Source organism: Pseudomonas sp. DWP3-1-2 (assembly GCF_049896285.1).
GTDB lineage: Bacteria > Pseudomonadota > Gammaproteobacteria > Pseudomonadales > Pseudomonadaceae > Aquipseudomonas.
On sequence record NZ_JAFCTZ010000017.1, the window covers coordinates 1 to 40,753 of the forward strand.

A 40,753-nucleotide genomic window follows, 5' to 3' on the forward strand; every position below is an offset into this window, starting at 1 on the left:
CCACCTGATCCCATCCCGAACTCAGCAGTGAAACGATGCATCGCCGATGGTAGTGTGGGGTTTCCCCATGTGAGAGTAGGTCATCGTCAAGATTCAATTCCAGAACCCCTGATCGCTTATGCGTTCAGGGGTTTTGTTTGTCCGCTCGAAAATTTACTCATGCTCTGCACAACTCAACACTCCCTGCATTCAAAATAAAAAAAGGCCGCACTCTCATGCGGCCTTTTACTTACAGCGGTGACTCAGTTATTGAACCGCGTGCTCGACGACTGCCTCATTGGCGATCGCCTTTACGTCATCACGACGACGAATGTACTTCCAGTCGGCCTCGTCGATATAGATGCCGTTTGGACCGCTGCCGCCTTCAAGGTCAATGGCAACATGGGCGGACACTTGAGGTTTTACGCTGGCCAGGATCGGGACAAAGCCGAGCTGCAGGCTTGTTTCGAGCAATGCTGCCTGGTTCTTCTCGTCAATGTCGGCAGCCTCATCCAGGTAATAAGGCAAGCGAATACGCCCGGCCTGATCACGGTCCATCAGGTGCAGCAACAAGTACATGTTGGTGAGCGCCTTGATGGTCATCGTGGTGCCATTGGAGGCTGCACCATCGATATCGGTGTGAATGACGGGTTGGCCATTGACCTTGGTGATCTCAAACGCGAGTTCAAACAGATCTTTCAGACCTAGCTGGTTGTGATTCGCTGCCACCAGCCGCGCAAGGTATTCCTTGGCTTCTTCGTTCTTGTTGTCCTGCTCGGCGCTTTGGCTCAAGTCGAAAACCGACAGCGTTTCGCCTTCTTCATACTGGCCGGCACTATGGATGATCTGATCGATATGCTTGAGCGCTTCTTTGTTCGGCGCGAGCACGATACGGAAGCTCTCAAGGTTGGAGACCTGGCGTTTGTTGATTTCCCGGTTGAATAGCGCCAGTTGATGTTCGAGGCTGTCGTAGTCGCTGCGGATGTTGCGCAGGGTTCGCGCAATATCTGTTACCGCCGCACGGCGAGCCTTGCCCAGGGTGAGTGCTTCGTCAGTGCGGTGTGCGTAGGCATTGATCAGCAACTGCAAGCGACGTTCTACATTATCCTCGCTGTCGAACTTGGCAACGCCTTTGAGACGAACTTGCGCATACAGGGCTTCGATCTGGCCATCGCTGCGCAGCAGGCCTTGCCAACTGTCCTGATAGTCGTTCAGCAGAGGCAGCAGGTTTTCCAGCGAATCGTCCACAGGCTCCATGAACGGTGTGCCGAAAGGCAAATCGGCTGGCAACAGCTGGCGACGACGTAATGCATCATCCAGCGTGCGTTGTTTGGATTCCAGATCACCAATCTGCCGTGCCACCAACTGCAACTTGGCCGACAATTGCTGGACGCGCTCGGTGAACGCATCGCTGGAGCGCTTCAATTCGTCCTGAGCGGCTTCCATCTGGGCCAGCTGTTCCAGTTTGTCGGACTCTTCAGCAGACAGGGTCTGGCAGCGACGGTAATCTTCCAGCGCTTTCTGTGCATCCAGCACTTGCTGATACAGCGCTTCGGTCTGGGTCTTGCTCGCTGAACGGTCAGCGGCTACAGCCTGCTGGGTCTTGAGTTGCTTGAGTTCTTTTTCCAGACGCTCTTTCTGATCGCGAAGTGCAGCCCGGTCAGCCAAAGCCTGAAGTGCGGGCGGTTCGATATTCGACAGATTGATTGACAGGCCAGGCACTTGGAATTGGTCGCCTTTGAAGCCGTCCAGGATCAACTCCAGAGACTTGACCCAGGCATCGCCATCATCCAGCGCAATGCCTTGCTCGCCCAGTGGCAGGCTGAACAGGGCGCTGTTGAACAAGCGCATCAGGCGTTCTACGTCGGGCTGGGAAAACTCCTCACGCAAACGGGCATAGCTGTTGTTGTCGGCATGATCGAGTTGTTGTTTCACGGACTTCAGGCGTTTTTCCAGATCCCGCAAACGCTCGTCGAGGTCTTCCGCGCTGAATTGTCTGGACTGCGCGAGCGCCCCCGCCAGTTCATCGTGGGCATCCTTGGCCGCCAGCAATTGTTGCTCGAGGACCTTGGCGCTATCGACCAGCGCAAAGCGATTCTTGAGGACGGCAAGCTCGCCGACCCAACGCTGAATACTGCTGATTTCCCGTTCCAGGCGCATCAACTCTTGAGTGCTGCCACGCTGATCGTTCTGCAATACATCCTGCTGGCTTCGATAGTGCTCGGCCTGAATGACCAGCTCTTCCTTGCGGGCACTGGAATAGTCCAGCCAGGTGCCCAGCAACGAGTCCAGCAGAGGGGACAAACGATGCAGCTTGCCGCGCAATACATCGCGTTGTTGCACGCCAGCAGCAAGGGCTTCCACCAGCGGCCCGGCAAGGACCAGAGCGTTGTAGTCCTGCTCCATGCGGCGTACATCGCGGAAGGCTTCTTCGCACGCGGCGATGTAATCGACACTGCCGGAGCGCAGGCTGTGCTCGAAGGCATCCAGAAACAATTGCTTGAGTTTGGCGGCCGTGATTTCGCGCATGTGCAACAGGTTGATGAACAGTGCCCGGAAGGTTTTCAGGCTCTGTTCGCTGGTGGAGCGCAGCGGAATCAATGTCAGATCCAGCGGAATCGACGTGTGTCCGCCCACCAATAAACGTCGCAGTTCATCGGGCTTGAGTTCGTAAGCCTTCAGACCCTGGCTTTCCAGATTGCTGAACAGCTCTTTCTGACGCAGGCAGGTATCGTTCTTTTGGTAGTGACCCAGATCCAGTTCGCCCGCGTAAGCGAAGAACTGGTGGCCAAAGCCGCCACCTGGGCCGCGACCGACGACGCCGATGACGTGAGGACCGTGAGGCAGTGACACTTCGACCAGAATGTAGCTGGTGTCCGAGGCAAAGTAGAAACGACGGGATTGCTCCAGCGTGTATTTGCCGAAACTCATGTCGGACATGCGCGCCAGAATCGGGAATTGCAGGGCGTTGATCGAGGCGCTCTTACCCAGGTTGTTCGCGCCATAGACCGACAGCGGGTGTTCCAGTGGAAACAACCCCAGGCTGTAACCGGCGGTGTTCAGCAGGGCAAAGCGGCGAATGCCGTAGCGTTCCTGGCTCATGCGTCAATCTCCCGTTGCTCTTCAGCGATGGCCCGTGCCATGGCTTCTTCTTCGGATTCGTCGAATGCGGCCAGGTCCAGAGGATCGTCGGTCTCCAGCAGTTTCTCGTCACTGTCGTCATCAACGAGCACGGGCGTTGGCAAAGGCAACACGCTGTGGAGGCTGGCTGCCAGATCGCGATCCTGCTGCACTGACAGACAGACATCCAGAAAACGATGCATGGGCGGCAGGAAGCGGTAGATGCCGTTTTCCTCGCTGGCGAAACCCAGCTGCGTCATGCGGCGCATGATTTTCTCTTCCAGTTCATCCTGGGTCTGGACTTCGGCCTGGATAAACAGATCCCGGTATTTTTCCAGCAGGGAAGGCAGTTCATCACGGCCCAGACTGCCACCATCCAGCACGGCGACCGGGTCGCGGCCCTGATCGGCCAGATGCTCGACGAGGATGAACGTGAACAGCGCCAGGCGTTGGGCAGTCTTGTTGACTTGCGCAGCGGCCAGGTCGGGAACGAAGTAGTAAAAGCCCCGGGTGTCGCACACCAGTTCGAAGCCCAAAGCCTTGAACAGGCTCCGGTACTGATCCTGGGCGTTGGACAGTTGCGCGTACAGCTCCGGGTCGCGGCGGCTGATGTGATAACCCTTGAACAGCTCGCGAAAGATCGGAGCCAACTGGGACATTTCGGAGAGATCAAGATGCATTGACTGGATTCCCTGGCTGCTCATCACGGCTGGAGAGCAGGGCAAAAGAGCTCAGGCTGACCTGATGCTCCTGAGTGAAATAGTCGCGTCGTTCGAGGCGTGCCCGAGCGAAGCGTTTGTCCCGCGACAGGCGCGAAAACCAATACAGCAATTCATCGGTTGCGCCGTCCGGTTCCTGCTCCAGCAGCCAGACCATCAGGTCCGGCAGCGGCAGGGCTTCTTCGCAACGCTCCAGCATTTCCTTGACCGTGCGCGGCGCCTGCGGCGGTTCGCCCTTGCGCTTGGCGTTGGCCTTGGGGAATCGGGCGGGCTTGGGTTCGAAGCGCGCCAAGGCGTAGACGTAGGCTTCGACCTGGCTTGCACTGCCCAGGAAGGTGCTTTGCGGGCGAGTGAACATGGGCATCGCCGCTTGCGGCACGGCATCCAGGCCCTTGCGGCGAATGGCTGACAGCGCCAGCGCCGCGCCGCGGGTGACGGCGTTATGCCTCCGAGCCTCTTCGCGCAACGGCAGCAGCAGCTCCCTTGCGTGACGCAACGTCAGTTGGGCGCTGGTCTGCATTTCGAGGATGCGTGCGTGGGTGCGCAATAACATGTCGTCGTCTACCAGATGACCGAGCCGTTGTTGCTCGGTCAGCAGGCGCAGCAAGACATTCTCGACCTTGCGCACGCCTTGCTCGAAGGCGCCGTCGGCATTTACCAACTGGATCATCGGTTCGATGTACTCGTCCCAGGTCGCCAGTACTTCCGCATAACGCTGACGCAACGGAATCTGTCGGTCACTGGTCTTGGCTCGATCGGCGACGGCAACCAGCGCCTGTTCATCATTGGCGAGTTTTTTCAGGACGTCCCGCACGCGCATGTCCAGCAGGCGCAGTTGGCGGGCCAGGTCATCGGCGTCGCGGATATCAAACGCGTCCTGGATATAGCCCGCCAAGCGTTCAAGGTGACGCAGATAGGCTTCGATTTCCAGGCACAGACCCAGTCGGTGCTCGCGGCGCAGGTAGGACAGAAAGTCGTGAATCTGCGCGTTGAGTTCGAAACGGTTCGGGCTTTTGGCCACGGGGACCAGGATATCCAGACGTATCCACACATCCAGCAGGTGGGTGATGTCCTGCGGTGTGCTGTCCAGTTGCCGTGCGGCCAGCTGCAGGCGCAATTCGCTCAGGCTCAGGGTGCCTTGGTCGAAGTGCTCGCACAGTGGCTCAAGAAGCGCCCAGTGTTCGGCAAGGGCGCGCAAGACGCGCTTAGGTTCGATCATTGGATGGCCGGTGGTTGGCAAATAAAAGCAGCGATTGTACTGCATCGGCTGCTCAACATTTCACCTCTAGACGATCAACTGCGGCGGGAATGGGCGAAGGGCGGTAGAATCGCCCACTCAACTTATCCACAGGTGGCTGACCTTTGCTGAACGAGTCCCGCCGCCGCGCTTATATGACCGCCATGCAGGTGGTCAATTGGCTGCCGCGCACCGAATTGCCTTTTGCTGCACCGTCGCGTCCCGAGCTGCTTGAGCCGCTGTTGCCGGTCGAAGACGCCGCGAGCCTTGCTGCTGCGCAGACAGCCGAACCCGCTGCGGTGGCTGAGCCGTCCGCAGCGCCGGTGCGTCCTGCCGAGCGCCCGAAAATCGAAGTGCCGCGTCCTTCGCTGGCCAGCACTCGCGCGCCCGCTGCGGTAGTCGAAGCCGCGCCTGCCCCGGTCAAGGCTGCGGTCGTGCCGCCACCGCGCTTCGCGTTGCAACTGTTGCGGGCCGGGCGTTGCCTGCTGCTCGTGGAGTTACCCACAGGGCAGGCGTTTCAAAGCCGTGACCCGTCTTATTTGTTGCTGAAAGACATGCTGCGTGCCGCAGGCTTGCCCGACAGTCCACAAATCATTGGCGAGCCGGTGCGCTGGCCGCTGTTGGTCAGGGGCAATCTGGATCAGGGGCCGGAAGCGGCCCGTGATTTTGTACAGGGGTTTGTGTCCGCCCGTCTTGAGGATGAACCCTGCGCCTGCCTCTGGCTGATCGGACTGCCTTCGGTGCGTTTTGCCGGGGAATCCGATGCGCAATCCTTTAACACTGAGCTTCAGGTCGATGGCCTGGGTTCTGCCTGGGCGTTGCCGGGTCTGGAATTATTGATGGACGAGCCTCAACGCAAGGCTGACGTCTGGCAAGCCATGCGTCGGCTGATGGCGCGTTGGAAAACATTAGATGAGTGATGCAGTCACCTTCCGCCCGATGACCGAGGCGGATATCGATGCCTTATTGAAGATTGAATACGCCGCCTTCAGCCACCCCTGGACCCGGGGTATTTTCCTTGATGGCCTCAAGTCTTACGAAATCTGGTTGATGTTCGAAGGTGCCCAGCAGGTGGGACATGGCGTGGTGCAGGTAATCATCGACGAGGCGCATCTGCTCAATATCACCGTCAAGCCTGAAAACCAGGGGCGGGGATTAGGGCTGCGTTTGCTTGAGCATCTGATGTCCCGAGCCTATGCGCTTAACGGTCGTGAGTGCTTTCTGGAACTGCGTGACAGCAATCGCGCCGCCTATCGTCTGTATGAGCGCTTTGGCTTCAACGAAATCGGGCGGCGCAGGGATTACTACCCGGCGGTTGGCGGGCGTGAAGATGCCGTGGTGATGGCCTGTACGTTGTTTGAGTAAGGCTCACGATGCAGGAGCCAACGTGTTGGGGCCCTTAGCGTGTGAACGGGCGTCTCGCATACACGTTCGCTCCTGCAGTTTTCAGTTTTCCGGCTTGCCATCCAGCGGATCAATACGGCCCAACTCGGCTTCATCCAGCCCGTCGCCGCCGCCGATATCGTCTTCGTCGACCACGCTCAGTTCGAAGTCGGCCGGGTTGTCTTCGCCCGCTTCTCTGGCCGATCGGGCGCCGTCTTCGCGAATCAGCATTTCCGGATCGAGGTCGTCGTCAGTGGAGTGGTGATCCGGGGTCGAGGCACCTGTCAAACCGGCTTCGCGAACCCGGCTATCCGGTAGCTCGTGCGCCAACTCGTCCTCAGGCATCAGGTCGCCGATACGCGCGCTCGGCTCTTGCTCATCAAAGTCCAGTTCTTCCATCGAGCCCATGCGGTCTTCGTTGTCATCGATAGGCTCGGGCTGAGTGGCGTCGAACGGACGGCGTGAATCATTCATGGCGAATCCTCTTTGTTTAGTGCCTAAATAGGTGGACCGGCCACAACTCTGAAGATTCCTTTTTGTTACCCGGCGCGAGTAGTGGCAAAAAGGCGTGACCCGGGGCGTTAAACCCTAGTCATACGCAGGCACATCTTCGAGGCGTCAACGCATGAACGAGCTAAAAGATCTGATCGACAACAACGAACGTTGGGCTGATGCGATCATCAAGGAAGATCCCGAGTTTTTCGCCAAGCTGGCACGGCAACAAACCCCGGAATACCTTTGGATCGGTTGCTCGGATGCGCGCGTCCCGGCCAACGAGATCGTAGGCATGTTGCCAGGCGATTTGTTTGTTCACCGCAACGTGGCCAACGTCGTGCTGCATACCGATCTCAACTGCCTCTCAGTGATCCAGTACGCGGTGGACGTGCTTAAGGTCAAATACATCCTGGTCACTGGCCACTACGGTTGTGGCGGTGTGCGTGCATCGATGCAGGATCGTCAACTGGGCCTGATCGACGGATGGCTGCGGTCTATTCGTGACCTCTACTACGAGAATCGCGAAGCACTGGCGCAACTGCCGACGGAGGAGGAGCGCGTCGACCGTCTGTGCGAGCTCAACGTCATTCAGCAAGTGGCAAACGTAGGTCATACCAGCATTGTGCAGAATGCCTGGCATCGCGGGCAGAGCCTTTCGATCCACGGCTGCATTTACGGCATCAAGGATGGGCGTTTCAAGAGCCTGAACGCGACCATCAGCGGCTTTGATCAACTGCCGCCGCAGTACCGCCTGCGCCCGCAAGGGATTTAAGGGACGGCTGTTCGGCCTGGATGATCGCTTGTGGGAGCCCCGTGCTCCCACAAGCTGGCCGGTCTTTACAGGAAGGGATGAATGGCCGGAGCGGTCAGCGGTTTCTGCAATTGCTGCAATGAGCGCGTGACGTCGCCGGTGCTGCACTTGGCGGCCGCTTGTTCTGCCGTCAGATCGCGTTCAGCGGTGTAGAACAGTTCGCACGTCTTGACCTTGTCGGTCACCTGCCATTTTTGCATGCAGGCACTCAGCGTCGCGGCCGGATCAGCGGTCGGTGTCTGGCCCATGGTTGCCTGCCAGCAGGCCGCGCTCAAATCCTGGCCCATCACCGCAAGGCCCGCCGCGTCTGCCTTGGCCTGGTCGCCGCCATAGTTCGACTTGTCATCCGCATACCAGATATAGCTCGGGTGGTTGGAACCCAGCACCGCGACTTTCTGCCCGGGGCTCGGGCTGATGCTCGCCAGGCCCAGTACGGACACGTTGACGCCATATTGCTGGTTGATCCATTTCCTCACGGGCGCACCAAACGCCACCATGGGCAAGGCGTTGCCGGCTGCGTTCTGACTCAGCTCCTTGACCATCGTCGTCTGGTAATCCTGGAAATAGCCGTAGACCGCTTCCAGCGAACTGCCGGCGTTGGCGGGGGCGGCAATCGGAGCGATATCAATGATTGTCTGATAACCCGGCGTCTGCCCGGCAGGAATGCCATTGAGGGTCAGCAGCGTGGCCCAGCGATCAGTGGTGGCCGAGACCAGATAGTCCTGGGCCAGCGTCAGGGAGGTGTCCGGCGGGAAGTGCAGCAGTTCGACGCTCTTGCGGTTTTCCAGGGCCATCCCCAACGGCAGGAACAGGTACCAGTTGTATTGCCACTTCTTGTCCGCGTTGAGTTTCATGGCTCCGCTGTGGGCCAGTTCGCCCGCATTGAGCAGGTCCGTTAACGGTTTGCCGTAATTGTCAGGTACGCCGCTGATGTTCGCGTACAGCACGTCGTTGTCGCTTTTCACACTGACGACGCCGGTGTACCCGTCACGCTGGACGCTTTGCGTCAGGTAATGCTCCGCGGTCTGTTCCAGCGTCCAGTCACGGAAGCAGATCACGCTGCAATTGTTGGGGTAAGCGAAGAGTTGTGAAACCCGTTCTCGCGTGCCCAGCTTGATGTGTACATCGGCTTGAGCGACGTTGCTCAACGTGAGGGTGGCGAGCGTTGCAGTCCATACAGCGGCTTTAAACATGAGCACATCCTTGGTAGCAATTAGCCCTGGGTATCAGGGCCGCCTCAATACTGAAGCACATTGCCATTATCAAGGAACGGGTGGCGGCGAAAATAAATGTAACCGTGCTCGGTGTTGTGAGTGCTGGCTTACTCAGAGAACGAAGCGTTGAACCATCGACTTGAGGTCTGTTGCCAGCATCGACAACGCATTGCTGGCCATCGTGGTCTGCTGGGCACCGGATGCCGACTGGCTCGACAAGTCGCGAATGCTGCTCAGGTTGCGATCCACTTCGCCAGCAACCTGCGCCTGTTGCTCGGCGGCGCTGGCAATCAACAGGTTTCGGTCGTTGATGGTGGAGGTCGAGCTGATGATGACCGTCAAGGCCTCGTTCGTCGCCGCCGCCTGCTCAAGCGTCAGACTGGCCTGATTGGCGGTCAGGCGCAGTGCGTTGGCGGTTTCCTGAGTACTCTGCTGGACACCGCTGATCAGCCCTTCGATTTCCGTGGTTGACGCGCTGGTGCGCTGCGCCAGTGAACGCACTTCATCGGCAACCACGGCAAATCCGCGTCCGGCTTCACCGGCTCGCGCCGCCTCAATCGCCGCGTTGAGCGCCAGCAGGTTGGTCTGGTTGGCGATGGCGCGAATCACGTCGAGAATCTTGCTGATGCTCAACGTGCGTTCGGCCAGGCCTTCGGCCTGATTGGACGTTTCAAGCACATTGCCCGTCAGTTGCTTGATCGAAACGATCGTGTCAGACAGGCGCAACTGGCCTTTGGCGGCAGCATCACTTGAGGCGCGGGATTCGGTGGCGGTATCGCTGGCATTGTCCGCCACCTCGACCGCTGCCTGGCTCATCTGGTTAACGGCAACGGCAGCCTGTTCGATTTCCGAATTCTGCAGCCGCAGATTTTCCGCGCTGGCTTCGGAGATGGTGCTCATCTCTTGCACGGACTGGGTAAGCTGCGTCGCCGCTGCGTAGATCTGATCAATCGTACCGTGCAGGTTGCTACGCATGCGGCCGAGCATGGTCAGCAGTTGGGCGGTTTCATCCTTGCCTTCGGGAATGGTTTGCGGGCTCAGATCGCCGCTGGCGATGGTGCTGGCAATGTGCAGCGCCTGGCGCACCGGACGAATGATGCTGACGCTCAATCGCCAGGCCAGCAGCAGGGTTAGCGCCAGCACGATACCGATGGCGCTCAGGGCGATGATTCGGGTCTGGGCAAAACTGTCGCTGGATTTTTCCACCGCAGCGGCAGCGCTTTGCTTGTTGAGTTCACGCAGTAATTGCACTTGCATGTCCATCAGGTCGCCCTGCAAGGACAGCATCGTGTTGGACAGCATGCGAGCGTCATCGAGCTTGTGCTGTTCGATCAAAGCAATTTCATCGTAAAGCCCGGGGATAAAGGCTTTATAGGCGTCCTGCAGGGCAATCAACGAGTCGCGCTCGGCGCCGTCATGGATGCGGGCCAGGTATTCGGAAAAATCTTTTTCGACTTCGTTCTTGAGTTGTTCGACGTTGATTTTACTGGTCACCACCGCGCCCGGATCGTCGGCGTTGACAATCAGTTTCGACGCTTCACCCCGCATCTTGACCAGGTTGATGGCAATGGCGTCGGCCATGGCGATGCTGGGCAGCGAACCGCTTTCCACGGCTTCGCCCAAACTGCGGATCGTCTGCATTTGCAGCAAGCAAAATGCCCCCAGCGCCACCATCAGCAACGCGGTAACGCTGAAGCACAACACCAGGCGCTGAGTGATTTTGAAACGGCGCAACATAGACGTCGAAGACTTCTGACGCAAATTACGAGGCAATAACTTTTTCACGGAGGACCAAGCCCAATTCAACGGAAATACCGGAGAGTCGTTTATAGGTCAGATGTGTGATGTCTTTGTGACATCGCTAAAATTGGCGTCAAAATTCGGTGTGGACTCACTGCGGCAGTGGCGCACCCGCTTCCTGCATCATTTCATTGAGAAATCTGCGCATTCGTTCATGACGAACGTTTGCCATGCGCGCACCCGCTTCGGTCTGGAAGCCGTCAGCCAGATGAAAAAGCTTGGTATTGAAGTGATCCACGGCGAAGCGTTTGTCATCATAAGGCCGTTGGGTCGCGTGAGGATCTGCCGGGTCATACAAACCACCTCCCATGCGCCCAGCGACATAGAACATTCTGGCGACACCCATCATGCCCAGTGCGTCGAGCCGATCGGCGTCCTGCAGGATTTTCGCTTCGAGAGTCGTGGGCGTAATCGCCGCCGAAAAACTGTGAGCTTCGACCGCATGGGCCACCGCCTCGATTCGCTCCTGGGGCCAGGCCATTTCGGCTAACAGTTGCGTGGCCTTCGCTGCCGACAGACGCGATGCGCTGGAACGCAACGGCGAATCCTTTTCCACTGCCACGCAGTCGTGCAAGAGCGTCGCCGCCAACATGATCTCCTGATCCCCGCCTTCTTCGTCGCGAATCAGGCGAACGGTGTTCCAGACCCGTTGCAGGTGGGACACGTCATGGGAGCCATCAGGTTTCTCGGCCACTGTGTGGGGTAACAGCACAGAGGCCAAGTCTTGAAAGGGGGCAAACGCTGCGCTCATTTAGGTATTCGGCCTCTGTCGTTGAGTTGAAGCAAGCCGTGCAGAGGATAGCGCAGTGGCATCTTCGTCACCGCGTTGACTCAGGTAATGCCCCGTGGACGGCAATCAAAACGCCAGTTTGTAGCCGATCAACGCCAGCATCACCGCCAGGCAAGGGCGCAGGATTTCTTCTGATACCCTGCCGGACAAATGGCTGCCGGCGTAAATCCCCGGCAGCGATCCCAACAGCAGGTAGCCAAGGACGCCCCAGTCCATGTTGCCCATGCTGGCGTGGCCGAGGCCAGCGACCAGCGTCAGCGGTACGGCGTGAGCGATCTCGGTGCCGACCAGACGCCGGGTGGGCAGGAAAGGGTAGAGGATGAACAGCGCAACAGTTCCCAGTGCTCCCGCGCCGATGGACGTCAACGCAACCATGGTGCCAAGGATCAAGCCCGTCACCACGGTGAGAGCATTAAGACTCGGGCCGGTCGGATTGTAGTGGCCGCCTGCGCGATGGTGAGCAAACGCCAGCAGTCGTTTCTTGAAAAACACGGCCAGTGCGGTCAGCAGCAGGACGACGCCCAAGGCTTGCTTGATGACCGCATTCATGGCATCCGGAGACGTGTGCAGCGTGCTCAGAAACCACAACGTCAGCAGCACCGCCGGAACGCTGCCCAGCGTCAGCCAACCGGTGATGGACCAGTCAATGTTCTGGTTTTTGCGGTGAACCCACACGCCGCCGGACTTGGTGATCGCTGCGTAAAGCAGGTCGGTGCCCACCGCGGTCGCGGGGTTGATGCCGAACCACAGCAGGATCGGCGTCATCAGCGAACCGCCGCCCACGCCGGTCATGCCAACGATGAACCCCACCACCAGACCTGCAACCATTAACCCCAGACCGCCGAAATCCATACTGCTTCCCACAAATAAAAAGAGGCGACTACTCAAAAAAACTGGCGGCAGCATAGCGATCTTTCATATAACTGCTTATATCGATGCGATCTATCTTTATGCTTTTTGGAGTGTCTCATGGAACTCAATGCTATCCCGTTCGGAACCACCGATTGGTCAGTGATCGACGCTGTCGCGCATCCGGGAGAGCAAGGTACCGCCTACTGGCGCAGCTGTCAGTTTGGTTCGGTTCGCGTGCGTATGGTCGAGTACACGGCAGGCTATCTGGCAGATCATTGGTGTTCAAAGGGGCACATCCTGCTGTGCCTTGAGGGTGAGCTGCTCACAGAGTTGGAGGATGGTCGAACGTTCGTTCTCAAGCCCGGCATGAGCTACCAGGTGGCGGACAACGCAGAAGCCCATCGCTCGTCTACGGTCATCGGGGCGAAGCTGTTCATTGTGGACTGACTGCCGCAGGTGACCGGGGGGATTTACAGCCCGTCGGTCCTGACCGCGGGGCAGTGAATCCGGACCAAGCCAGCTAGCCGTCGCTTGTATGCCGACGAAGCCACTCATCCGCTACCGCGCCCATGGTTTTCGGCCGACCGTCGTTTATCCAGGCCATGAAGGGCCGATCAAATTTGAAGCTGGCGCCACAGTGTTCCGACAGGAAACGGCGAACGTTCTGCGTGTTTTTGTAGTGCTTGTCGACGGGGGTGTCGCGTGTGACGGGGTCGCTGTGCCAGTTGAAGTTCATCCGGTTGCCTCTGCTTCAGGGTCATCTAACGGCGGTCGAACCCAACACCTTGCGACTGTCCAGCACCGCCTCGCGAAGCACATTGGACATCGCCTGGATGGAGTACGGCTTGGGCAGCAGTCTGAAATTCTCCACGCCTTCCTGTACGAATACTTCGCTGTATCCGGTGGTCAGGACCACAGGCAGCGTTGGGTAAAGTAGCTCCACTTTGCGGGCCAGTTCAAGGCCTGTGATGCCGGGCATCATCACGTCTGAAAAAATCACGTCGTAGCTCGCGGCATTTCGGGTCAGCTCGGTGAGTGCTTCCTGGCTGTTGGTGGCGCGGTAGGCGCTGAAGCCCAGTTCGATCAGCGTCTGGGTGGCAAAGTCGCCGACGTCATCGTTGTCTTCAACCACCAGGACGCTCAGGTTGGTGATGTCATCAAGGGATGCGCTCAAGGCTTGCAGCTCACTGGCGCCGGGCTGGGTGGTGCAGCGCGGCAGAAACAGCGAGAACCGTGTGCCACTGCCGACCTGGCTTTGAACCAGGATGTCCCCCTCCGATTGCTTGGCAAAGCCGAATACCTGAGACAGCCCCAGCCCCGTTCCGTGGCCGACGCCCTTGGTCGTGAAAAACGGTTCGAAGATGTGCGCGATGTCTTCAGGACTGATGCCTTTGCCGGTGTCTGTCAGGTCAATCCGGATGAAGTCCTCTTCGCGCCTCGGGTGTGAGCGGGCCGCAGGCAACTCAGTGACTGAACTGACCTGGATCGTCAAGGTGCCTTCACCTTGCATGGCATCCCGGGCGTTGACCGCGATGTTGACCAGCGCGTTGTCGAACTGGCTGGGGTCAGCCTTGATGTAGCACGGGTAATCAGGCACCTCGATGACGACCTTGACCCGTGTGCCGGTGAACGAGTCCAGCATGTCGCCGATGGAGTGGATGTTTTGGCAGACATCGAAGACTTCCGGTTTCAGCGCCTGTCGTCGGGCAAAGGCAAGCAGTTGGCCCGTGAGTTTGGCCGCCCGGTCCACGGTCGACGAGATCGCTTCAACGTAGCGGATACGGCGTTCCTCCACGACATTGGGGCGCTTGAGCAGGTCGGTGGACGACTTGATGACGGTCAGCAGATTATTGAAGTCATGGGCGACGCCGCCGGTGAGCAGACCCACGGCCTCCAGTTTTTGCGACTGGCGCAAGGCTTCTTCGGACAGTCTCAATGCTTCGGTGGCCTCGCGCTCGGCCTGAATGTCCCGGCCGACGGCGTGGATACAGGATTGATCCGGAACAGCGGTCCAGGACAGCCATCGATACGAGCCGTCCTTGTGCTGATAACGATTGACGAAGTTGGGGATGCTGATGCCGTCTGACAGGTCAGCCACCGCCGCTTGCGTGTCGGGCACGTCCTGAGGGTGCACCAGTTCCATGAACTCACGACCCAGCAATTGCTCTTCGGTCCAGCCCAGCAATTGCGTCCATGCCGGGTTGACCGCAATCATCGTTCCATCGAAGCGTGCCACCAGCATGATGTCGGCCGACAGGCGCCAGAGGCGGTCCAGTTCGTGGGTTCGATCCTTGACCCGCTGCTCCAGGGTCTCGTTCAGTTCAAGCAGTTCAGCCTCTGCCCGTTTGGTGTCAGTGATGTCCCTGGAGACGCAAAGCAGCTTCTCCGGCCGACCATCGCTGCCCAGAATGGGGCTGACACGCACGTCCCACCATTTCACGGTGCCGGTCATGGTCGCAGCCATGCCCTGGAAAAAACCTTCCCCGCCCATTTTGGCCAGGGCAACGGCGGTGTGGGCGTCATCATGCCCTTGGTCACGCCAGAAGTCGGGCCAGGGACAGCCTTTGATCGCGTTAAAGTCGCTGACCTGCATGACACGCTGGCCGCCTTCGCTCATCCAGGCCAACCGGCCATCCAGATCCAGCACCTTGATGCAATCGGTGCTGCTGGCGAGTACCCGTCTGTTGAATTCTTCGCTTTCGCGCAGTAGAGCCGCAGCGCGCACCCCTTCCGTGGTTTCGATGGGTTGGCACAGCACGCCATCGACATGGCCTGTGTCGCCATAAAGCGGGGAGAAGGACAGGGTCCACCACGTCTGCTGGTCGCTGCCCGAGCGCTGCATGACAACCGGATGGTTTTCAATCCGGCAAGAAGATCCACCGAGGGTTTTTTCCACCAGAGGCCGGACTTGCTCCCAGACATCGCTCCAGAGCGCAGCAACAGGGCGGCCCATGGCATCAGGTTCGCGTCCGCCCAGGGCCGGGCGATAGGCATCGTTGAAGAAGAAGCGCAGTTCCGGGCCCCAGATCAGGTACATGCTGTCCGGGGAGTTGAGCATCAACCTCAGTGAATAGAGCAGTGCTGTCGGCCAGGTGGGTAAGGGGCCGAAGCTTGACGCCGACCAGTCGTGTGAACGAATCGCCGCACCGGCTTCGCCGCCGCCAGGCAGCAGGGATAAAAAAGTGTTCACAGTATAAAACTCAACGTTCGGTTCATCAGGCTGACCTTGCACTTCACTGTTCAGAATGCGTCGGGGCACTCAGCGTCAGGTGGAACCGCCAAAACGGTGGTTTTACGGAAGCCTCTTTCTGAACATTTTGTTACTCGTTGGTTCAGACACTGCCCGTCGCAATAAATTGGATATTTAGTTGCGATAGCTTGAGCGGGCAGAACAAGGGGCTGCGGGGCGCTGTGAGCAATGACACGGGATTTCGCTCAGGTTATTGGGTAAAGGGCTAAATTCAGGGCTGCGTCGACCGTCTTCCATAGGTAGGCCTATGCCCGTGGTAGGCGCGCTCAATTATCCGTAGGAGGCAAGACAGATGGCATTTGACCGTGAAGACACGCAGTTTCTGGTGGTGATCAATGAGGAACAACAGTATTCGATCTGGCCCGAGTTCAAGGCCGTGCCGCAAGGCTGGTCAGCGGTAAACACAGCGGCCTCCAAGGCCGAATGCCTGGCCTACATCGAAGCCAACTGGACCGACATGCGCCCCGCCAGTTTGCGCGAGGCCATGCAGGCGTAAGGACTTTTCCAGGGCGGAGCGTGGGGCTATTGCAAAGAAGTCCCGCACAGGCGCACTTCTGTTCACTTGAGCGGAGCCGCCTTACCGTCTACTGGAAACCGGTTTTTTGAAATCTTCACCGCCCTTGGCCTTGAAGGCCTTGGACGGTGATCCAGCAACAATCCCCCGCCCCCCGCCATTGATTCTCCAATCGCATCCCTGACGCCGAAACCGGGTTGGCCGCGGCCATCACGATCAGTGGGACGGCGATGTACGGGCAGGCCGTCTTGAAACGGATGTCCGACGGTGTTCGGCCCAATCCCGCTGCTGCTTGACTGGCCTCCCGACGAACTCCTTTGTCAGACAACACTGTCCCCCTGGGTCGAGCCGGCCTTGTTGAACAGACATAAAAAATCCGATGCCAGAAGTCTGGCATCGGATGTTCGGATAAGCCCGCCCGGACTCAGATGCTGAAGAGAACAGCATCACCCGCCAAGGGGGCTTTTCGTTGTGTAGCGCCTCGCCTGTTACCAGCGATAGTTGACCGAACCGATCAACGTGCGCTCGTCGCCATAACGGCACGAGGCGTTGCAGAACAGGTATTTCTCATTGGCCAGGTTTTGCGCCTTCATGGCCACGGTCCAGTTCTTGTCCACTTCGTAGCTGACTTTCGCGTCAAACAGGGTGTAGGCGTCCACCTTCTCGTCAGTGTCCGAGCTGGAAGTACGGCTGGTGCCCATATAGCGGGCTCCGCCGCCGACTACGACCTTGGGCAGGCCCAGGCTGGCCAGGCGATAGTCGGCCCACAGGCTGGCCATGTGGTAAGGCACGCCGTCGATGCGCGTCCCGACCCGACTGGCCGTCGCGTCATCAGTGATCTTCGCATCCGTGTAGGTATAGGAAGCGGTGGTGCTGAGGTTGGCAGTGACATCCGCTTTTGCTTCCAGCTCGACGCCCCGTGAGCGAGTTTCACCGAACTGCACGGTGTCGCCTGAGAGGTCGGTGCTCAGCGAGTTTTTCTGCTTGAGGTCGTATACCGCGGCGCTCAACAGTGCATTGGTGCCTGGCGGGGTGTAGCGCACGCCGATCTCGTACTGCTCGCCCTCGGTGGGCTTGAACGAGGTGTCAGCGTTCGCATTGAACACGTTGGCGGGCAGGAACGACTGGCTCCAGCTGACGTACGGGGCCAGGCCGTTGTCGGCTTCATAGACCAGGCCTACGCGGCCTGTGGCTTTCTTGTCGTCGCGTGGGGTACGTACACCCGAGGCGTTGGCATAGGTTCGGCTTTCCGCCCAGTCCTGGCGACCGCCCAGAAGCAGGGTCCACTTATTGTCGAACTTGATCTGGTCTTGCAGGTAAACGCCCGACTGCGCACTGTGCAGGTCCGAGCCGCTGTCGGCGGAGGTAATGCTTGTCGGTGCACCGTACACCGGGTTGGCCGGGTTGAAGGTCGAGGTCGCGCCTGAGAAACGATGCGAGTCGTAAGTCTTGTGGTAATAGTCCACGCCAGCCAGCAGAGTGTGCTGCCAGCGGCCGCTGTTGAGTGTCCACTGCACGTTGTTGTCGCTGGTCCAGCCTTCGGAGCGCTCGCGGCGGATGCTTGCCCGGCGTGCCAGGAGGCCCCGGTTACGCAGGGCGGCGCTGCCGGTATCGGCGACTTGCATGTAGTCCCAGCTCAGGTCCGCTTCGAAGTGGCGCAAGGAGTGACGGATTTTCAGGTCGGGCGTGAAGTTGTGCTCGAACAGGTAGCCGATCGTGGTCGAGTAGTTGTTGTAGTGGTCGAAGCCTCGCTCGCCGGTATAAAGGTCGCGGTCGACTTTGGGGTAAGCGGCGCTGGACGAGGTCGTCAGGTCAAAGTCCAGGGGGGGCGCGAAGCCGGTGCGGGTTTCCTGATAGCTGGCCAGGACTGTCAGCGAGGTGTCCTCGTCAGGCCGCCAGGTGAAGGCCGGCGCGATGTAGCGGCGGTCATCGTCGGTGTCCGTGGTCTGGGTGTCGCTGTCACGCCACAGGCCGGTGAGGCGATAGGAAAACTGCCCGGCGTCGTCTATCGGGCCGCCCAGGTCGAAGCTGTACTGCTTGCGCGCATGGCTGCCGTATTCAACGTTGATTTCATGCAGGGGTGTCTCGGTCGGGCGCTTGGTGATGGTGTTGATCAGACCACCCGGCGACAGTTGGCCGTACAACACCGACGAGGCACCCTTGACCACTTCCACGCGCTCCAGGCCGTAGGGTTCGATGCCGCCGTCATACACGCTGCCTTGCAGTTTCATGCCATCGCGCAGGATACCGCCGGTACCCGACCCCACGTTGAAGCCGCGGATCATGAAGTCATCGCCCACACGACTGAAGCCGCCCGGCTGGGCAATCACGCCCGGTGTGTAACTCAGGGCTTCGGCCAGGGTGTCAGTCTTGCGGTTGTCCATTTCGTGGCGAGTGATGACCGAAATCGACTGTGGAATCTCCTTGATCGCCGAGTTGGTCTTGCTTGCGCTGGTGCTGCGCGTTGCTACCGGGCCGCTGAGCTGGCCGGTCGGGTTTTCGATCGCCTTCGCATCGATATTGGTTTCCTGCAACACCAGCGTGTCACTGGGCGTTGCGGCCTGGGTGCTGTCGGCGGCGTGGACGGCACTTAGCGGCAGGCCACTGAGAAACAAGGCCAGCGCCAATGGATGGTAGTCGAAGACGTTCTTTGCGTGCATGGAGGCTCCTGAGTGTGAAGTGTTTTTTTTCAAGTGGTTAAGGATCAGGCCGCCCGTTGCTCGATCCCCATCAGGCAACGGGCGGCCAACCGTGAACGGTCAGGGGTAGTAATCGTCGAAGAACGTCTCGCGTTCCAGGCGCAGCAGGGCGGCCTTCTTGTGCGGCAGGGTGATGGTCTTGAGCCTGCCGTAGCCCTGGGACTCCAGGAAGCCGATCTGCCGGGTGTGGTCGATCCGCGGTTCGCCGAGGATGCGCTGGGTGCGCGGCTCGTCGATGAACATGTAGTGCATGAGCGAGCGGAACCAGCCCTTGAGCTTGCCGGCGCTCTGGTGCTTGCTCTCGCCGACCACCACGTGCCAGCCACGGTCGTGGTCCTGTACGTCGTAATAAGGGGCGATGCGGTCCTCTTTGCACCAGTAAATCTCGAAATAGGCAAACGGCTCGTCGTTGTAGCTGCCGATCAACGGCAAGACTCGCGGGTCGTCGAGCATCTGTTGCAGGTACGCGGCATGCTCGTCCAGGCTGCCCGTTTGCTCCCAGAAGAACGCGACTTGCTCCAGGTTCATCCAGCGGTTGAAACGCTCCAGGTCGAGTCCGATGTCTACGGTGCGCAGGGTGAAGGTGGTGTTCAGGCCTGGCAGTTCGCGGCGATAGACCTCGCCGTGCGGGATCGGTGGGCGCTGCGGGTGACGCTTGTCGCCGCTGAAGGTGTAGCGCAACGGCATGCCTGCGGCGGAAGGGGTCGTCAGCCACGGCAGCGGGTGTTGCCAAAAGCTGCTGCGCGCGCAGGCCAGGCGGGCCGTGCGGCCGTCATGGCCGAGCAGGGTGTCGAACACCCCTTGGCGTATGGCATCGCGTGCGCGGTCGATGGACAGTGGTGCGCTGATTTCCAGCGTCGGGACGCGGGACGAATTGCAGAAGACCTGACCGAGAAGCGCCAGCAGGCCACTGACCGGGAACGCCTCGGGCATATTTTCCAGTAGCACGTAGCCGTCCTGGCGGCGGAAATGCACGGGTTCGACGCCTTCAATGGCCAGGCTGCCGTTGCCATCGTCCGTCACTTGGGCGATCACGCTACGGCCGTCAGCCAGGTGCAGGGTGAAGTTCGGCGTGGTCATGATGCTTCTCCGTTAGAGGTTGCTCGCGTATGCCGGCCCGCAGGAACGCTGCCGGGCGTTGGCCCGGCTCATTCATTCAGGGCATAGCTTAGGTAAGTCTGTAACGAATAGGAATCACAACTATTTACATTTATTGAAAATAACCTGCATTCGGGCCTTTTTCAGCGCTTGCGCGCCAACAACCACATGAAATACGGCCCGCCGATGAACGTCGCGAACATCCCGGCAGGGATTTGCCACGGGAACACCAGATTGCGACCGAGCCAGTCAGCCAGCACCAGTAACGTGCCGCCCAGCAATGCCGAGAGCATCAATTGCGCGACAGGCCGTTGCGCGCCGAGCAGGCGTGCCATGTGCGGGGCAATCAGGCCAACGAAACTCAACGGGCCGACCACCAGGGTGGCGGCCGCCGTCATCACGGCGGTGAGCAGCAGCAAGACCAGTCGGCTGCCGCTCAGCGAAATTCCCAGTGCCCGAGTGCGTTCTGCACCCAGGGGCATGATCGCCAGCCAGCGATTGCACAGCGGCGTGACCAGCAGGAACAGCACCGCCAGGGCGCAGATGACCACGGCCTGACTGGTGTCGATGCGATAGGTCGAGCCGGTCATCCAGCTGAGCATGAGCAACACCCGGGCGTCACCACTGACCATGAACAGCGCGGCGAACGCGTTGAGCAGCGTACTCAGTGCGACACCGGTGAGCAGCATGCGATCCGGTGCGAAGGCGCTGCGCCAGCTCAGGGCGACAATGGCCAGCAGCGCGAGCAGCGCTCCGAAGGTGGCCGCCAACAGCAGTACCAAGGGGTTGAAACCCGGCACTACCAGTAAGGCAAGGATACCGCCCAGCGCAGCACCGGAACTGACGCCGAGCATTTCCGGGCTGGCCATGGGGTTGCCAGTCATGCGCTGCATGAGAGTGCCCGCGAGGGCCAGCAGGATGCCAGCGGCGAACGCGGCGGCCACTCTTGGCGCGCGCCATGGCAGCAGGGCGTCGAACTCCGCGCCACCGCTGAAATGCCAGCCCTCCGGGCCGCGCCCCCAGGTCAACGCCAGGAACAGGGACACCGCCAGCACCGCGAGCATGATCCACGCCGTGCGTTTGAGCGGGGCAACGTGGACGGCGGCGCGTTGGGCGGGTTGATTGAGGCGGGTTTCATGCAGGCGGGTCAGCAGCACCAGCAGCAGCGGTGCGCCAAGGAACGCAGTGAAGATGCCGGTGGGCATTTCCCCGCCAAGCAGCGCTGCCAGGCTTTGCACGACCTGGTCGGCCAATAACAGCAGCAACGCCCCGAACAGCGGTGCCCAGACCAGCCGCTGGCGCAACGTGCGGGCACCCGCCAGGCGAGCCAGTGCCGGGGCGGCCAGGCCGACGAAACCGATGACCCCGACGCTGGCGATGGCGCTGGCGCTCAAGGCCACCGCGACCGCCAGGGCCATCAGGCGCAGGCGGTTCGGTGACAGACCGAGGCTGCCCGCCGCCGCATCATTGAGGCCTAGTAACTCCAGCGGGCGAGCGAGCAGGGTGGCCAGCACCGCCGCAACCATCAGGCGTGGTGCCAGGTGGTAGACATCCTGCCAGCTGTTCTGATTCAGCGACCCCGACTGCCAGATGAACAGGTTGCTCAGTACTTCGTGGTTGGCCAGCACCAGCAGGGTGCTCAGGGTGCCGCAATACAGATTGATGATCAGCCCTGAAAGAATCAGTGCCACGGGGGACAAGCGTCGGCTCCAGGCTAGCCCTAGCACCGCGAGCATGCCCAGGCCCGCACCGACCAGGGCCACGCCTTCCTGGCCGCCGTCGAGCAGGCTTGGCGCATAGATCGCGCAGGCGGCCAGGGCAAGATGAGCGCCGGACGCGACGCCCAGGGTGGTGGGCTCGGCGATGGGGTTGCGCAGCACTTGCTGAAAGATCACCCCGGCCAACGCCAGCGCCGCGCCCACCAGCAGGCTGATGACCAGGCGCGGCAGGTAGCTGTAGCGAACCAGCAAGGCGGGCAGATCATTGGAGGCCACAGGGCCGAACGCGTTGCTCCATGAGGCCTGGGCGAGCAGCGAACTGCCTTGGTGAACGCTTAAGGCCAGGGCGATGAATAGCAGGCCCAGGGCCAGCCAGGCAGGCTGGCGGCGCAGGCGTGAGGTTCGGTCAGGCATGGTGGGTTTCCATGGCGAGCAAATGCTCGGTGATCGACAGGGCCAGGCGTTGCGCAGTCAGTAAGCCGCCGCTGGGGTAAAAGCGGGGCAACGCTTGAGTGCGGCCTTCGCGGATCATCGGCAAGGCGCGCCAGATCGGGCTGTTGTCCAGCCGACGTTGCGCCGCGATGGCTTCGTTGGGGTTGGTGTAATACAGCAGCGAGGCCTCGGGATGTTCGAGCAGTGTCTCGATGCCCACTGCGGGGCTGCCGCCCCACGCGTTGGTGCGACCCTGATAGGCATTGCGCAGGCCCAGGCGTTCGAGGACGGCCTGATACATGCCCTTGGCACCGAACATCAGCAGGTGACGGCCGTCCGGATTGAGGCGCGCGATATAGACCGGACGATCACTGATCGGCGCGAGCCTGGCGCGTAAGTCGTCGAGCAGATGATCTGTCTGTTCCAGCAGGTCTTGCGCCTGGGCGCGACGATCCACCAGATCACCGAGGTCCAGCATCACCTGGCTGGCATTGTGATAGGGCTGGGCCTTGGCGGTATAGATATCGAACGTGCGCAACGGTGCGATGCGGCCCAGCAACGTGCCCTCAAGCTGCCAGGAAGTGCCAATGATCAGGCCCGGTGCCAGGCGTTGCAGGTATTCAAGGTTTGGCTCGATGCTCGGACCCAGGTCGATGACGTCATCGGGCATTTCCGGATGGGCGACGTACTCGCGATAGTAGCCGGCGTTGACCACTGCTCTGGGGGCCACGCCCAGGCCCAGCAGGCTTTCGGTGAGGGCGGGCTCGAAACTGACGATATCGACTTTGGGCAATGTCGGCCCGGCAGCGCGAACCAGTGATGAGCCGCACAGCGCGACCGGCAGCAACGCGAGGCCGGTCAGGGCTCGACGGCGGGTAATGGGCATTGCAGCAACTCCGAAGCAGGCAGATCGCCTCGTGGCGAAGATGCGAGTTTATAGCAACAGCATCTTATTCCCAATACCTGTAATAATGTCGACCCGCCCGGCTTAAAGAATCGCCTCCAGGCTTCGTTTACTCCTGTGACCCCAATCTATCGACGGCGAGGGCATGACGGCCTGCGCCAGCCGACCCCAAGGAGACACCATGTCATTGTTCAGTATGCTGGTCCGCGCATCGCGCACTCGGTTAGCCGTGGCCATTGGCGCAAGCCTGGTCTGCGGCCTGGCCAACGTGCTGCTGGTGGCGCTGATCAATCAGGCCCTGAACTCACCGCTGGACGGGCTGGCCGGCTACGCGCTGCCCTTCGTGCTGGTGATAGCCCTGGTGATGGGCAGTCAGGTGTTGTCCAGAACGCTGTTCGCGCAACTCAGTCAGCAAGGCCTGGCCACCCTGCGTCTGCACATCTCGCGGCATGTCGTCGCCGCGCCCCTGCGCGGGCTGGAAAAGGCAGGACGCGGGCGCATCCAGGCGGCCCTGGCCGACGACACCACCACCTTGTCGAATTTCTTCACCGGTTTCCCGATGCTGGTAACCAGTGCTGTGGTGGTGCTCGGTTGCCTCGGCTACCTGGCGTATCTGTCCTGGGCGATTTTCCTGGTCTCGGTGCTTGCCATTGGTCTTGGCTCACTGGGTTACCACCTGTGCCATTCGCACATGCTCCAGTACTTCCGCAAGGCCGGTTCCAGTCAGGACGAACTCTTCGGCCACTTCGACGCCATGATCTCGGGGGCCAAGGAGCTCAAGCTCAACCGCTCCAAGGCGCGGCGCTTTCTTGATGAAGTGCTGGTCAATGCCGTCGAGCAGGTGCGGCACAACCGCGCCAAGGGCCTGATGCTGTTCGCGATTACCGGCGGTTGGGGGCGTTTGCTGTTTCTGGTGTTGATCGGCGTGGTGCTGTTCCTGCGTTTGTGGATACCGTCCGATACGGCGGTAATCACCGGTTACGTGATGGTGTTCCTGTACATGATGGGGCCGCTGGAAGGCGTGTTGCTGAACCTGCCGCAAATGAGCCAGGCACGGGTCGCCAGTGCGCGCATCGAGGCAACGCTCGCGCAATTGAAGGCTGAAGACCAGCTGCACACGCCGAGCCCTGCCGTGCTGCCCAAGGGTGTAACCGTGCAGCTGGATGGCCTGACCCATGGTTATTTCAGCGAGCGTGAAGACGAGGTTTTCACCCTCGGGCCGGTAGCGCTGACCCTCAACCCTGGCGAGATTACCTTTCTGGTCGGCGGTAACGGCAGTGGCAAGACCACGCTGGCAAAGCTCATCGCGGGCCTGTATCGACCCGAAAGCGGCGAGTTGCGCGTCGATGGCCGGACGGTGGCGGCAGACGAGTGGGATGATTATCGCCAGCTGTTTTCGGCGGTATTTTCGGACTTCCACCTGTTCGACACCTTGCTTGAAGCGCCGGACGCCAGTCTGGATACCCAGGCGGGCGAGTGGCTGGCCAAGCTGCATCTGGACCACAAGGTCAGCGTCAGCAATGGTTCGTTCTCTACCCGCGAGCTGTCACAGGGTCAGCGCAAGCGTCTGGCGTTGATCGTCGCCTGTCTGGAAGGGCGGCCGGTGATCATCTTCGACGAATGGGCCGCTGATCAGGATCCGGCTTTCCGCGAAGTGTTCTATTGCGAGCTCCTGCCCGAGCTGCGAGCTCAGGGCAAGACGCTGCTGGTCATCTCTCACGACGACCGCTACTTCCATCTGGCTGATCAGTTGATCAAGCTTGAACGCGGTCAGATCGTCCATCGACAATCGAACGCCGTAGCGCCGGAGTTGCAGCCGGTGATTTGACCGTCACTGACGCGGTAGAGCAACACAAGCGGCTTTCCCGACCGAGGACCGCCCCCCGGGCATGCCGCCATAGAGGCGGCTCGGTCGGGGCCGCACCCTTGCGGCCAAGGCTGCCCCTGGCACCCGCGCCCCACCCATCCCGCAAATGACATTATTTATCAAAGACACTTAATTCCCCGCGCATTTCTTTCGTCCTTATTAGCAGTGTTCCAGGCAAGGCCGGCCCGGCTTGTCGACTGCTTCCAAGGAGATTCGCAGTGTCCGTCGCATCCGATCGCATCCGCTTGTTCTGCTTCGCTTGTTCCGGGGCGAGCGCCATGGCGTTCGCTCCGTGGCGTTCCGCCCTGCCGGACTGGCTCGATGTGCAGCCCGTCGAGCTGCCCGGCCATGGTCGGCGTGGTGATGAGCCGTTGCAGGTGGACATGCCCAGCCTGGCAGCGAGCCTGGCGAGCGAGTTAACACCCTTGATCGACGGCCCTTATCTGATGCTCGGCCATAGCGTCGGGGGTGTCGTTGCGCTGGAAGTGGCCCATGCCCTGATTGCTCTGGGCATCCAGCCGCCCGGCGCCTTGATCGCCGTGGCCAGTACTGCACCCGCCGAGCGCGACGGCAAGCCGGATGCGCAACCCATGAGCGATGCCGAGTTGATCGCCGAATTGCGCCGTCTCGACGGCACGCCTCAGGCGGTGCTCGACGATCCCGAGTTGCTGGCCATGGTGTTGCCCGTGCTGCGCGCCGACTTCCTGCTTGGCGATCGCTATCAACCGCCTCGTCGCAGTCCTCTGCCTTGCGCGCTGCATGTCTTCGGCGGGCGTGATGACAGCGTCGCGGTCAGTGCCCTGGCGGCCTGGGAAACCGAATGCAGTGGGCCGTTTCAGCTGGAAATGTGCGTCGGCGGGCATTTCTTCCTGCATCGCCAGCGCGCCGACTTTCTGCGGCGTCTGGCTGCGCTGGCCCAGGCGCAGCGTCGTCCGCTCCCTTCGTTACGCGCCCTGGGTTGACCCAGGCCGTGCCGCCTTTATCTTTCCGTGGAGTCTTTCATGCTTGATTCACGCTTCGACATCCGGCCCCTGCGCCACGCCGATACGCCATTGCCCCTGCTGATCGAGGCCCGTGAGCCTGGCCTGGATCTGTCGGCTTGCCTGCCCGATCTGCGTGCATTGATCGATCAGCAACTGCTCAGTGCCGGTGGCGTGCTGCTGCGTGGCTTCGATGTGCAGGATGCCGAGCGTTTTCGCCGTTTCGCCGTCGGTTTCGGTTCGGACCTGCTCACCTACGAGTTCGGCTCAACGCCGCGCAGTAATGTGACTGCCGGGATCTATACCTCCACCGAATACCCCCCGCATCAGCACATTCCGCTACACAACGAGCAGGCCTATACCCGGGACTGGCCAATGAAAATCTGGTTTTTCTGCCAGCAGGCGTCTCCGGTAGGAGGCGCGACGCCGATTGGTGACAGCCGGGCGATCTACCGACGGGTTGGCGAGCAGATTCGCGAGCGGTTCGCCAGCAAAGGCCTGATGTACACCCGCAACTACGGCAACGGCCTGGACGTGTCCTGGGAGCAGGTATTCAACACCGAGGACCGCAACGTCGTGCGCGCCTACTGCGACGCTCATGGCATCAGTCTGGAATGGAAGGACGATGGCGGTCTGCGCACGCGTCAGGTCTGTCAGGCAGTGGCCACTCACCCGCTTACCGGCGACGCGGTGTGGTTCAACCAGGCGCACCTGTTTCATGTGTCCAACTTGCCCGAGGAAGTGCGCGAAACCCTGCTGGACCTGATCGAGGAGGAGGACTTGCCGCGCAACGTTTATTACGGCGACGGCAGTCCGCTGGAAGAAACCCTGCTCGAAGACATCCGGGGCGTCATGCAGCAGGAGCAAGTCGAGTTCGCCTGGCAGGACAACGACGTACTGATGCTCGACAACATGCTGACCGCCCACGGGCGCGCGCCATTTCAAGGACCGCGCAAAGTGGTGGTGGCCATGGCCGAACCCCACGGCACCGACGCGCGCTGAGCAACCCTCGACTATTTCTGATTTTTTTGCGATTGCAGGAGGACGCCTCATGGCCATCCCACATCAGCCTCAACCCCAATCCCTCATCGAAATGCTGGCGCAGCGCGCCGAACAACAAGGCGAGCAACTGGCCCTGCGCTTTCTCGGCGATGGCAACGAAACCACCGAGTTGTACACCTATGGCCAGCTCGACGCCCGAGTCCGGCACCTGGCTGCCTGTCTTGAGCAACATGCTGAGGAGGGGGATCGGGTACTCCTGCTGCTGACCAATGGGCCGGACTACATCGTGGCGTTCTTCGCCTGTCTTTATGCCGGTTTGATCGCGGTGCCAGCCTATCCGCCGGAGCGCAATCGTCAGTTCCATACCGAACGCCTGCAAGGCATGGCCATGGATGCCGAGCCGTCGCTGATTCTCTGTGAGCACGGTGCGCTGGAGGCGTCCCTGCTATTGCGTGACGGCCTGACCCTGACGAGCCTGCCTGCGGTGGCCAGCGTCCAGGACCTCGAAGGGCAAGCGACCCGGAGCTGGCAGCCACGTGAAGTGTCGGGCGACGCCATCGCCATGCTGCAATACACCTCCGGCTCCACCTCCGAACCCAAGGGCGTCGAAGTCACTCACGCCAACCTGCTGGACAACCAGCGCCTGCTGCAAATGGGTTTCGGCACCCGCCCGGGGGATGTATTCGTCAGTTGGCTGCCCCTGTATCACGACATGGGGCTGATCGGCGGCATGCTGCAACCGATCTATGCTGGCGTGCCGCTGGTATTGATGACCACCCAACACTTCCTTGCCCGACCAGCGCGCTGGCTGGAGGCGATCCACCGCTATGATGGCACCCTGAGCGGCGGGCCGGACTTCGCTTTCCGTTTGTGTACCGAGACCGTGCGCGACAACCTGCTCGCCGAACTGGACCTGAGCGGCTGGCGTGTGGCGTTTTGCGGTTCCGAACCGGTACGAGCCGATACTCTGGCTGACTTCGTGGCGCGCTTTTCGCCGGCGGGACTCAGGCCAACCACCGTGCATCCCTGCTACGGCCTGGCCGAAGCGACCTTGATGGTCACCAGTAATATCCGTGGTGGCCCGTACTACACCTTGCATGTGGACCACGAGGAACTGGCCCATGGCCGGGTGGTGCCCGACCCGTCCGGCACTGAAATGGTCAGCAGCGGCGGACTGCTGTTCGATGATCAGGTGCGCCTGATGGACCCGCAAACCCTGCAGCCGGTGGCGCAAGACACCGTCGGCGAAATCTGGGTGCGTGGCCCCAGTGTCGCTCATGGCTACTGGCGCAATCCCGAGGCCACCGCCAAGACCTTCCTTGACCTGCCCGATGGACGTTGGCTGCGCAGCGGTGACCTTGCATTTCTTCACAACGGCGGCCTGTTCATCACCTCGCGAGCCAAGGATGTGATCATTATTCGCGGCCAGAACCGTTACCCGCAAGACATTGAAAAAGCCGTGGAGCAGGGCGTCGAAGCAGTACGCAAAGGTCGCGTCGCCGCGTTCCCGGTGCAGGTCGATGGCCGCGAATGCATCGGCATCGCCGCCGAGATCGGCCGCAGCGTGCAAAAAAAATTCGACCCACAGACATTGATCGACGCCATCGACCGAGTGGTCAGCGAAACCCAGCAGGAACCCGCCAGTGTCATCGCCTTGCTGGAACCGGCTGCCCTGCCCAAAACCACCAGTGGCAAGCTGCAGCGTTCGGCCTGCCGCCAGCGCCTGGAAACCGGCGAACTGGACGCTTATTACGTCTACCGCCGACCGGTAGTGGGTCAGCGTCCGACCGGGCAAAGCGGTGCCGCGCCTCGGGGCGACACCGAGCAGCGTCTGGCGGCGATCTGGTCCGAGGTGTTCGAGGGTGTCGAGATCAGTCGCGACGACGTATTCCTCGCCAAGGGCGGTCACTCCCTGGCCGCCGTGCAAGTGGTGGCGCGGGTGCGTACCGAGTTCAGCGTGGAATTGCCGCTGAGTGCGCTGTTCGCCGCCAAACCCCTTGCTCATTTGGCCGCCATGATCGACGCCGCGCCGCGTCTGGCCGCCGGCATACCGTTGCAGAGCATGCAGGCCAGCGGGCCGCAGGCTCTGTCGCCGGTGCAGCGCAGCCTGTGGCTGGCACAGCAGTTGGGCGGCGAGCAGGGCCAGGCTGCGTACAACATGGTTGCCCAGTTACGCTTGTGTGGCGACCTTCGGGTGGACGCCCTGCAAGCTGCGCTGGACGACTTGATGCAGCGTCAGACGAGCTTGCGCAGTGCCTTTGTGCCGGGAACGGATGGCGTTGCGCGGGTGCATTGCGTCCACCCGGTTGAGCTGGCGTTGCCCCTGCTTGACCTCAGCGGTCTGCGCGACGCCGAGCAGGCGACCGCCCTGGCCGTGGCGGAAGCCGAAGCGGCGGGACAGGCGTTCGATCTGCAACGGCCGCCATTGCTGCGCACAACGCTGGTGCGCCTCAACGGTCAGGAGCACCGCTTGTTATTGAGCCTGCATCACTTGATCGGCGATGGCTGGTCATTTGGCGTGCTGGTTCAGGAACTGGGTGCGCTGTACCAGGCACGGTTGGCAGATGGCGAACCTTCGCTGGCCCCGTTGAACATCCAGTACAGCGACTACGCGGCCTGGCAAAACGCCAAGGCCGGCAGCGCCCAGCGCCAGCGTGAACAGGATTTCTGGCGTGATTACCTGCGTAACGCGCCGCAGCAACTGGCCTTGCCCACCGACCGACTGCGCCCTGCAACGCCACGGACCGCGGGGGCCAGCGTGACGTTCCAGCTCGGCGCCGAACACGTCGCGGGCCTTGAAAGGCTTGGCCGCGCCCACGGTGCCAGCCTGTTCATGGTCCTGCGCGGTGCATTCGACTGGTTGTTGCATCGCATCACCGGGCAGGACGATTTTATCTACGGCACCGACATCGCCGGTCGACCCCATGCCGAGCTGGAAAAACTCATTGGCTTCTTCGTCAACATCGTCCCGCTGCGTGCTCGTATAGATGCGCAGCAGTCATTCAGCCAATGGTTGACCCACGTCAGCGAAGACTCCCTGGCGGTCTTCGAACAGGCGGACCTGCCCTTCGAGCAGATCGTCGACGCCAGCGGTGTACCTCGCGAGCGCCAGCGCAATCCGTTGGTCCAGGCGCTGTTCGTGTTGCACAGCATGCCGCGTGGGCAGTTTGCCGTGCCGGGGTTGAGCGCCGAATTGCTCGCCGCGCCCGCGCAGACCTCGAAGTTCGACATGGCGCTGTTCCTGACTCCCCACCCGGAAGGTCTGACGGGCGAGTGGGTGTTTGCCACGGCGATTTTCGATGAGGCGCGGGTTCGTTGCTGGGCCGATGCCTGGGTCGACCTGCTCGGGCAAATTCTCGCGACGCCCGACCAGCCTCTGGCTGCCTTGACCCTTGGCGCGCTGCAACCCGCGCCAGTCGCCCCGGCCAGTGGCCGCTCGCGGCTGGAGGCCAAGCGCGACAAGCTCAAGTCATTCAGCCGTCAGGTCACGCCGCCGGCTGCCGAGTCGGCCGTGCGTTGCACGCCGCTGAATGCCGACAGTGAGTTTCCTCTGGTGATCGAGCCGGTCAGCACCGATCTCGACCCTTGTGTATGGGCCAGTCAGCACCGTGAGTTCATCGAAGACAAGCTGCGCCGGCATGCGGGGTTGCTACTGCGTGGTTTCGGGTTGAGCACCGCACAGGATTTCGAGGCCTTCGCCGAGGCCATCCAGCCCGGGCTGTATGGCGGCTATGGTGATTTGCCGAAGAAAGAAGGCGGGCGCAACACCTACCGGTCCACGCCATACCCCGAGCGGCAGATGATTCTGTTCCACAACGAAAGCGCACACCTGCGCCGCTGGCCACGTAAACAATGGTTCTTCTGCGAGCTGCCATCGCCGGTGGGTGGCGCTACGCCTATCGTCGACTGCCGGGCCATGTACCGCGCGTTGCCGGCTGAACTGGCCGAGACCTTCGAGCGTAAGGGCTTGTTGTACGTGCGCACCTTTACCCCGGGCTTCGACGTGGATTGGCGCGACTTCTACAAGACCGACGAGCGCGCCGTGGTCGAGGCAACGTGCCGAGAGCAAGGCGTGGAGTTCAAGTGGCTGGCCAACGGCGGCTTGCAGACTCGCACGCCTTGCCCGGCGGTGATCCGCCATCCGTACACCGGGGAAAAGTCATTTTTCAATCAGGTCCAGTTGCACCACGACTATTGCCTGCAAGCCGATGTGCGCCGCGATCTGCTGGGCATCGTCGGTGCCGGAAACATGCCGCGCCAAGTGTATTTCGGGGACGGTACGCCCATCGACGACGCCGTCATGGAGCAACTGGGCCAACTCTATGAAGCCTGTGCGGTGCGCTTCGACTGGCAGCGTGGCGATGTGGTGATGCTCGACAACATGCTCGTCGCCCATGCCCGTGACCCGTTCGAAGGCCCACGGCGGATCGTCGTGGCCATGGGCGAAATGACCGACCGCAGCGTATTTGACGGCGCGGCCGAAGACACCGGCGAGCACATTGGCCAGTCGGCCGGCCTCCCTGTTTAAGGACATCCTTGATGAATGATTTGAGCCTTGAGTTGACCGCGCAACAGACCCTGGCCTTGAGCCCCGAGCAGCGTGCCTGCCTGATTGGCCGCGACCCTGCACGCCCCGATGCCGGCAGCCATCGACTGCGAATCGCGGTGACCGCACAGGACGATGTGGCGAACATCCAGGCCGCGCTGCAACGGTACGCGGCGAGTCAGCCGATCCTTGGCGCGTGCTGGCGGCAAGTCTCCGGGTTTCGGGGCTGGCGCCAGACACTGTCCGGGCAGGGCAGCACGGTGCGTTGGGTTGAGCTGGACACCCCGGCACCCGCGTTGGCGCTGAACGAAGACGAAGTGCTGGCCGTTAGCCGCCGGGTGCGGGTGGATGGCACGTTCGAAGTGGAGTTCGTGGCGGCCGCTCTGGCCCTGGACCCGCCGAGCCTTGAACGGCTGGTCGCCGACGTGTTGCTGTTGGCCAGCGGCGAAACGCCGGTCGCCAGCGACGTGGGCTATGAGCACTATGTGCAATGGCGTCAAGACATGGCCACCGACGAAGAGGCCACCCAAGGCCGCGCTTATTGGCAGCACGCTCAGGTCGATCCCGCCCAGGGCAGCCCCTTGCACCTCGGCCTGCGTGGTCACCCGGCGGCGGCTCAGGCAGAGCGACTGAACGTACAGTTCGAAGTGCCGGAAGCAAGGCTGAAAGGGGCTCAGGCCTTGGCGGATCGTCTTGGGCAGCCTCTGGACTTCATCTTGCAGGGCTTGTGGTGGGCGCTGTTGGGTCGCCTTGGCGGCCAGCGGAGCTTTGTTGGCGGTTGGTTGCACGATTGCCGCAGCGACTATGACCACTTCGAGCACACGTTGGGTGTATTCGAGAAAGTCCTGCCGTTGCGCGTCGAGCTGGACCCCATGTGCCGCTTCGATGAATGGTTGCAGCAGGCCGAAGGTCGGCTGGGCGATCATCTCGGCTGGCAGGAATACTGCCCAATCGAGGCGCCTTCCAGCCCCGCGCCGCTGATGGCGGGGTTCGTCCTTGAACAGGCGCGCATTGCACCCCATCAGGTGCTTGCCTACCCGGGCCGCCCCGTCTTCGAACTGCTCCTGCGCGCCCGACTCTGGGGCCAGACCCTGTATCTGAATATCGAAGCCAATGGCGCGGCGTACACCACCGCCAGCCTTGACGTGCTGCTCGAACAATTGAGCACGCTGCTGGAAACCCTGCCAGCCGACGGTGCGATTGCCTTGGCCGACCTGGAGCCAATCGGGGCAGGCGAGCGTCAACGCCTGCTGGCACTGGCGCCAAATCAGCCTGCGCCCGCGGGTGAGTGGCTGCCGCAACGTCTGGCCCGACACGCCCGACAGACCCCGCATGCCATGGCCCTCAGCGAGGGGCAGCAGCGCCTGGATTACGCCGCATTGCACCAGAGGGTCACGCACATGGCCGGCTGGTTGCAAGGCCAGGGTGTCGGTGTCGGGCAGTGTGTGGCGATCGAGAGCGAGCGTTCGCTGCAAGGCGTGCTGCATATCCTCGCGGTGCTCAGCGTCGGCGCTTACTACGTGCCGCTGGAACCGGCCTGGCCGGACGAACGTCGCCACGATCTGCTGACCCGCGCTGCGCCAGCCCTGGTGCTGTGCGACCCGGCCTCCAGCAGCGCCCAGGGCCCGTGGCCGAGCGCCAGCCTTGAGCAGGCGACACAGGATGCAGAGCTGCCGTTCCAGCCACCGCTTCTCAGTGACCGGCACGTGGCGTACCTGCTGTTTACTTCGGGTTCGACCGGCGCGCCCAAAGGTGTGCTCATCGAACACGGCGCGCTGCGTAATTACGCTCAGTCGGCCTGCGCGGCCTTGGGGCTGGAACCCGGCATGCGCCTGGCACTGACCAGCCCGCTGACCGTCGATCTGGGTCATACCCTGTTGTTCGGTGCCTGGCAGGCGGGTGCCGAACTGGTCATCGCGGGCCACGACGATCTTGCCGAGGGTGCCGCGTTCCGTCGTTTTCTGGCCCGGGAACGTCCGCACGTGGCGAAATTCGTCCCGTCGCATCTGGCGGCCTTGCTCGAAGGCGACGCGCCACTGTTGCCCGCAACCCTGATCCTTGGGGGTGAAGCCACGCCGCGTCGGCTGGTGGAACAACTGTTCGCCCAAGCACCCACGTTGCGCCTGTTCAACCATTACGGGCCGACCGAAACCACGGTCGGTGTACTTTTTCATCCCTTGCAGGCCAACGTGCCGGATCACGATGACCGGGTGCCGCTGACCCGTGTACTCGACGGCAACCGCGTGTACCTGCTCGACGACCGCTTGCGGCTGGTGCCCACCGGTGCCTTGGGCGAGCTGTATATCGGCGGCGCGCAGCTTTGCCGTGGGTACCTGGGCGAAACCGGTGCCGAGCGCTTCGTTGACGACCCCTGCGTGCCGGGCCAGCGCCTGTATCGCTCCGGCGATCTGGGACGGTATCGGGCCGAGGGCGGCCTGCAACTGGTGGGCCGTCAGGACCATCAGGTCAAGTTGCGGGGCCAGCGTATCGAGCTGGGGGAAATCGAGGCGGCATTGTTGACCTTGCCGGGCGTTGAGCAGGCCGTGGCCCGGTTGTGGTCGCCCGCGGAAGGCGCGGCCAGCCTGATCGCCTATGTGGTGCTGGCCCAAGGCGTCGCCGACGATGCCTTGCAACAGTTGCCCGCGGCCTTGGCCGAACGCCTGCCCGAAGCGTTGTGTCCGACGCGTCTGCTGGCCTTGGCGAGTCTGCCCCGTCTGGCTAACGGCAAGGTTGATCGCCACGCCTTGCCCGATCCCGGCCAACTGACGCGCCGTCAACCCGCCCGCGCACCGACCAGCGAACTCGAAGCCAGCCTGCGCGATGCCATGGCCGAACTGCTCGACTGTGCCCCGACCGCTCTGGGTGTGGACGACGACTTCTTCGAAGCCGGTGGTCACTCGCTGTTGGTGATCAAGCTGGTGGCTCGCTTGCGCACGATGTTCAAGCTCGAAGTGCCCCCCGGTCTGGTCTTTGACCACCCCAATGCGGCCGGCCTGGCGTTGGCCCTTGGCGAACTGGCCGACCCGGCGCGTCTGGAAAAAGTCGCCCGCCTGCGCCGCGAACTGGACAGCCTCAGCGACGAGGAACGCGCCAGGCTGCTGGCCAACGCTCGCGCCGCCAAAGGCCTGGCGGCCCACTGACAATGGGCCGGCTCAGGTCGGCCCCCTCTATTCCGGATTGGATTGACCATGACCGATATCGACCGCGACGAATTGCTTGCCCTGTTACTTGATGATGAAGAGCCAGCCGCACCTACCGGGCCCGGCCGACGCACCGAGCATGGGCCAGCGCCGCTGTCGTTCGCTCAGCGCCGCTTGTGGTTTCTCCAGCAATACGAAGTGCACAGCCCGGCCTATAACTCGGCACGGGCGCTGCGTATTCAAGGCCAGCCGGATGTTCCGGCATTGCAGGCTGCCTTGCGGCGGCTGATCGAACGCCATGCCAGCCTGCGTACTCGCTTTGTGCTGGTCGATGATCAGCCGGTGCAGGTGATCGAGCCCAGGGTGGATTTCCACCTCGAATACGCGCACTTGCCCGCCGACGCGAACCTGGAAGCGGAACTGCGCCAGCGCGTCGCCGTGCCGTTCGACCTCGCTCAGGCACCGTTGCTGCGGGCCAGTCTGCTGTGCGACACGCAGGGCGCGGTGTTGCTGTTGTGTCTGCACCATATCGTCGCCGATGCATGGTCCAACCCGCTGCTGATCGCTGACCTGGGCCAGGCCTATGCCGCCGCGTTGTGCGGCAATGACCGGCCCTTGCCGGGCCTGCCGCTGGATTACGCCGATTACGCCACCTGGCAGCGCCAGCGCTTTGCCGGCCAGGGTGCCGTTGAAAGCCAGGCGTATTGGCGCGAGTACCTGGGCCAGGACGTGCCCGTGCTGGAGCTGCCCAGCGACCGTCCACGCAGTGCCGCGCCGCGTCTGGAAGCCGCGCGTCACGATGTGCGTGTGCCCGCCGCCACCGCCCGTGCGGTGCAGGAATTCTGCCGCCAACAGCATTGCTCGCCATTCGTGTTGCTACTGGGTGCCTGGCAAGTGCTGCTGGCGCGCTACAGCGGCCAGCGGGACTTCGCCGTCGGCGTGCCCAACGCCGCCCGCAGCCATGCCCAAGTGCAGGACATCGTCGGCTTCTTCGTCAACACTCAGGTCTACCGTGCCCGGCTTGAGCCGCACCTGACGACCCGAAACCTGTGCAGCCGCCTGCGCAAGGAAAGCCACATTGCACTGGAACAGGCGGACTTCCCGTTCGAGTGCGTGCTGGACGGCTTGAACCTGACCCGCGATCTGCACCATACGGCGCTGTTCCAGGTGTTGTTCAATTTCCGTCATTCCCGAGACGCCGAAGCCTTGCGTCTGCCGGGGCTGGATGTGCAGGTGCTGGATATTGAGCTGGAAAGCGCCCGTTTCGACCTGACACTGGATGTCATCGCCAGCCCCGATGGCATCGACTGTCGGCTGGAGTACGTCACCGCGCTCTATGACGCCACGACGATTGATCGGCTTGGTCAGCACCTGTGTCAGCTGTTGCAGGGCATGGTTGCCGCGTCGGATCTTTCGGTGTTTAGCCTGCCGCTGCTGGGCGTTGCCGAGCAGGGACAATTGGACGCCTGGAACGCCACCGACACGCGTTACCCGCAGTACCCAAGCCTGCCCGCCCTGATCGCTGAACAGGTGCGCGCCACCCCCGATGCCCTGGCATTGGTGTATGGCGACACGCGCTTGAGCTACGCCGGGCTGGATGCCCGCGCCAACCAACTCGCCCATTGGCTGCAAAGCCAGGGCGTAGGGCCGGATGTGCCGGTGGCCATTTCGGCCGAGCGTTCGGTGGAACTGGTGGTCGCACTGTTGGGGGTGATCAAGGCCGGGGGCGCGTATCTGCCGCTGGACCCGGATCATCCCCGTGAGCGCCTGCAAGGCATGCTGGCCGACAGCGGCAGCCCGCTGCTGTTGACGCAAACGCACTTGCTGGACAAATGGTCTGGCGATGCCGGCGTGCCGGTACATGCGCTGGAACGCTTGCCACTGGATGGCCAGTTGCACACCGCGCCGACGGTGGAGATCGGCCCGGAAAATCTCGTCTATTGCCTGTACACCTCCGGCTCCACCGGCAAGCCCAAGGCAGTAGGCAATCGCCACGCGGGCCTGCTCAATCGTCTGCAATGGATGCAGGCCGAATACGGCCTGACTGCCGCTGATCGTGTGCTGCAAAAGACGCCTTACAGCTTTGATGTGTCGGTGTGGGAGTTCTTCTGGCCGCTGCTCAGCGGCGCGACGCTGGTGATGGCCCCGCCCGGTGCTCACCGTGATCCGCAGTTGCTGCGCGAGCTGATCGTCGAGCACGGCATTACCACGCTGCACTTCGTGCCTTCCATGCTTCAGGCCTTCGTATCGGCAGGCGAGTTGCCCGTTTGCAGCTCACTCAAACGCATCATTTGCAGCGGTGAAGCCCTGCCTGCGGAATTGCAGCGCCAGGTGTTGTCGCAAACCGCCAGTGAGCTGCACAACCTGTACGGCCCGACCGAAGCGGCGATTGATGTCACGTCCTGGGCGTGCCGCGAAGACGGGAGCAGCGTGCCCATTGGTCGGCCCATCGCCAACACGCAAATTCATATTCTCGATGCCGATCTCAATCCCGTGCCGGTGGGCGTGGCGGGCGAGTTGTACATCGCTGGCGTCAACCTGGCCCGGGGTTATCAGGGACGACCTTCGCTGACGGCCGAACGCTTCGTCGCCAATCCTTACGGCGCCCCCGGCGAGCGCATGTACCGCAGCGGCGACCTGGCGCGTTGGCGTGCCGATGGTGCTATCGACTACCTGGGGCGCATCGACCATCAGGTCAAGCTGCGCGGTCAGCGCATCGAGTTGGGTGAGATTGAAGCGGTGTTGCTCGGCCACGCCAATGTGCAGGAAAGCGTGGTCATTGCCCGTGACGACAAGCTGATCGGTTACTGGGTGGGTGACGCGATCGAAGAGGAGGTGCTCAAGGCTCATCTGGCCCGGCAGGTGCCTGAATACATGGTGCCGTGGCGCTTGGTGCAGTTGGACGTGATGCCCTTATCGGCCAACGGCAAGCTGGACCGCAAGTTGCTGCCGCAGCCGCAAGGGCACATCGCTGTCGAGGACTACATCGCACCGCGCAGCGAGGTGGAGCAGACGTTGGCGGCGATCTGGGCCGAGGTGTTGGGCCTGGAACAGGTCGGTATCGCCGACAATTTCTTCGAACTGGGTGGAGACTCCATCCTCTCGCTGCAAGTGATCAGCCGGGCGCGGCGTGCCGGTTGGCAGCTCAACCCCCGTGACCTGTTCGAGCATCAACATATCGCTGCCCTGGCACGGGTTGCCGTACCGTTGGAACACGCCCGCCCCGACAGTGGGCCGGTTCAGGGGGAGGCGCCGATCACGCCGATTCAGGCGTATTTCTTCGCCCGGGCGGTGCCGGTGCCAGGCCACTGGAACCAGGCGTTACTGCTGCAACCGCTACAAAATCTGGAGCCCCGTGCGTTGGATAAGGCTCTGGTGGCGCTGTTCGCCCATCACGATGCCCTGCGTCTGCAATTCCGGCGTGTCGAAAACCACTGGCGTGCCCACCATGGCCAGGGCGTCGCCTCGCTGCTGGAGTGCCAGACCCTGAGCAGCCCCGACCCCGAAGCAATCAGCGCGGTGTGCGAACACGCCCAGCGCGGTTTCGACCTGAGCCAGGGGCCGCTGCTCAAAGCCGTGCTGATGCAACTGGGCGATGGCGAGCAACGCTTGCTACTGGTCGCTCATCACTTGGTGGTGGACGGTGTGTCCTGGCGCATCCTTCTCGAAGACCTGGCGCAGCTTTATACCCAGGCATTGGCCGGTTCGCCTCTGAGGCTTGCCTCGCGTACCGGCAGCTTCAAGGCGTGGGGCGAATACCTTGCAGGCGTTGCGCGCCAGGGCCTGGGCAACAGTGAGCACGCCTACTGGCAGGCTTATGCCGAAACGCCAGCCACCCCATTGCGCGTGCAGCGTCCGCAAGGCAGTCGTGCCTTGGGCACTTCGGCCCACGTGCGCGTGCAGCTTGATCCGGCGCGCACCCGTGCCTTGCTGGGCACGGCTCACAACGCTTATCGCACACGCATCGACGAGCTGCTGTTGGCCGCGCTGGCCCGGACCTTGTGCCAATGGAGCGGCCAGCCGACGGTGGACATCCTCCTCGAAGGACACGGCCGCTCGCTTGGGGCCGATGCTTCCGAGGATCTGGATCTGAGCCGCAGCGTCGGCTGGTTCACGGCCATGTACCCCCTGCAACTGGCACCGGGCAGTGAGTCGCCCGCGCAAGCCATCAAGGCGATCAAGGAGCAACTGCGCCAGGTGCCCGGTCAAGGCCTGGGGTATGGCGTACTGCGTTATTTGAGCGAGGACGCGCTGGCGTGCCAACTGGCGGCCCGCGCGACCCCGCAAGTCACCTTTAATTACCTCGGTCAGTTTGATCCGGGCCGCTCGGCGGGTGGCCTGTTTGCCTGGGCCGAGGAAAGCCTCGGCGCGTCTCTGGACCCGAGCGCCGACGCTGACAGCGAATGGGTCATCACCGGCCAGGTGCGCGATGGCTGCCTGCAACTGAGCTGGCGCTACGGCTCCGAGCGCTTCGACCTCGACAGGGTGCAAGCCTTGGCTGAGCGCTACCTGGCAACCCTGGCCGAGCTGATCGACCATTGCCTGAGCCCTGACGTTGCGGGTGTCACGCCTTCGGACTTCCCGTTGGCGACCGTCAGCCAGTCGCAACTGGACGCGCTACCGCTAGCCGCCGCCGACCTCGAAGACCTTTACCCGCTGTCGCCGCTGCAACAGGGCATGCTGTTTCACGCCCTGCAAGGCGGGGCCAGCAGCGCCTATGTGAATCAGGTCTGCGTGCCCCTAAGCGATGTGGACGGTCCGCGTTTCGCTGCGGCCTGGGAGCGGGTCACTCAGGAACATGCGATTCTGCGCGCCGGTTTCGTCTGGGAAGGCGACTTGCCGCAGCCGCTGCAATGGATCCGTCGTCACCTGCCATCGCCGGTACGGCATTTGGACTGGCGCGCACGACCCGCTGATCAGGCCCGACTGGACCTGGCCGAACTGGCCGATGCCGAGCGCGACCAGGGTTTCGACCTGCGCCAGCCGCCGCTGCAGCGGGTGTTGCTGGTACGGCTGGGTGAAAGTGATTACCAGTTGATCTGGACTCGCCATCACATCCTGCTCGACGGCTGGGCCACGGCGCGGCTGATCGAAGAAGTGTTGCTTCACTACCGAGGCGAATCGCCTACCGCAAGCGCCAGCCGCTATCGGGATTACCTGGCCTGGCTTGCCCGTCAGGATGCCCGCTTGAGTCAGGGGTTCTGGAGCGAACAACTGCGTCAGCTGGATGAACCGACCCGTTTGGCCGATGCCTTGCCGGCGGTGCAGCCCCAGGCTGGACATGGCGATCTGCGTCTGCAACTGAACCCGGACGTCACCTCGGCGTTGGCGGCGTTTGCCCGTCGTGAGCGAGTGACCTTGAACACCTTGGTGCAAGGCGCCTGGAGTCTGCTGTTGCAGCGCTATACCGGGCAGCGCAGCGTTGCCTTCGGTGCCACTGTGGCCGGGCGGCCCACCGCGTTGGTCGATGCCGAGCGCGTGCTGGGGCTGTTCATCAATACCTTGCCGATCATCCAGTCGCCCGGCCCCGAGCGTCGTCTGGGCGAGTGGCTGCGCGACCTGCAATCGCTGAACCTGGCGGTTCGCGAGCATGAGCACACGCCACTGTTCGATATCCAGCGCTGGGCCGGGCAGGGCGGTCAGGCGTTGTTCGACAGCGTGCTGGTGTTCGAAAACTACCCGGTAGACAGTGCCTTGCGCAGCGGCAGTGGCGTGCGGTTTGGCCAGGTAGTTTCGCGGGAGACCACGCATTACCCGCTGACCGTGGTGATCCATGCCGGCGATACGCTGAACGTGCAGTTGAGTTACTTGCTGGGTGCTTTCGATGCAGGCAACGTGGTTCGCCTCGGCGAGCATTTCCAGAACCTGCTGCTGGCTATGGCGGCTCAAACGCAGGGGGCGTCTACCGTGTGCCTCGGCGAGTTGTGCATGCTGGGCACTACAGAACACCATCAGTTGTTGGGCTGGAACGCCACCGACACGCGTTACCCGCAGTACCCAAGCCTGCCCGCCCTGATCGCCGAACAAGTGCGCGCCACTCCCGATGCCTTGGCATTGGTGTATGGCGACACGCGCTTGAGCTATGCCGGGCTGGATGCCCGCGCCAATCAACTCGCCCATTGGCTGCAAAGCCAGGGCGTGGGGCCGGATGTGCCGGTGGCCGTTTCGGCCGAGCGCTCAGTAGAACTGGTGGTCGCACTGTT

25 protein-coding genes, 1 rRNA gene and 1 pseudogene are annotated in these 40,753 nt (G+C 61.9%); 12 read left to right on the forward strand and 15 right to left on the reverse strand.

The window, feature by feature from the left end:
- Positions 1-92 (forward strand): 5S ribosomal RNA (gene rrf / locus ACP7B0_RS22755); the annotation flags it as partial.
- 154 nt (positions 93-246) lie between these two features.
- Here the strand turns inward: rrf and mksF are convergent.
- From mksF to mksB, 3 genes are read right to left on the reverse strand one after another with little or no spacing between them, the layout of a single operon-like run.
- Positions 247-3,081, reverse strand: a complete 2,835-nt coding sequence (gene mksF / locus ACP7B0_RS22760; protein ID WP_426143974.1) for an Mks condensin complex protein MksF — start codon at positions 3,079-3,081, stop codon at positions 247-249.
- A complete protein-coding gene (gene mksE / locus ACP7B0_RS22765; protein WP_426143975.1) occupies positions 3,078-3,779 on the reverse strand; it encodes an Mks condensin complex protein MksE in 702 nt (233 codons plus the stop codon). The genes mksF and mksE overlap by 4 nt, the downstream gene beginning before the upstream one ends.
- The gene (mksB, locus tag ACP7B0_RS22770; protein ID WP_426143977.1) at positions 3,769-5,037 is read right to left on the reverse strand and encodes an Mks condensin complex protein MksB; all 1,269 of its coding nucleotides are present in this window, start codon (positions 5,035-5,037) and stop codon (positions 3,769-3,771) included. The genes mksE and mksB overlap by 11 nt, the downstream gene beginning before the upstream one ends.
- 143 nt (positions 5,038-5,180) lie before the next feature.
- Between mksB and ACP7B0_RS22775 the strand changes: the two genes are divergently transcribed.
- Positions 5,181-5,975 carry an energy transducer TonB gene (locus tag ACP7B0_RS22775; protein WP_426143978.1) on the forward strand — a complete coding sequence of 265 codons (795 nt, stop codon included), beginning with the start codon at positions 5,181-5,183 and terminating at the stop codon, positions 5,973-5,975.
- A complete protein-coding gene (gene rimI / locus ACP7B0_RS22780; protein WP_426143980.1) occupies positions 5,968-6,420 on the forward strand; it encodes a ribosomal protein S18-alanine N-acetyltransferase in 453 nt (150 codons plus the stop codon). Before ACP7B0_RS22775 ends, rimI begins: the two co-directional genes overlap by 8 nt.
- 81 nt (positions 6,421-6,501) lie before the next feature.
- On the opposite strand, the gene ACP7B0_RS22785 is transcribed toward rimI, so the two are convergent.
- Positions 6,502-6,912, reverse strand: a complete 411-nt coding sequence (locus ACP7B0_RS22785; RefSeq protein ID WP_426143981.1) for a serine kinase/phosphatase — start codon at positions 6,910-6,912, stop codon at positions 6,502-6,504.
- A 151-nt stretch (positions 6,913-7,063) separates the two neighbouring features.
- On the opposite strand from ACP7B0_RS22785, the gene can reads away from it, so the two are divergent.
- On the forward strand, positions 7,064-7,705 hold the full coding sequence (gene can, locus ACP7B0_RS22790; RefSeq protein WP_426143983.1) for a carbonate dehydratase: 642 nt from the start codon (positions 7,064-7,066) through the stop codon (positions 7,703-7,705).
- A 65-nt stretch (positions 7,706-7,770) separates the two neighbouring features.
- Here can and ACP7B0_RS22795 read toward each other — a convergent pair whose 3' ends face one another.
- The 4 genes from ACP7B0_RS22795 to ACP7B0_RS22810 form a co-directional block, all read right to left on the reverse strand.
- Complete coding sequence (locus ACP7B0_RS22795; RefSeq protein WP_426143984.1) at positions 7,771-8,937, reverse strand: hypothetical protein; 1,167 nt, start codon at positions 8,935-8,937, stop codon at positions 7,771-7,773.
- A gap of 132 nt (positions 8,938-9,069) precedes the next feature.
- Positions 9,070-10,695 (reverse strand): methyl-accepting chemotaxis protein, encoded by a 1,626-nt coding sequence (locus ACP7B0_RS22800; RefSeq protein ID WP_426143986.1) that lies wholly within the window; start codon positions 10,693-10,695, stop codon positions 9,070-9,072.
- 154 nt (positions 10,696-10,849) lie between these two features.
- Positions 10,850-11,509 (reverse strand): HD domain-containing protein, encoded by a 660-nt coding sequence (locus ACP7B0_RS22805; RefSeq protein ID WP_426143987.1) that lies wholly within the window; start codon positions 11,507-11,509, stop codon positions 10,850-10,852.
- A gap of 105 nt (positions 11,510-11,614) precedes the next feature.
- Positions 11,615-12,400, reverse strand: coding sequence for a sulfite exporter TauE/SafE family protein (locus tag ACP7B0_RS22810; protein WP_426143988.1), 786 nt, complete (start codon positions 12,398-12,400; stop codon positions 11,615-11,617).
- Positions 12,401-12,517: 117 nt separating this feature from the next.
- Between ACP7B0_RS22810 and ACP7B0_RS22815 the strand changes: the two genes are divergently transcribed.
- Positions 12,518-12,847, forward strand: coding sequence for a DHCW motif cupin fold protein (locus tag ACP7B0_RS22815; RefSeq protein WP_426143989.1), 330 nt, complete (start codon positions 12,518-12,520; stop codon positions 12,845-12,847).
- Between the two features lie 73 nt (positions 12,848-12,920).
- Here ACP7B0_RS22815 and ACP7B0_RS22820 read toward each other — a convergent pair whose 3' ends face one another.
- Both ACP7B0_RS22820 and ACP7B0_RS22825 read right to left on the reverse strand, forming a co-directional pair.
- Positions 12,921-13,136 (reverse strand): DUF6434 domain-containing protein, encoded by a 216-nt coding sequence (locus tag ACP7B0_RS22820; RefSeq protein WP_426143990.1) that lies wholly within the window; start codon positions 13,134-13,136, stop codon positions 12,921-12,923.
- Between the two features lie 21 nt (positions 13,137-13,157).
- Positions 13,158-15,458 (reverse strand): PAS domain-containing protein, encoded by a 2,301-nt coding sequence (locus ACP7B0_RS22825; protein WP_426144007.1) that lies wholly within the window; start codon positions 15,456-15,458, stop codon positions 13,158-13,160.
- 484 nt (positions 15,459-15,942) lie between these two features.
- Between ACP7B0_RS22825 and ACP7B0_RS22830 the strand changes: the two genes are divergently transcribed.
- Positions 15,943-16,146 carry an MbtH family protein gene (locus tag ACP7B0_RS22830; protein ID WP_426143991.1) on the forward strand — a complete coding sequence of 68 codons (204 nt, stop codon included), beginning with the start codon at positions 15,943-15,945 and terminating at the stop codon, positions 16,144-16,146.
- A 62-nt stretch (positions 16,147-16,208) separates the two neighbouring features.
- Here ACP7B0_RS22830 and ACP7B0_RS22835 read toward each other — a convergent pair.
- From ACP7B0_RS22835 to ACP7B0_RS22855, 5 genes and pseudogenes are all read right to left on the reverse strand, one after another.
- A pseudogene (locus ACP7B0_RS22835) lies at positions 16,209-16,477 on the reverse strand (IS4 family transposase); the annotation flags it as partial.
- Positions 16,478-16,652: 175 nt separating this feature from the next.
- The gene (locus ACP7B0_RS22840; protein WP_426143993.1) at positions 16,653-18,824 is read right to left on the reverse strand and encodes a TonB-dependent siderophore receptor; all 2,172 of its coding nucleotides are present in this window, start codon (positions 18,822-18,824) and stop codon (positions 16,653-16,655) included.
- Positions 18,825-18,923: 99 nt separating this feature from the next.
- On the reverse strand, positions 18,924-19,943 hold the full coding sequence (locus ACP7B0_RS22845; RefSeq protein WP_426143995.1) for a GNAT family N-acetyltransferase: 1,020 nt from the start codon (positions 19,941-19,943) through the stop codon (positions 18,924-18,926).
- Between the two features lie 161 nt (positions 19,944-20,104).
- Positions 20,105-22,093: a Fe(3+)-hydroxamate ABC transporter permease FhuB gene (gene fhuB, locus ACP7B0_RS22850; protein ID WP_426143996.1), complete on the reverse strand. Its 1,989-nt coding sequence runs from the start codon at positions 22,091-22,093 to the stop codon at positions 20,105-20,107.
- The gene (locus tag ACP7B0_RS22855) at positions 22,086-22,997 is read right to left on the reverse strand and encodes an ABC transporter substrate-binding protein (RefSeq protein WP_426143997.1); all 912 of its coding nucleotides are present in this window, start codon (positions 22,995-22,997) and stop codon (positions 22,086-22,088) included. Before ACP7B0_RS22855 ends, fhuB begins: the two co-directional genes overlap by 8 nt.
- Positions 22,998-23,196: 199 nt before the next feature.
- On the opposite strand from ACP7B0_RS22855, the gene ACP7B0_RS22860 reads away from it, so the two are divergent.
- The 6 genes from ACP7B0_RS22860 to ACP7B0_RS22885 form a co-directional block, all read left to right on the forward strand.
- A complete protein-coding gene (locus ACP7B0_RS22860) occupies positions 23,197-24,843 on the forward strand; it encodes a cyclic peptide export ABC transporter (protein WP_426143998.1) in 1,647 nt (548 codons plus the stop codon).
- Between the two features lie 257 nt (positions 24,844-25,100).
- On the forward strand, positions 25,101-25,844 hold the full coding sequence (locus ACP7B0_RS22865) for a thioesterase II family protein (protein ID WP_426143999.1): 744 nt from the start codon (positions 25,101-25,103) through the stop codon (positions 25,842-25,844).
- Between the two features lie 39 nt (positions 25,845-25,883).
- Positions 25,884-26,864: a TauD/TfdA family dioxygenase gene (locus ACP7B0_RS22870; RefSeq protein ID WP_426144000.1), complete on the forward strand. Its 981-nt coding sequence runs from the start codon at positions 25,884-25,886 to the stop codon at positions 26,862-26,864.
- Between the two features lie 49 nt (positions 26,865-26,913).
- Positions 26,914-31,392 carry a condensation domain-containing protein gene (locus ACP7B0_RS22875; RefSeq protein ID WP_426144002.1) on the forward strand — a complete coding sequence of 1,493 codons (4,479 nt, stop codon included), beginning with the start codon at positions 26,914-26,916 and terminating at the stop codon, positions 31,390-31,392.
- A gap of 11 nt (positions 31,393-31,403) precedes the next feature.
- Positions 31,404-34,550: a non-ribosomal peptide synthetase gene (locus tag ACP7B0_RS22880; protein WP_426144003.1), complete on the forward strand. Its 3,147-nt coding sequence runs from the start codon at positions 31,404-31,406 to the stop codon at positions 34,548-34,550.
- A gap of 48 nt (positions 34,551-34,598) precedes the next feature.
- Positions 34,599-40,753: amino acid adenylation domain-containing protein (locus ACP7B0_RS22885; RefSeq protein WP_426144005.1), on the forward strand; the 6,155-nt coding region annotated here is incomplete at its 3' end.

What these genes read in the sequence shown, in the direction of transcription:
- mksF (WP_426143974.1), bottom strand. Translation starts at nt 3,081, where the DNA reads ATGAGCCAGGAACGCTACGGCATTCGCCGCTTTGCCCTGCTGAACACC.
- mksE (WP_426143975.1), bottom strand. Translation starts at nt 3,779, where the DNA reads ATGCATCTTGATCTCTCCGAAATGTCCCAGTTGGCTCCGATCTTTCGC.
- mksB (WP_426143977.1), bottom strand. Translation starts at nt 5,037, where the DNA reads ATGATCGAACCTAAGCGCGTCTTGCGCGCCCTTGCCGAACACTGGGCG.
- rimI (WP_426143980.1), top strand. Translation starts at nt 5,968, where the DNA reads ATGAGTGATGCAGTCACCTTCCGCCCGATGACCGAGGCGGATATCGAT.
- ACP7B0_RS22785 (WP_426143981.1), bottom strand. Translation starts at nt 6,912, where the DNA reads ATGAATGATTCACGCCGTCCGTTCGACGCCACTCAGCCCGAGCCTATC.
- can (WP_426143983.1), top strand. Translation starts at nt 7,064, where the DNA reads ATGAACGAGCTAAAAGATCTGATCGACAACAACGAACGTTGGGCTGAT.
- ACP7B0_RS22795 (WP_426143984.1), bottom strand. Translation starts at nt 8,937, where the DNA reads ATGTTTAAAGCCGCTGTATGGACTGCAACGCTCGCCACCCTCACGTTG.
- ACP7B0_RS22800 (WP_426143986.1), bottom strand. Translation starts at nt 10,695, where the DNA reads ATGTTGCGCCGTTTCAAAATCACTCAGCGCCTGGTGTTGTGCTTCAGC.
- ACP7B0_RS22805 (WP_426143987.1), bottom strand. Translation starts at nt 11,509, where the DNA reads ATGAGCGCAGCGTTTGCCCCCTTTCAAGACTTGGCCTCTGTGCTGTTA.
- ACP7B0_RS22810 (WP_426143988.1), bottom strand. Translation starts at nt 12,400, where the DNA reads ATGGATTTCGGCGGTCTGGGGTTAATGGTTGCAGGTCTGGTGGTGGGG.
- ACP7B0_RS22815 (WP_426143989.1), top strand. Translation starts at nt 12,518, where the DNA reads ATGGAACTCAATGCTATCCCGTTCGGAACCACCGATTGGTCAGTGATC.
- ACP7B0_RS22820 (WP_426143990.1), bottom strand. Translation starts at nt 13,136, where the DNA reads ATGAACTTCAACTGGCACAGCGACCCCGTCACACGCGACACCCCCGTC.
- ACP7B0_RS22825 (WP_426144007.1), bottom strand. Translation starts at nt 15,458, where the DNA reads ATGCTCAACTCCCCGGACAGCATGTACCTGATCTGGGGCCCGGAACTG.
- ACP7B0_RS22830 (WP_426143991.1), top strand. Translation starts at nt 15,943, where the DNA reads ATGGCATTTGACCGTGAAGACACGCAGTTTCTGGTGGTGATCAATGAG.
- ACP7B0_RS22840 (WP_426143993.1), bottom strand. Translation starts at nt 18,824, where the DNA reads ATGCACGCAAAGAACGTCTTCGACTACCATCCATTGGCGCTGGCCTTG.
- ACP7B0_RS22845 (WP_426143995.1), bottom strand. Translation starts at nt 19,943, where the DNA reads ATGACCACGCCGAACTTCACCCTGCACCTGGCTGACGGCCGTAGCGTG.
- fhuB (WP_426143996.1), bottom strand. Translation starts at nt 22,093, where the DNA reads ATGCCTGACCGAACCTCACGCCTGCGCCGCCAGCCTGCCTGGCTGGCC.
- ACP7B0_RS22855 (WP_426143997.1), bottom strand. Translation starts at nt 22,997, where the DNA reads ATGCCCATTACCCGCCGTCGAGCCCTGACCGGCCTCGCGTTGCTGCCG.
- ACP7B0_RS22860 (WP_426143998.1), top strand. Translation starts at nt 23,197, where the DNA reads ATGTCATTGTTCAGTATGCTGGTCCGCGCATCGCGCACTCGGTTAGCC.
- ACP7B0_RS22870 (WP_426144000.1), top strand. Translation starts at nt 25,884, where the DNA reads ATGCTTGATTCACGCTTCGACATCCGGCCCCTGCGCCACGCCGATACG.
- ACP7B0_RS22875 (WP_426144002.1), top strand. Translation starts at nt 26,914, where the DNA reads ATGGCCATCCCACATCAGCCTCAACCCCAATCCCTCATCGAAATGCTG.
- ACP7B0_RS22880 (WP_426144003.1), top strand. Translation starts at nt 31,404, where the DNA reads ATGAATGATTTGAGCCTTGAGTTGACCGCGCAACAGACCCTGGCCTTG.